General features: G+C 37.8%; 36 protein-coding genes and 3 tRNA genes. 33 read left to right on the plus strand and 6 right to left on the minus strand.

Features of this window, described 5'->3' with window-relative positions:
* Window positions 1-163 precede the first annotated feature (163 nt).
* On the plus strand, window positions 164-1024 hold the full coding sequence (locus B5V81_RS03285; RefSeq protein ID WP_212112101.1) for a phytoene/squalene synthase family protein: 861 nt from the start codon (window positions 164-166) through the stop codon (window positions 1022-1024).
* A gap of 1120 nt (window positions 1025-2144) precedes the next feature.
* On the opposite strand, the gene B5V81_RS03290 is transcribed toward B5V81_RS03285, so the two are convergent.
* Entirely contained in the window at window positions 2145-4031 is a 1887-nt protein-coding gene (locus B5V81_RS03290) for a peptidyl-prolyl cis-trans isomerase (protein WP_212112102.1), read from the minus strand.
* 154 nt (window positions 4032-4185) lie between these two features.
* Between B5V81_RS03290 and tpiA the strand changes: the two genes are divergently transcribed.
* The 15 genes from tpiA (at window position 4186) to B5V81_RS03365 (ending at window position 19222) form a co-directional block, all read left to right on the plus strand.
* Window positions 4186-4950: a triose-phosphate isomerase gene (gene tpiA, locus B5V81_RS03295; RefSeq protein WP_212112103.1), complete on the plus strand. Its 765-nt coding sequence runs from the start codon at window positions 4186-4188 to the stop codon at window positions 4948-4950.
* Between the two features lie 83 nt (window positions 4951-5033).
* On the plus strand, window positions 5034-5486 hold the full coding sequence (secG, locus tag B5V81_RS03300; RefSeq protein ID WP_212112104.1) for a preprotein translocase subunit SecG: 453 nt from the start codon (window positions 5034-5036) through the stop codon (window positions 5484-5486).
* Window positions 5487-5614: 128 nt separating this feature from the next.
* Window positions 5615-7243: a CTP synthase gene (gene pyrG / locus B5V81_RS03305; protein WP_212112105.1), complete on the plus strand. Its 1629-nt coding sequence runs from the start codon at window positions 5615-5617 to the stop codon at window positions 7241-7243.
* 36 nt (window positions 7244-7279) lie between these two features.
* Complete coding sequence (gene kdsA, locus B5V81_RS03310; protein ID WP_212112106.1) at window positions 7280-8116, plus strand: 3-deoxy-8-phosphooctulonate synthase; 837 nt, start codon at window positions 7280-7282, stop codon at window positions 8114-8116.
* A 71-nt stretch (window positions 8117-8187) separates the two neighbouring features.
* On the plus strand, window positions 8188-9456 hold the full coding sequence (eno, locus tag B5V81_RS03315; protein ID WP_212112107.1) for a phosphopyruvate hydratase: 1269 nt from the start codon (window positions 8188-8190) through the stop codon (window positions 9454-9456).
* Between the two features lie 114 nt (window positions 9457-9570).
* Entirely contained in the window at window positions 9571-9978 is a 408-nt protein-coding gene (locus B5V81_RS03320; protein WP_212112108.1) for a TM2 domain-containing protein, read from the plus strand.
* Window positions 9979-10362: 384 nt separating this feature from the next.
* Window positions 10363-10806 carry a TM2 domain-containing protein gene (locus B5V81_RS03325; RefSeq protein WP_212112109.1) on the plus strand — a complete coding sequence of 148 codons (444 nt, stop codon included), beginning with the start codon at window positions 10363-10365 and terminating at the stop codon, window positions 10804-10806.
* Between the two features lie 383 nt (window positions 10807-11189).
* Window positions 11190-11642: a TM2 domain-containing protein gene (locus B5V81_RS03330; RefSeq protein WP_212112110.1), complete on the plus strand. Its 453-nt coding sequence runs from the start codon at window positions 11190-11192 to the stop codon at window positions 11640-11642.
* A 186-nt stretch (window positions 11643-11828) separates the two neighbouring features.
* Window positions 11829-12161, plus strand: coding sequence for an FtsB family cell division protein (locus B5V81_RS03335; RefSeq protein ID WP_212112111.1), 333 nt, complete (start codon window positions 11829-11831; stop codon window positions 12159-12161).
* 114 nt (window positions 12162-12275) lie between these two features.
* The gene (gene pdhA, locus B5V81_RS03340; protein WP_212112112.1) at window positions 12276-13316 is read left to right on the plus strand and encodes a pyruvate dehydrogenase (acetyl-transferring) E1 component subunit alpha; all 1041 of its coding nucleotides are present in this window, start codon (window positions 12276-12278) and stop codon (window positions 13314-13316) included.
* Between the two features lie 16 nt (window positions 13317-13332).
* Window positions 13333-14697, plus strand: a complete 1365-nt coding sequence (locus tag B5V81_RS03345; protein ID WP_212112113.1) for a pyruvate dehydrogenase complex E1 component subunit beta — start codon at window positions 13333-13335, stop codon at window positions 14695-14697.
* 14 nt (window positions 14698-14711) lie between these two features.
* A complete protein-coding gene (locus B5V81_RS03350) occupies window positions 14712-16055 on the plus strand; it encodes a pyruvate dehydrogenase complex dihydrolipoamide acetyltransferase (RefSeq protein WP_212112114.1) in 1344 nt (447 codons plus the stop codon).
* Between the two features lie 211 nt (window positions 16056-16266).
* Window positions 16267-17727 (plus strand): dihydrolipoyl dehydrogenase, encoded by a 1461-nt coding sequence (gene lpdA / locus B5V81_RS03355; RefSeq protein WP_212112115.1) that lies wholly within the window; start codon window positions 16267-16269, stop codon window positions 17725-17727.
* A gap of 68 nt (window positions 17728-17795) precedes the next feature.
* Window positions 17796-18758 (plus strand): lipoyl synthase, encoded by a 963-nt coding sequence (gene lipA, locus B5V81_RS03360; protein ID WP_212112116.1) that lies wholly within the window; start codon window positions 17796-17798, stop codon window positions 18756-18758.
* A 2-nt stretch (window positions 18759-18760) separates the two neighbouring features.
* Window positions 18761-19222 (plus strand): type II toxin-antitoxin system RatA family toxin, encoded by a 462-nt coding sequence (locus B5V81_RS03365; RefSeq protein ID WP_212112117.1) that lies wholly within the window; start codon window positions 18761-18763, stop codon window positions 19220-19222.
* 384 nt (window positions 19223-19606) lie between these two features.
* Here B5V81_RS03365 and B5V81_RS03370 read toward each other — a convergent pair whose 3' ends face one another.
* From B5V81_RS03370 to rirA, 3 genes are read right to left on the minus strand one after another with little or no spacing between them, the layout of a single operon-like run.
* On the minus strand, window positions 19607-20095 hold the full coding sequence (locus B5V81_RS03370; protein WP_212112118.1) for a CinA family protein: 489 nt from the start codon (window positions 20093-20095) through the stop codon (window positions 19607-19609).
* Window positions 20092-21282 (minus strand): bifunctional 2-C-methyl-D-erythritol 4-phosphate cytidylyltransferase/2-C-methyl-D-erythritol 2,4-cyclodiphosphate synthase, encoded by a 1191-nt coding sequence (locus B5V81_RS03375; RefSeq protein WP_212112141.1) that lies wholly within the window; start codon window positions 21280-21282, stop codon window positions 20092-20094. The genes B5V81_RS03370 and B5V81_RS03375 overlap by 4 nt, the downstream gene beginning before the upstream one ends.
* A 32-nt stretch (window positions 21283-21314) precedes the next feature.
* Complete coding sequence (gene rirA / locus B5V81_RS03380) at window positions 21315-21746, minus strand: iron-responsive transcriptional regulator RirA (protein ID WP_212112119.1); 432 nt, start codon at window positions 21744-21746, stop codon at window positions 21315-21317.
* Between the two features lie 168 nt (window positions 21747-21914).
* On the opposite strand from rirA, the gene B5V81_RS03385 reads away from it, so the two are divergent.
* From B5V81_RS03385 to B5V81_RS03420, 8 genes are all read left to right on the plus strand, one after another.
* Window positions 21915-24179: a sensor histidine kinase NtrY-like gene (locus B5V81_RS03385; protein WP_212112142.1), complete on the plus strand. Its 2265-nt coding sequence runs from the start codon at window positions 21915-21917 to the stop codon at window positions 24177-24179.
* 1 nt (window position 24180) lies between these two features.
* Window positions 24181-25539, plus strand: a complete 1359-nt coding sequence (gene ntrX, locus B5V81_RS03390) for a nitrogen assimilation response regulator NtrX (protein ID WP_212112120.1) — start codon at window positions 24181-24183, stop codon at window positions 25537-25539.
* A gap of 4 nt (window positions 25540-25543) precedes the next feature.
* A complete protein-coding gene (gene trkA / locus B5V81_RS03395; RefSeq protein WP_212112121.1) occupies window positions 25544-26920 on the plus strand; it encodes a Trk system potassium transporter TrkA in 1377 nt (458 codons plus the stop codon).
* Window positions 26921-26930: 10 nt separating this feature from the next.
* Window positions 26931-27740, plus strand: a complete 810-nt coding sequence (locus B5V81_RS03400; RefSeq protein WP_212112122.1) for a glycosyltransferase family 32 protein — start codon at window positions 26931-26933, stop codon at window positions 27738-27740.
* A gap of 147 nt (window positions 27741-27887) precedes the next feature.
* Window positions 27888-28520 carry an ATP-dependent Clp endopeptidase proteolytic subunit ClpP gene (gene clpP / locus B5V81_RS03405; protein ID WP_212112123.1) on the plus strand — a complete coding sequence of 211 codons (633 nt, stop codon included), beginning with the start codon at window positions 27888-27890 and terminating at the stop codon, window positions 28518-28520.
* A 184-nt stretch (window positions 28521-28704) separates the two neighbouring features.
* On the plus strand, window positions 28705-29979 hold the full coding sequence (clpX, locus tag B5V81_RS03410) for an ATP-dependent Clp protease ATP-binding subunit ClpX (protein ID WP_212112124.1): 1275 nt from the start codon (window positions 28705-28707) through the stop codon (window positions 29977-29979).
* 184 nt (window positions 29980-30163) lie between these two features.
* The gene (gene lon / locus B5V81_RS03415; protein ID WP_212112125.1) at window positions 30164-32590 is read left to right on the plus strand and encodes an endopeptidase La; all 2427 of its coding nucleotides are present in this window, start codon (window positions 30164-30166) and stop codon (window positions 32588-32590) included.
* A gap of 231 nt (window positions 32591-32821) precedes the next feature.
* Window positions 32822-33100 carry an HU family DNA-binding protein gene (locus B5V81_RS03420; protein WP_212112126.1) on the plus strand — a complete coding sequence of 93 codons (279 nt, stop codon included), beginning with the start codon at window positions 32822-32824 and terminating at the stop codon, window positions 33098-33100.
* Window positions 33101-34079: 979 nt separating this feature from the next.
* Here B5V81_RS03420 and trmFO read toward each other — a convergent pair.
* Window positions 34080-35504: a methylenetetrahydrofolate--tRNA-(uracil(54)-C(5))-methyltransferase (FADH(2)-oxidizing) TrmFO gene (trmFO, locus tag B5V81_RS03425; protein ID WP_212112127.1), complete on the minus strand. Its 1425-nt coding sequence runs from the start codon at window positions 35502-35504 to the stop codon at window positions 34080-34082.
* 168 nt (window positions 35505-35672) lie between these two features.
* Between trmFO and B5V81_RS03430 the strand changes: the two genes are divergently transcribed.
* From B5V81_RS03430 to B5V81_RS03455, 6 genes are all read left to right on the plus strand, one after another.
* Window positions 35673-35755, plus strand: a tRNA-Leu gene (locus B5V81_RS03430).
* Window positions 35756-35890: 135 nt separating this feature from the next.
* Window positions 35891-37318: a trigger factor gene (gene tig, locus B5V81_RS03435; protein WP_212112128.1), complete on the plus strand. Its 1428-nt coding sequence runs from the start codon at window positions 35891-35893 to the stop codon at window positions 37316-37318.
* A gap of 126 nt (window positions 37319-37444) precedes the next feature.
* The gene (gatB, locus tag B5V81_RS03440; protein WP_212112129.1) at window positions 37445-38944 is read left to right on the plus strand and encodes an Asp-tRNA(Asn)/Glu-tRNA(Gln) amidotransferase subunit GatB; all 1500 of its coding nucleotides are present in this window, start codon (window positions 37445-37447) and stop codon (window positions 38942-38944) included.
* 181 nt (window positions 38945-39125) lie between these two features.
* Window positions 39126-39524: an NADH:ubiquinone oxidoreductase subunit NDUFA12 gene (locus B5V81_RS03445; protein ID WP_212112130.1), complete on the plus strand. Its 399-nt coding sequence runs from the start codon at window positions 39126-39128 to the stop codon at window positions 39522-39524.
* Window positions 39525-39607: 83 nt separating this feature from the next.
* Window positions 39608-40030, plus strand: coding sequence for a DUF2155 domain-containing protein (locus B5V81_RS03450; RefSeq protein ID WP_212112143.1), 423 nt, complete (start codon window positions 39608-39610; stop codon window positions 40028-40030).
* A gap of 1222 nt (window positions 40031-41252) precedes the next feature.
* Window positions 41253-41993, plus strand: coding sequence for a rhomboid family intramembrane serine protease (locus B5V81_RS03455; RefSeq protein WP_212112131.1), 741 nt, complete (start codon window positions 41253-41255; stop codon window positions 41991-41993).
* On the opposite strand, the gene B5V81_RS03460 is transcribed toward B5V81_RS03455, so the two are convergent.
* Window positions 41983-42813, minus strand: coding sequence for a TrmH family RNA methyltransferase (locus tag B5V81_RS03460; RefSeq protein ID WP_212112132.1), 831 nt, complete (start codon window positions 42811-42813; stop codon window positions 41983-41985). The genes B5V81_RS03455 and B5V81_RS03460 overlap by 11 nt on opposite strands.
* Before the next feature lie 204 nt (window positions 42814-43017).
* Between B5V81_RS03460 and B5V81_RS03465 the strand changes: the two genes are divergently transcribed.
* From B5V81_RS03465 to B5V81_RS03475, 3 genes are all read left to right on the plus strand, one after another.
* Window positions 43018-43101 (plus strand) — tRNA-Tyr (locus tag B5V81_RS03465).
* Window positions 43102-43132: 31 nt separating this feature from the next.
* Window positions 43133-43206, plus strand: a tRNA-Gly gene (locus B5V81_RS03470).
* A 180-nt stretch (window positions 43207-43386) separates the two neighbouring features.
* Window positions 43387-44070: GTP-binding protein (locus B5V81_RS03475; protein WP_212112133.1), on the plus strand; the 684-nt coding region annotated here is incomplete at its 3' end.

The following is a 44070-nucleotide window of genomic DNA, read 5'->3' on the forward strand; positions in this document are numbered from 1 at the left end:
AAGAAAAGGCACTAAAAAGAAATTTAAATTTATAATACAGTTAAGAAACACATTTAAAAATCTTATTCTATGAGCTGTATTTTCTTATCTCTCATTTTTTAAGATGAATAAAAAGAGAATATTAATTTAATTGCTAAAAAAGCGACGTTAATAGGTTCATAGAATGATAGGTTCTCTTCCTTATTGTCTTGATATTTTACGAAACATAGATCGTGATCGCTATATATCAGTTTTATTTGCACCTAAAAAAAAGCGCAAAGCATTGGCCGCTCTTTACGCATTTAATGCTGAGATTTCTCGTATTCGTGAAAGTGTCCATGATCCATTCATCGGAGAAATACGATTACGCTGGTGGTATGATTCTATCGCGCATGGTGAAATGCAAATGAGTGGAAATAATCCGATTTTGAGTGATTTATTGGCAGCAATGACTCTTTTTAATTTACCAAAGACAGCTTTTTTACGTTATTTCGATGCGCAAATTTTAGATCTTTACCACAACCCAATAGAAACGCTTCATGATCTCGAGCATTATTGTGGTGAGACAGCAAGCATAATTTTACAGCTTTCTTGTCAGATATTAGATCCTGATGCCACACAAGATTTTACAGATATCTATGAACATGGAGGGATTGCTCAAGGATTCAGCGGTGTATTACGTCTTTTATCATTCATGCAATCACGATATCACTATTATTTACCTACTGATATGCTGAAGGCTGTAGGGGTGAATAGGAAGGATTTAGACTCTCATCATCTCAGTGATCAACAAAAGGGCGATATTGTTGAAGCTATGGTAGCATTATCACGCGATCATTATAGCAAATTTTACGCGTATTCTTGTGCTTTACCTAGAGCTCTTAAGCCAGCATTTCTTCCATTGGTCATTATACCGGCTTCTCTTCAAAAGGCTATGCAGCTGGGGGGTGAAATTTTTCAAGAAAGTGCAACTCTGTCATTGATACATCGCTATTGGTTGATAACAAGAGCAGCAATAAGCGGTCATTTTCCAAAAATATCGTAAAGAATATGACTGCGTTAAAATTAGACTATTTTTTTCATGTTAAAAATAAAAGAGGATATTGTAACTCCAAATGATTTCTTTGTTATCAAAAACATTGATATAGTTCTTTTCTATGAATGCAAAAGAGTAAAAAGTTTTAAGGCCTTGAAAGTATGGTGTACTGGATGGTTGAAGGGCAAGCCAGCACCATTGTTAGAGTCGATCAGCTTCCACTATTGCGAAAACCCTTGGCACTCTTCACAAAGAGGAATGCCCTTTCTTTAATGTGTATCCAAACGTTAGTTCGGCTTATAACGTGCAAGCAGGAGGTTTTGATTGATTCAATCATAAACAGATTTAGAATAAAAGAAGCTTACGGTATTAAGGATTTTTATTCATATGGATAACACTATCTTATTTATAATAAATCAATGCATTAGCCAATAAAAGAAAACATAAGATAAAACTTAATAGATTGGTTCATTTGATGAAGAATTTTGATATTGAGTGCTCTGAATATATTGGTCGCGTCTTATTTGCAAGTAAAATAAAATTTCCATTTTATTATGAAAGAAGCTATTTTGGCTTCCTATTAAGTCTATAAAAAAATGCTCATTTTTGAAAAATTAAAATGATGAAGCCACAATTGATGACTGTGATGATATATGAAAAATATTGATCTATCATGAAGTTCGTTTTTTTTTCATATTGAATAAGAGCCTTGAAGTAAAAGAGATTTCCTCATTTTAGATCATGTTTAGAATGAATTTTTAAAATAGTTTTTTCCATATCATAAGTTGGGTGTGTCAATGCAAGTCATTTAAGGAAGAAGCAATAGGCTCCTTATGAACTAATATCAAGAGTAACAATATGACGATCTATAAATGTATGATAATAGGGATGAGATTTATTGCTTAATTGGGATGGATAATATTGTTTATTGCGTTGAAAAAAACGGAATCCACATATCCATTGACTATTTTCTCGCAACTCAACACATATACTGATTTGCGAGAGAGCTAATTATAATGCTGATCTTAAGAGACTAAGCAAACAAGAGATCGATCTTACCTTTTCCACTATAGAAGAAGTGCTGATAAAAATTCTATCAGATAATCTTTTCAAATTATGTCTACCCTTTTTATTGGAGAGTGTTAAAGATCTGATTGTAATTTTTGCTATTAATTTCCAAAGGATGTTCTTTATTGGCAATTTGTAGCATTTCGAGTTTGAGATCTTCTCTTATCATCATATCTATATTAGCCCTAATCTCAGATGAAAGAGTATGAGGCGTGATGTCTTTAGGCATCATTACAGCATTTATTTGATAAATGATACGGTTTGTTGCAACCGGACCTTTTATGATGCCATAATGACCTTTGAGACCAGAAAACAATACCTTAATCCCTTCAACACCAAGGATTTCAGAGGGATCTTGACGCCGGAGGAGAGGCGTTGTTTGTTTTGTAACACCAAGTGTCCGTGCAAGGCTAACAAGACTTTTTCCTTCCGTAAGCTGTTTGAGAGCATTTTGGGCTTTTTCATCAAGAAGGCGCTGAATTTCTTCACTTTTCCATTGAGAAAGAACATCTAGCTTAGCTTCTTCCAGTGTTTTATCGCGGGAAGGAATAATCTTATCGACTTTATACCAGAGATATCCACCATTTTGAAAAGAGAGAGGATCAAGATCAACTCCTTCATTTGATTGATAGATGACATTGAGCAAAGTATCTTTTTGAGGCAAATCTGTGAGGATTTCACCTTCAAGCGTTTTGCCTGTTTTATCAAAGGTAATTGTGCGCAGAGATAATCTGTATTGCTCAGCAAGCTCTTTGAGAGAAGCGCCCTCAAAACGAGCATTTTCAATGGCGATATAATTGTTACGGATATCCTCAGTCGCACGATTTTTGGCAAGTGTTTGGCGAATATTTTCTTCTACACTTTCAAAAGGAAGAGATCTTGAAGGTTCAATATGTGTGACGCGAATGAGAACAGGTCCCTGTAGGTCATTTATTACAGGACTGACTTGTCCTTGTTGGAGTTCAAAAATTTCAGATGCGAGATGATTAGGAAGTTCATTTTCTGCAAGAGGACCTTTTTTGATGTCATTAAGAGTCTTTTTTTCAGCTTTTATCAGTTCATCAAAACTCAATCCATTGGCTATTTTTTTTGCTGCATTATCGGCTTTTTCGCGTGTGGAGAATCTCAGTTCTTCGAATGTGCGCTTTTCAGGCGTTATAAAACGTGAAGCATTTTGGGTATAATAGGCTTTTGCCTCATCTATTGAGATATCTTGAGGTTTTATGAAATCAGAAAGTTCCATAGATAACAAAGAGACAGTGCGGTATTCTGGAGCACGAAATTCATTTTGATGTGTTTCAAACCATTTTTGCAGTGTTTCGTGATCAGGATCAGCGATTGTTTGCCCTTTTAGATCAATAATGAAATAATCAGCACTCCGCTTTTCTCCTTGATAAAGAGCAAGTGCCTTGTAAAAGAGATTGGGTGCTTTCATATCAGAAAGTAAAGCAGCAATAAGTTGGTTACGCTTTTCTTGTTTGGTATAATAATTAAGAAAAGCACTTTCACTGATACGTAAATGCTGAAGATAGTTATAAAATAAATTTTTATCAAATATACCATTTATCTGGAACATCTTATCAGAACCAATCGTATGAGCGATTGTATCTTTTGAAAGACTTATTTTCATTTTACGGGCTTGTTCATCAAGCAGCACATTTTGTTGCAATTGATTAAACACAAAAGCGGGAATTTGGTATTGCTGCATTTCATTTGGTGTAAACATTCGTCCAAGATGAGCTGCCTGTGCTAAACGTGCGCTTTGATCGGCAAGTGCGAGACGATAATCATCGATAGTGACTATGGATCTTCCAGAAGTAATAAGATCTCTTTCACTTTTTGTGTGTAACTGTGGTATTCCCCATAAGAGAATGAAGCATAAGAGTAAAATAGCAAGGAAAATTCTGAAAATCCAAGAGTTTGCAGCACTTCTTATGACGTCAAGCATTGTTCAATTCCATTTTAAACATAAATTATTACCAAAGCAGGAGTGGAATTTGCAATAAAGAGACGAAAGATGCAAGCTTTTAAAGACTTGCTTTCATTTTATAATTTGATACTACAGGTAAATCAAAATATCTAAGAGCTCTTGAGGTGAAAATATGTCTCCAAATATTCGGCCTTTTCTTGCTGGAAATTGGAAAATGAATGGAATGAGAGAATCGCTTGGAGAGTTACGAGCCATTGCTACAGGCGTTAGCTCTGATTTCGGTCATCTGTTTGAAGCGCTCATTTGTGTTCCTGCAACGCTTTTATCGCGTGCTTCTGATACATTGGATGGTGAAAATCTCCTTTTAGGAGGACAAAATTGTCACTTTGATGATCATGGTCCTTATACGGGAGATATTTCAGCTTTTATGCTTAAAGAAGCGGGAGCAAGCCACGTTATTATTGGGCATTCGGAACGTCGTACGGTGTATCAGGAAAATGATGCAATTGTCTGTGCTAAAGTGCAAGCAGCGTGGCGCGCAGGTCTTGTGGCTCTTGTGTGTATTGGTGAAACATTGGAGGAGCGCGATAATAATAAAGTCATGGATGTTCTTGCGCAGCAGCTTGAAGGATCTTTACCAGATGATGCAACAGCAGAGAATATCATTATCGCTTATGAACCTGTCTGGGCGATAGGTACTGGCAATACAGCAACTTCAGAAGATATTGCAAAAGTGCATCATTTCATTCGTGATAAGATGTGCTCTCGTTTTGGTGATGAAGGAAACAAGATACGTTTGCTTTATGGTGGATCTGTAAAGCCATCCAATGCCTTTGAGCTTTTAAGTATTCCTCATGTTAATGGGGCTTTGATCGGTGGATCCAGCTTAAAAGCGATTGATTTTTTAACTATTTGCGATGTTTGTCGTAAATTATAGCAGAGAAATTTGAGTTTTCCCCTTGGATTGTGTGTTATTTATGTATAAATAACCGTGAAAGAGATATTTTAAGAGCAGGGTTTATGCAAACAGTACTTATTGTTATTCATTTATTGATTGTGATTACTTTAGTTGGGGTTATCTTAATCCAACCCTCAGAAGGTGGTGGGCTTGGTGTGAGTAATAGCTCAGGGTTGATGAAAACCCGTGGGTCTCGAAACCCTTTAACACGTTTGACAGCTATTTTAGCCTGTTGTTTTTATGTTGTTTCCATCGGACTTATTGTTGTGGGAAGTATATCAAATTCTGGTTCTGATATTTTAAAGCGCATACCGGTTAATTCAGAGCAGAATTCTACCAATAAAGGCTCAGAATCAGTCCCATCATCAAATGGTGAGTCTCAACCTTCTATTCTTGAGCAGCTAGGAGGTCCTTCAGATTCTCCACAGGGACAAAAACAGTCTACAAAGCCTGAAATGGAAAACCCAGTTCCACCGGTTCTTGAAAATCCAGTTCCGGATAGCAATACAAAATAGTTTTTTGAAGAAAATATAGACTTTTAAAAAGGTGATTTTTTCACCTTTTTTTATTTTAGAGGAAAAATTGTTTCTTTTTGCATTTTTTTCTGGAAAAATCATTATAAATTGCTTATCACCATAAGCCCATGGCACGTTATGTTTTTATTACTGGTGGTGTGGTTTCTTCGCTTGGAAAAGGCATCGCAGCGGCGGCGTTAGCAGCGTTATTACAGGCTCGTGGCTATCGTGTACGTCTTCGCAAACTTGATCCTTATTTAAATGTTGATCCAGGGACGATGTCACCTTATCAACATGGTGAAGTATTTGTAACCGATGATGGTGCGGAAACAGATCTTGATCTTGGTCATTATGAGCGTTTTACTGGGCGTTCTGCAAATAGCCAAGACAATATTACAACAGGGCGTATTTATCGCAATATCATTGAACGAGAACGGCGGGGTGATTATTTGGGGGCAACAGTTCAAGTTATTCCTCATGTTACAGATGAAATTAAGCGATTTATTACGACGGGAAATGAAGAATTTGATTTTGTTTTGTGTGAAATAGGTGGAACGGTTGGTGATATTGAGGCCATGCCTTTTCTAGAAGCGATTCGTCAACTTGGTAATGAACTTTCTAGGCAAAATGTCGTTTATATCCATCTTACATTAATGCCTTATATTCCCTCGGCAGGTGAATTAAAAACGAAACCAACACAACATTCTGTTAAAGAATTGCAATCAGTTGGTATTTCTCCTGATATTTTGCTTGTGCGAGCAGACCGGTCTATTCCAGAAACAGAACGGTATAAATTATCACTTTTTTGCAATGTTCGCGCCAATGCTGTGATTCAGGCATTAGATATGCCAACAATTTATGATGTTCCTATGGCCTATCATAAAGAGGGTTTAGACTCTGAAGTTCTTTGCGCTTTTGGAATCAATACGGCTCCTCCTCCTCAGATGAATCTTTGGGAAGATATTACGCATCGCATTCACCATCCAGAAGGAGAAGTTGCGATTGCTATTGTAGGAAAATATATTGGCTTAAAGGATGCTTATAAATCTCTTATCGAAGCGATTGCGCATGGTGGTTTAGCGAATAAAGTGAAAGTTAATATTGAGTGGATTGATTCGCAACTTCTTGAAAAAGAAGATTCCGTTTTAGCTTTACAAAAAGCGCATGGAATTTTGGTTCCTGGGGCTTTTGGGGTTCGAGGGGCAGAAGGAAAAATTCGAGCAATTCAATTTGCGCGAGAGCGTAAAATTCCATTTTTAGGGATTTGTTTTGGAATGCAATTGGCTTGTATAGAAGCTGCACGCAATATTGCACAGATTGAGAATGCTTCATCAAGTGAGTTTTGTGAAACAGAAAATCCAATTGTCGGTTTAATGACAGAATGGCTCAAAGGCGATGTTCTTGAAAAACGGACAAGAAATGGTGATCTTGGTGGATCCATGCGCCTTGGTGCTTTTGCTGCTGAATTAAAAGAACAAAGTCATATTGCTCAAATTTATGGAATGACAAAGATTGTTGAACGACATCGTCATCGTTATGAGGTCAATATTGATTATAAAGATAAGTTAGAACAGTGTGGTTTGATTTTTTCTGGCATGTCTCCCGATGGTATTTTGCCGGAAACGATAGAATATGCAGATCATCCATGGTTCATAGGTGTTCAATATCATCCAGAACTAAAATCACGTCCTTTTGATCCACATCCGCTTTTTGCTTCTTTTATTGAAGCTGCTGTAGAACAAAGCCGATTGGTTTAAGATGTCAATTTGGTTACTTTGCTTTTGAGGGATAAAATGACGAAACCAAATGCTCGTGTAAAAGTTGGAAACATTATTTTTGCAAATGAAATGCCTCTTTCATTAATTGCAGGACCGTGTCAGATGGAAAGTCGCGATCATGCTTTTGAAATGGCTGGTCGTATTAAAACAATTACCGATCAGCTGGGTATCGGGTTTGTTTATAAATCAAGTTACGATAAAGCCAACCGAACCTCTTTGAGTGCGGCACGTGGCATTGGTCTTGAAAAAGCAATGGCCATTTTTTCTGATTTAAAAAAAGAGTTTAATTGTCCCATATTGACGGATATACATACCGAAGAACAATGTACAATTGTTTCTTCTACGGTTGATATTTTACAAATACCTGCTTTTTTATGTCGTCAAACAGATCTTTTAGTAGCAGCCGCCAAAACAGGATGTGTTATTAATATTAAAAAAGGTCAGTTTTTAGCTCCGTGGGATATGGAGAATGTTTTAAAAAAGGTTATTCACAGTGGTAATCCAAATGTTATGCTTTGTGAGCGAGGCACATCATTTGGTTATAACCGACTGATTTCGGATATGCGTTCGTTACCTATTTTACGTTCATTTGGGGCTCCTGTTATTTTTGATGCCACACACTCTGTTCAAGAACCTGGGGGGCAGGGAGCTTCATCTGGTGGACAGCGTCAATTTGTTGAAGTTTTAGCGCGTGCGGCTGTTTCTGTTGGGGTTGCCGGTATTTTTTTAGAAACCCATCAAGATCCAGATCATGCACCTTCTGATGGACCCAATATGGTTAAAATTGATGATTTACAAAGATTGCTTGAGACTTTAATGGAATTTGATAATCTGTCAAAGAAGTTGAATTAAGAAGAGAAAAAATATTTCATGAGTAGGATATTAGAAATGAATCGCGCCTTTGATTGGATAAGGAAACATAGATGACTATAATTGTCGATATCATTGGACGTGAAGTTCTTGATAGCCGTGGTAACCCAACGGTGGAAGTTGATGTTCATTTGGAAAATGGAGCTTTTGGTCGTGCTCTGGTTCCCTCAGGGGCTTCAACAGGGACACATGAGGCTATAGAACTTCGTGATGGTGATTTGCGTTATCAAGGGAAAGGTGTTGAAAAAGCGGTTTCTGCGGTCAATGGCGAGATTCTTGAAGAACTTGGTGGGCGGGATGCAAGAGACCAAATCGCTATTGATCAAGCAATGATTGCGTTGGATGGAACGCCAAACAAGGCCCGTCTTGGTGCCAATGCACTTCTTGGTGTTTCATTGGCTGTTGCAAAGGCTGCTGCAGACTCATTAAATTTACCTTTGTATCGTTATATTGGTGGTACGCAAGCGCATATTCTTCCAACACCTATGATGAATATTATTAATGGTGGCGTTCATGCTGATAACTTGATTGATTTTCAAGAGTTTATGATTATTCCTGTGGGAGCTCCTAGCGTGAAAGAAGCCATCCGTTATGGTGCTGAGATCTTCCATGCGTTGAAAAAGCGTTTAAAAGATGCGGGGCATAATACCAATGTTGGTGATGAAGGTGGTTTTGCACCTCAGTTTAAAAGTGCCGATCAAGCAATTGATTTTATCATGGAATCTATTATAGCGTGTGGCTATAAACCAGGTGAGCAAATTGCCATTGGTTTAGATTGTGCTTCCACTGAATTTTATAAAAATGGTTCGTATTTTTATAAAGGTGAGGGAAAATGTCGTGACATCCAAGAACAGGTAGATTATTTGGCACACCTTGTGAAAAGCTATCCTATTATTACCATTGAAGATGGAATGGCAGAGGATGATTGGGAAGGTTGGAAGCTCCTCACTGAGACAATAGGAGAAAAATGTCAGCTGGTTGGCGATGATTTGTTTGTAACAAATTCAGCGCGTTTACGTGATGGTATCAAAATGGGAGTAGGCAATTCTATCCTTATAAAAGTTAACCAAATTGGGACATTGAGTGAAACACTTGATGCTGTAGAAATCGCGCATAAAGCCGGTTATCGTGCCATTATATCTCACCGCTCAGGCGAAACAGAAGATTCTTTCATTGCAGATCTTGCGGTTGCAACGAATTGTGGACAAATTAAAACAGGTTCTCTTGCACGTTCGGATCGATTAGCAAAGTACAATCAACTTATTCGTATTGAAGAAATGCTAGGAGCTCAAGCATGTTATGCTGGTAATATATATCGTTGATCATTGTGAGCACAAAATATGAAAGTATAATATCATTTAGACTATGAAATTAAGATTTCTTATCAAAGGCATATACGCAATAATTTTTAAGTGTTTAAATTTATAGGGATTAAGATGAGAGGTGTAATTCTTACTCAAGATCAAGGAACGTATCTCGTTTCAGGTGATGATGGTAGGCGTTATCAGTTTGCGACTTGGGATTGGTTGGGAAAGAAACCACCAAGGATTGGTGATACTGTTGATTTTGTCTATGAAGGAGGAGTGGTCAGTTCTGTTTTTCCGTTGTTAAGACCAGGTACAGAAAACTCAAAGATCATGTTCGCACTTCTTTGTTGGTTTGCAGGTATCTTTGGTGTTCATCGTTTTATGGTTGGGAGAGTTCGCACTGGTGCTTTAATGCTCATTCTATCTTTATCGGTTGCTGGATTGGTGATTACCGGTATTTGGGCAATTGTTGATTTTATACTCATTGTTGCTGGAAAATTTACGGATAAAGATGGGAATCAGATTACAGACTTGTAAAAATCTTATAATAAAAAGAAGGTCATGTAGACCGCTTTTTATTTTTATAGATATATTAAGTTCGTAACGCCGAATTATGGTACTATACGTTTTTAAGTAGAAATATTAAGAAAAATATGCACAGTTAAATAAAACTATTGAAAAAAACTGTGCTATTTTATACGGGTAGAATAAAGACGTAAATCAATTACAGCTTACTTTAGTGTTTCTGTTTATAGCAGTGGAAAACACTAATTATTGGGGGGATTCAAACTATTTCAATTCCACATTTATCATGGTTTCTATGCGTTTTATTTACGCAGTGAGGTTAATCAGCATATTATCTAAATTAGGAAAATCTCTTTATGAATAACACATGAGGAGCAGCTTTATAGGTGGTTGAAGATGAAAGGTAAGATTATTGGTCAAGATCAAGGAGATTATTTCGTTTCAGGGGCTGATGGTAAGCGCTATCAATTTGCGAGTTGGGATTGGTTAGGAAAAAAAACACCAAAGGTAGGGGATACCGTTGATTTTGTATATGAAGATAGCGTTGTTAAATCTGTTCTCCCTCTTTCGAGTGAATCGCAGTCAGAAAAATCAAGATTGGCGATAGCACTTGTTTGTTGGTTTTTTGGATATTTGGGAATTCATCGCTTTATGGCAGGTAAAGTTGGAACGGGCATTGCAATGCTTCTTATAAATATAATAAGTATAATAACTATACCACTTTTTGTAGGGCTTATAGTAATTATTTTTATAATGACACCTTGGGTATTGATTGATTTTATAGTTATTTTATCCGGAAATTTTAGGGATGAAAATGGGGATAAAATTATAAATTGGTAGAAATTTTAGCATAATATAAAATGTAAAGAGCTAGAAACTTTCTTTACTTTTTATGTTGTCAATATATTAATTTAATAATGTAAATTATTTTAGTCTATATATTTAAATATGAAATACTAAAGAAAATTATGTATATTTAAATAAAACTATTGAAAAAGACTATAATATTTCATATGAAAGAGGCAAAAGTGCAAATCGAACAGCGTGCTTTGTATTGCCACTTATAATTGCGGGAATTTTAAGTTGTTGGGGGATTTTAAGCTTTTTAAATTGTCATATATCACGGTGAATACAGATTGTATTCATGCAGTGAGGATTATCCAATATATTATCATATTAGAAGAAAAACTTCTTTATGAATAACAATTTTATAGGTGGTGAAGATGAAAGGTAAGATTATTGGTCATGATCAAGGAGATTATTTCATTTCAGGGGCTGATGGTAAGCGCTATCAATTTGCGAATTGGGATTGGTCAGGAAAAACGCCGCCGAAGGTTGGTGACGTCGTTGATTTTGTGTGTGAAGGGGATACCATTAAATCTATTTTCCCTATCTTAACTGAAGGTCAGTCACAGCAATCAAAAGTGACGTTAGCGGTCGTTTGTTTTTTTCTAGGTGGACTAGGAATTCATCGTTTTATGGTTGGTAAAGTTGGAACGGGCATTGCAATGCTTCTTATAAGTATAATAAGTATAATAAGTATAATAAGTGTAGCACTTTTTTTGGTAGGGGTTCTAGGGATTATTTTTATAATTATACCTTGGGTATTGATTGATTTTATAGTCATTTTAACAGGAAATTTTAAGGACAAGAATGGGTGTAAGATCACAAGTTAGTAGGATATCCAATATTTGTTATATAACAAAGTGGGGTATTTAGCTTACTTTGATTGTTTTGAGGGGGGGTAAATTGGTGATAAAAAATTGTTTGCGTTTCTAGATTGAGTAATGAGGTGTTAATCAAAATCATGCATAGTTGGGCAGAATATTAAGAAACTTATGCTGTAAAGACTGTGCTATTTTATGTGGACAAAACAGAAACGTCGATCAATCAAAGTGCGCTTTGTACTACCTTTTATGACGGTGGGCGTTTTGAGCTATTTCAGTTACCATATTTATCATGGTGAGTATGGATTGTATTCACGCAGTGAAGTTAATCAGTATATTAGCGAATTAGAAAAGGAGCTTCATACAATAGAAGCTGAGCGACAATTCATTGAAAAGCGCATTTCTCTTTTACGCAATGGACATATTGAAAAGGACATGTTGGATGAGTATGTCCGAAAGAATTTGAACTTTTCTAAGCCAAATGAACTGACAATCTTAATACCTTTAAATGATACCAAAGGTAAATGAGAAATCGCTTAATTAAAACGACAATCAGCAATGATATTGTTTAAGCCGATTGATAAGGCTTGTAACTTTTGTTCGTAAAGGTTATTCCTAAATAATCATAAAAGGGAGTTTAATATGGCAGAACGACTTAAAAAAAATTCTGCGTCGATGGCGCACACTGCGTTATCAAGCATTACAAAGAAAGCACCAATAGCAGATTTCACAAAAGAGGAAGAAATTGATGCTTATCGTGAAATGCTTTTAATTCGCCGTTTTGAAGAAAAAGCAGGACAACTTTATGGTATGGGGCTTATTGGGGGGTTTTGTCATCTTTATATTGGACAGGAAGCTGTTGTTATAGGAACTTTAAAGGCAGCAAAAGAAGGTGATCAGGTTATTACGTCTTACCGTGATCATGGCCATATGTTAGCAGTTGGGATGAGCCCGCGTGGTGTCATGGCAGAATTAACGGGACGTCAAGGGGGATTTTCCAAAGGTAAAGGTGGCTCGATGCATATGTTCTCTAAAGAGAAGAACTTTTATGGTGGACATGGTATTGTTGGCGCGCAGGTTCCCATAGGTTCAGGTTTGGCATTTTCGAATCAATATCTTGGTAAAGATAATGTGACATTGGTTTATTTTGGTGATGGTGCTGCAAATCAGGGGCAGGTTTACGAAAGTTTTAATATGGCTTCACTTTGGAAGCTGCCCGTTGTTTATATTATTGAAAACAATCAGTATGCTATGGGAACATCCGTTTCACGCGCATCTGCAGAAACTGATTTTTCTCGTCGTGGTCTTTCTTTTGAAATTCCAGGTATTGTTGTTGATGGTATGGATGTTCGATCCGTAAAAGGAGCTTCGGATGAAGCAGTTTCTTGGGCTCGTTCGGGTAAAGGGCCGATCATTCTTGATATGCAGACCTATCGTTATCGTGGTCATTCCATGTCTGACCCAGCAAAATATCGTTCAAAGGAAGAAGTCCAAAAAATAAAAGAGGAACACGATCCGATTGATCAAGTAAAAAGTCGGATTCTTAAAAAAAATTGGGCGAGTGAAGACGATTTAAAGTCTATTGAGAAAGAGGTCCGTGCAATTGTTGCTGATGCGGCAGATTTTGCACAAAGTGATCAAGAGCCAGATGTTTCTGAGCTCTATACTGATATTTTAGTTTGATGCGAGGGAAGCAAGTATGTCTATTGATATTTTGATGCCGGCGCTTTCACCAACTATGGAAGAAGGTAAATTGTCTAAATGGCTCAAGAAAGAAGGAGATAAGGTTAGCGCTGGTGATGTTATTGCTGAAATTGAAACGGATAAGGCGACAATGGAAGTAGAGGCTGTTGATGAAGGGACACTTGGTAAAGTTGTTGTTCCTGAAGGTTCTGAAGGGGTAAAGGTTAATAGTGTTATTGCGGTTTTGTTAGAAGAAGGTGAACGTGCTGAGGATATTTTGCAACCTACTAATACAGCACAAAAACCTCAAGTATCCTCCTCTTCTCTTCCTTCACCAGTTCCGCAGTCTGCACCTTTTTCTATACCTTCTGATTTTGATATTCCAGCAGGAACACAGATGGTGACAATGACAGTCCGTGAAGCGCTTAATCAGGCTTTGGCTGAAGAAATGCGGCGTGATGAAAAAGTTTTTCTTATGGGGGAAGAAGTTGCGCAATATCAAGGGGCCTATAAGGTTAGCCAAGGCTTGTTGGAAGAATTCGGGGAACGGCGCGTTATTGATACCCCCATTACAGAGCATGGCTTTGCTGGGTTGGCTGTTGGTGCTGCTTTTGGAGGGTTACGTCCTATTGTCGAGTTTATGACCTTTAATTTTGCCATGCAGGCAATGGATCAAATTATTAACTCAGCAGCAAAAACACGTTATATGTCTGGTGGACAAATGACTGCTCCTATGGTTTTCCGTGGTCCTAATGGTGCTGCTGCTCGTGTTGGTGCTCAACATTCTCAATGCTATGCTGCATGGTATAGTCATATACCAGGTCTGAAAGTTGTTATGCCTTATAGTGCTGCAGATGCAAAAGGTTTGCTAAAAGCTGCTATTCGTGATGATAGTCCTGTTATTTTCCTTGAAAATGAGATTTTGTACGGGCATCAATTTGAGGTTCCTCAACTTGATGATTTTATTTTGCCTATTGGTCGAGCGCGTATTCATAAGTCTGGACAAGATGTGACGATTGTTGCATGTGGGATTGGAATGCATTACGCTGTCCAGGCGTTACCAGAAATTGAAAAACTTGGTATTGACGTTGAATTAATAGATTTACGGACCATTCGTCCGATGGATCTTCCAACGATCCTTTCTTCAGTTAAAAAAACGGGTCGTTTAGTAACAATAGAAGAAGGTTTTCCTCAGTCGTCTGTAGGAACTGAAATAGCAACACGTGTTATGCAGCAGGTTTTTGACTATCTTGATGCACCAATTGCAACGATTTCTGGTAAAGATGTTCCGATGCCTTATGCTGCTAATCTTGAGAAATTGGCTTTACCTGATACGGCTGAGGTTATTGAGGCCGTTAAGGCTGTGACGTACAGAGCATAACGGAGGAAAGCACAATGTCCATTAAAATTACAATGCCAGCGCTTTCCCCTACGATGGAAGAGGGAAATTTAACAAAATGGAATATTAAAGAGGGCGATAAAGTTTCCTCTGGAGATGTTATTGCTGAAATTGAGACAGATAAAGCGACGATGGAAGTTGAGGCCGTTGATGAAGGTACCGTTGCCAAAATTGTTGTTCCTGCTGGAACACAAGGCGTTAAGGTAAATGCTTTGATTGTTATTTTAGCAGAAGAAGGTGAAGACTTAGCTGAAGCTGCAAAAGTTGCAGAAGAGCCCTTTTCTTCTACAACACAAGAACCAGACAGTTTAAAACAGGCAGATTCTCTTAAGAAGATGGATTCAAAAGAGACAAAAATGTTTCATGAATCATCAGCTCAGCAATTAATGCAGCAAAGTAAAGAAGGGAATCGTCTTTTTGCTTCTCCTTTAGCACGGCGATTAGCCTCTCAGGCAGGTCTTGATTTATCCCTTATTTCTGGAAGTGGTCCCCATGGACGTATTATCAAGCGCGATGTAGAAAAAGCTATGGGCGGTGATATTTCTCAAGCTTCTTACTCGTCACAGATCGGAGAGGCAGTCGCAGCCGGTGTTTCTGACAAACAGATATTGCAACTCTTCAAAGAGGATGAATATATCTTCACACCCCATAATAATATGCGTAAAACAATCGCTACACGATTGGTGGAATCAAAGCAAAGGGTTCCACATTTCTATGTGACTGTAGATTGTGAGCTTGATGCACTATTAGCGTTGCGTACACAACTCAATGCTGCAGCACCAATGGTCAAAATGCTGGAAGAAGCTAAACCGACTTATAAGCTTTCTGTTAATGATATGGTAATCAAAGCTGTTGCACTTTCTTTGAAAGCTGTTCCTGATGCGAACGTCTCTTGGCTTGAAGGCGGAATGCTTCATCATAAACATTGTGATGTTGGGGTTGCTGTTTCTATTCCCAATGGGTTAATTACCCCGATTATTCGCCATGCAGAGGAAAAATCGTTATCGCTTATTTCCAAAGAGATGAAGGATTTTGCAAAGCGTGCCCGTGAGCGTAAGTTAAAAATGGAAGAATATCAGGGTGGAACAACAGCTGTATCGAATATGGGAATGTATGGTGTAAAAAGTTTTTCTGCTATCCTTAATCCACCCCATGCGACAATTTTTGCAATTGGTGCAGGGGAGCAACGCGCTGTTGTTAAAAATGGTGCATTAGCCATTGCAACAGTTATGTCGGTTACACTTTCTGTTGATCATCGTGCTGTTGATGGTGCTTTAGCAGCAGAGTTGGCACAAACTTTTAAGAAGATGATTGAAAATCCATTAGCCATGTTGGTTTGAACGACAGTTTTTCACGTAAATTGTGAGAGAGAGTATTAAGAGAGTAAAAGAAAATTTAAAGAGTTCAGAGAGCAATGTTATTGCTGTTTCTAGTTTGGGTAAAGCATTGATGTGAATCTTAAAGTTAAAGACGTTAATTCTGTTATGTTGATTTTCAATCTTAGGTTCAAAAAGTGCATATCCGTTTTTATATATCCATGGAGGAATTACTGTGGCAAATCTTTATGATGTAATTGTGATTGGATCAGGTCCAGGCGGATATGTAGCCGCAATTCGTGCAGCACAATGTGGCTTTAAAACTGCGATTGTTGAGCGTGAACATTTGGGAGGAATTTGTTTAAATTGGGGATGTATTCCAACAAAAGCCCTTTTACGTTCGGCGGAAGTGAAGCATTTTGCTGAACATGCGAAAGATTATGGACTAAAACTTAATGGTTCAATTGAAGCAAACATAAAAGATGTTGTAACACGTTCACGCAGCGTTTCAGCACGTTTAAATGCTGGTGTTGGTTTTTTAATGAAAAAAAACAAAATAGATATTATCTGGGGTGAAGCGAAGCTTACGAAAGAGGCAAAAGGAAACCAGCCTGCGGAAATTACGGTTTCGTCGTCTTCCAAACCGGTTATGCAGCCACAAAATCCAATCCCTAAAGGAACTTTAGGGAAGGGGACTTATCAAGCAAAGCATATCATTATTGCAACGGGTGCGCGTCCTCGTGTTCTTCCTGGTATGGAGCCGGATGGAAAACTCATTTGGACTTATTTTGAAGCTATGATCCCGTCAGAAATACCGAAATCGCTTTTAGTCATAGGGTCTGGGGCTATTGGTATTGAATTTGCTTCCTTTTATCGTGATATGGGAGCTGAGGTCACTGTTGTTGAAATGATGCCTCACATCATGCCCGCTGAAGATATTGAAATTTCAACATTTGCTCGTAAACAGTTAGAGAAAAAAGGTTTACGTATTCTTTGTCAGGCAAAGGTAACAAAGGTTGAAAAAGCTTCCAATTCTGTGATGATACATATTGATGTTAAGGGCAAAACAGAGACAATGACTGTTGATCGTGTGGTTTCCGCTATTGGGGTGCAGGGTAATATTGAGAATCTTGGGTTAGAGGCTTTGGGGATAAAAACCGATCGTGGGTGTATTATCACCGATGAATGGAGTTGGACAGGGGTTGGGGGTATTTATGCTATCGGTGATGTGGCAGGAGCTCCTATGTTAGCCCATAAAGCAGAAGAAGAGGGTGTAATATGCATTGAACACCTTGCGGGTTTGAAAAATACGCATCCACTTGATACAAGAAAAATTCCAGGATGCACCTATTGCACACCGCAAGTTGCTTCTGTAGGTCTTTCAGAAGTAGCAGCAAAAGAAGCTGGTTATGATATACGTGTTGGTCGTTATTTTTTTGCAGCGAATGGCAAGGCGATTGCTTTGGGTGAAGATCAGGGACTAGTAAAAACGATTTTTGATAAAAAAACAGGACAGCTTCTTGGCGCTCATATGGTAGGGGCTGAGGTAACAGAACTGATACAGGGTTTTGTTATTGCCATGAATCTTGAAACAACAGAGGAAGAATTAATGCATACTGTCTTTCCACATCCGACCTTATCGGAAATGATGAAAGAAAGTGTATTGGACGCTTATGGTCAAGTTTTAAACGCTTGATGATTGGGTTTAAGTGAAAGATTTTATATTTTTCATTGCTATTTCGTATTTATAAGGCAAAGGCTTAAATGGTTACGGTTGTTGATAGAGTTACGAATAGACGTTTGCGTCATCCTGAAAAGGCGCATCGTCCGGATACAAGCGTTCAAAAAAAGCCCGATTGGATTCGTGTAAGAGCACCGACATCACCAATTTATAAAGAAACGCATGGTATTGTCCGCGCTCATAAATTAGTAACCGTATGTGAAGAAGCAGGTTGTCCTAATATTGGCGAATGTTGGAGCCAGCGGCATGCCAGTTTTATGATTTTAGGTGAGATATGTACGCGTGCTTGTGCTTTTTGTAACGTTGCAACAGGTATTCCGCTTGCCGTTGATGATAATGAGCCAGAACGTGTAGCTGATGCTGTTGCGCGGATGGAATTGAAGCATGTTGTCATTACATCTGTTGATCGTGATGATCTTGCTGATGGTGGCGCTGAGCATTTTGCAAAAGTTATTTATGCGATTCGTCGAAAAGCGCCTAAAACGACAATTGAAGTTCTTACACCTGACTTTCGTCATAAGGATGGTGCTTTAGAAGTCGTTGTTGCTGCTAAGCCTGATGTTTTTAATCATAACTTAGAAACAGTTCCTTCTAAATATTTGAAGGTTCGTCCAGGGGCGCGTTATTTCCATTCAATTCGGCTGTTACAACGCGTTAAAGAGTTGGATCCAACAATTTTCACAAAATCAGGAATTATGGTTGGTCTTGGGGAGGAACGAAATGAAATTCTGCAATTGATGGATGATTTGCGTTCTGCTGATGTGGACTTTATGACAATTGGACAATATTTGCAGCCTACGCGAAAACATCATCCAGTTGTTCGTTTTGTGCCTCCTGAAGAGTTTGAATCTTTTGCCAAAATTGGTAAAGTAAAAGGGTTTTTACATATGGCTTCCAATCCTCTTACGCGCTCATCGCATCATGCAGGAGATGATTTTGCCATTTTGCAAAAAGCGCGTGATGAAAAATTTGCCTTACAGAGATAATTATGCCAACTTTTTCAACACATCGGCAAGTTGCCCATAGTGCTCGTGAGATGTTTGATCTTGTGTCAGATATTGAACGCTATCCTGAGTTTTTACCCATGTGTGAGGCTTTAATAATACGTTCTCGCAAAGAATGTGAGGAAAAGACATTGCTTCTTGCAGATATGACCGTTGGCTATAAGGTTATTCGAGAAACTTTTACGACCCAAGTTTTTCTTCAGCCAAAAAAGGGCTTGATAGAGGTTAATTATATTGATGGTCCATTTAAATATCTTGAAAATCGTTGGATCTTTCATAATATTGAAAACACCAATGCATGTAATGTAGAATTTTTCATTGATTATGAATTTAAAAGTAAAATACTTGGACGTATGATGGGCTCAATGTTTGATATTGCGTTTCGTAAATTTACCGATGCTTTTGAAAAGCGCGCCCATCAGATTTATAGTTCTGCGGTAACATGATCTATTCCGTTGTTTTTTACGACATCCATTGCTTATGAAGGCGTAAAAATAAAAACAGATTTCCATCTTTTTTAGGGGAAAATCTTTTAAACAGGACATCACAATATTATTAGAGAATATATTGATTTATAGTGATAATCTAACGTCACGCCTATTGAATTAAAATTTTTAGTATCGCTCCAAATCTGTTTTATATTAAATCCCCCCACTTGTAACATGCAAGCGAGTGTTCTTGATTGATTCAACATTAAACAGGACTGAAGGTAATTTTATAGCATTTAGATTTTCACTTTATAAGTTGGAATACAATAAATTATTTTTTCAAGATGCTGATGATTATGGACTCCAATGTGGAATAGAGAGTTTTGAAATTGATAGGGGAATTCAGTGAAGTTGTTCCAGAATCATTTGAAAAGCATTGTCAACAGTTGCATGGCGGATAGCTTTGCGATCAAGATGACCAAAGTGCATTTCTTTGTGCAGTGGGGAGTGATTTTTGTAAGCAACTGCGCAATGCACAAGTCCTACAGGTTTGTTCAGACTTGCACCTCCTGGACCTGCAATTCCTGTTACAGAAACTGCAATGTCAGCTTTTGAATGCTTTAATCCCCCCTCAGCCATTGCAAGAGCAACTTCTTTTGAAACAGCACCATAGGTTTTTATAAGTTCAGCACATACGCCAACAAGGTGTGTTTTGGATTCATTGGAATAAACAACAAATCCACAATCGAAAACATCTGACGATCCTGCAATATTTGTGAGGCTTGCAGCAATGAGCCCTCCTGTACAAGACTCTACGGTCGTTAACAACAAACCCTTTTTGCGGCAAGTATTAAGAACTTCATGCGCTTGTTTTTCATTAAAATATGTCATTGGGGAATTTCTCCTGGATAAAGAACACTTGCAGTTGCAAGAGCAGCAATTCCTTCACCACGACCAATAAAACCGAGTTTTTCATTCGTTGTTGCTTTGATAGAGATTCGATCAGGTGTCATTGCAAGTATTGTCATAAGATTTTCTGTCATGGCATGACGATAGGGAACAATTTTAGGGTTTTCAGCGATAATTGTGATATCAACATTGGCAATACGACCCCCGGCTTGTTTTAGAAGACTAAGAGCATGACGGAGAAAAATTTCTGATGATACATTTTTCCATTGAGGATCAGAGGGAGGAAAATGTGTACCGATATCTCCAGCTCCTCGCGTTGCCAGAAGGGCATCTGTTAATGCATGAAGAGCAACATCTGCATCGGAGTGCCCATTTAATTTTTTATGAAAAGGGATTTTTATACCACATAATATAAGGAAATCCCCTTCCTCGAAAGAATGAACATCATAACCATTACCAATACGAATATCAGGAAACATCTGTATTTTTTTCTGGAGATATAAATGAGCGGTATCAAAATCTTTATGCCATGTGATTTTTATATTATGAGGATCACCCGGAATGGTGCGCATAGGAAGACCAAACCATTCGGCAATTGCACAATCATCAGTGAAATCTTCTTTACCAACTCTTTTTGCTTGTTTATGGGCCGCTAAGATATGTTCAAAGGGAAAACACTGTGGCGTTTGTGCACTATAAAGATGGGTACGGGGAATTGTTTCTAAAACACACTGATTATCGATGCGTTTAAGAGTATCAGAGACGGGCAGAACAGGAAGAACGCCTTCTTGAGGTGTGAGAGTGTTATGAATATTATCAAGGAGCTCGTTTTCGATAAAGGGACGTGCACCATCATGAATATGCACATATTGGGGATTGAATTTTTTAAGTGCCTGAAGTCCATGTAAGGTAGAGATTTGACGCGTATTTCCTCCCTCAACAATAATAAGGCGCTCTTTAAATTCGGCGAGTGCTTGTTCACAGATTTGATGATCTTCTGGATGAATGACAAGGATAATTGTTGTAATAGCAGGATGCTGTAAAAAACAATGTACGGTATGATAAATAATCGGCTTTTTTCCTAGAAGCCGATATTGTTTTGGAATTTCATGAGGAGATCCTGCTCTTTCACCACGTCCAGCGGCTAATATTATTGCTGCGATAGAAATACTGAATCTCCTTATGTCGTAACTTTAGTTTATTATTGATTAACTTTAAAATGATTTTGAAAGGATGGCCGTTGTAGATCAGCAAGGGATATCACGGATAACACCTCAAAAAAAGCATTTAATGCTTTTTGAAGTGCGGTATTTAAACCACAAAAATCAATCAGTGGGCAATTGGGTTCTGCATTATCGAAACATTCTGCGAGAGAAAAGTTATCTTCTGTTACTTTTAAAACATCAGCAACAGAAATTTCTGCTGCTGGTTTAGCCAATTTAATACCACCATTGCGCCCACGTACTGTTTGTATAAAACCTGCTTGAACAAGTGGTTGAAGGATTTTAAATAAAAAAAGCTCTGAAACAGCATACGCTTTAGCAATTTCTGGAATACGACTGAGTGATCCCTGATTATCTGCACAATACATGAGCATTCGAAGAGCATAATTTGTTTGTTTTGTTAATCGCATCTCATTTCCTTTGTAAAGTATCTTCGAGCGCAGTTCATTTTAAAAATATTTTGCAAAATGAAGAAGTTCTTTATTTATTTGCTCTATTTTAAATGGAGTATTATTATTGTCAATTTTTGTCACAAAAGGTTATATGAGAATAATGGGATAAGGGTCTGTAAGCTTATGATGAATGCAACATCTGTGACGAATTTTCAAGATATTGATAAAAATACTTATAACGATGAGTTATATCGTTTAAGTAAGATATATATCTTTTTAGGGATTGCAATTATTGTATTAGCTTTACTTACAGCCTCTGTTTCATTTATTATTCTTATTGGATTAACCCCTGTTGTTCCTAGTAGAACAGTAACCCTTATTCTTATAGGGATTAATAGTTTTTGGGTTTTAGGTCTTGTTGTTATCGTTTTTTATGAGATGATTCCCATCATTCGTGCTTGGCGCTCAAGGCGTGCAGGCTCGCGTCTTCATGTGCGTCTTATTTCATTGTTTGCACTTGTTGCAACTATGCCAGCTGTTGCTGTAGCTCTTGTATCGGGTCCAGCATTAAATTTAGGACTTGATCGATGGTTTGATACAACAACGCGGCAAATTGTAGGTTCTTCTATTGATTTAGCAAATGCTTATGCAGATGAAATGCTTCAAAATTTAAAAAATTTATCTTATGCTATGGCATTTGCACTTGATAATAAAAAGCTTTTAGAACGTAATCCTGCTGAATATCGGATGCAATTGACGCGTCATGCTTTAGGACGCAATTTGCGTGGTGCATTTTTGTTAAGTTCTAGCGGAACTATTTTTGTATCGAGCGCCCTTGGTGATGAGGATAAACTACCAATCCCTCCGTCTAATCTTATTGAGCGTGCAACCAGTGCGAGGCCTTTTTCTTTTCAACCAGGTATTCATGATTATTTTGGTATTATTTTAAAATTTAACAACATTCCAAACACATTTTTATATTTGGTGCGTGACGTTGATAAAGGCGTTTTATCGGCGTTGCGTTTGACAGAAGTTAATACAGATCGTTATCGTGATTTAAATGAAAATCGCCTGCTAACACAAATTGCATTTGGTATGCTTTATTTATGTCTTTTTTTTAGTTTATTCTTATCAGCTATTTGGGCAGCTATTGCTGTTGCGGATCGCTTAGTTCGCCCTATTCGTCTTCTCATTAGTGCTGCTGATGATGTTGCTTCTGGAAATATGGAAATTTTTGTGCCAGTACGAGCAAAAGACGGAGATATTGGACAATTATCCAAAACTTTTAATTACATGGTCAGTGAATTGAAAAGTCGGCGCAATGAGTTGATTGCAGTGCGTGATCAAATTGATGAGAGACGGCGTTTTTCTGAAGCTGTGTTATCGGGTGTAACAGCGGGAGTAGCGGGCATCGATGATAAGGGTGATATTACAATTATCAATCGGTCTATTGAAACGATGTTTGATATTCGTTTTGAACACGTTGTTGGACAAAGTCTTTTATCTTTAAGTGCGGAAATTTGGCAGGTTTTTCAGTTTGCGCGTTCATTGGGTCGTAAAAATCACCGTGAGCAGGTTACTTTAAACGTTGCAGGAAAAGAGCGTGTCTGTAATGTCCAAGTTACGATGGAAGAGGACGATGGGGAGGGGCAATCTTGGGTTTTAACAATTGATGATATTACAGATCTCGTTGCAGCGCAACGTACAGCGGCGTGGGCAGATATTGCACGGCGTATTGCACACGAAATTAAAAATCCCCTCACACCTATTCAGTTATCTGCTGAACGTATTCGTAAACGTTATAACAAAGTTATTACACAAGATAGAGAGGTCTTTGAGCGATGTGTTGACACAATTATTCGACAGGTTGGAGATATTGGGCGTATGGTTGATGAGTTTTCTTCTTTTGCACGTATGCCAAAACCACAAATGCATATTTTAGATATACGTGAATTGTTGCGTGAAGCATGCTTCTTGATAGAAGTGACGCGACATGATATTCATTTTGAGCAAGACTTAGGAAGTCTACCTCTTATGGGCGCATTTGATAATCGTCTCATCGTGCAGGCTTTTTGCAACGTTATCAAAAATGCGAGCGAATCCATAGATTCAATTATGCGAGAGGAAAATATTCACGGTCATATTCTTGTCCGTTCTTATCGTCAAGAAGAATGGGTGGTTGTGGATGTTGTTGATAATGGGAAAGGACTTCCTAAAGAGCAAAGACAAAAGTTATTAGAACCCTATATAACAACGCGGGAGAAAGGAACAGGACTCGGGCTAGCCATTGTGCGCAAAGTTATTGAAGATCACGGTGGTTCCATGGAGCTTCATGATGCCCCAGAGAGTTTTTATGAAGGTCGTGGGGCGATGATCCGTTTGATATTTCCCTCAGATGAGGGTAAGCAGGGTAGTATTATACAAGCCATAAATCATAAGATAGGGGAATAGTATGGTATCAGATATCTTGATTGTTGATGATGAAGCAGATATTCGTGAGCTTGTTGCTGGTATTTTAGATGATGAAGGTTATGAAACGCGTGTTGCTTGTAACTCTGATGAAGCATTAGCTCAAATTAGTGAGCGTATTCCAAAGCTTATTTTTTTAGATATTTGGTTACAGGGGAGTCGCCTCGATGGTTTAGCTCTACTTGATGAAATTAAAACGCACTATCCAGCTCTTCCAGTCGTTATGATCTCTGGTCATGGTAATATTGAGACCGCTGTTTCTGCTATAAAGCGCGGAGCCTATGATTTTATTGAAAAACCTTTTAAAGCCGATAGACTTGTATTGGTTGCAGAAAGAACACTTGAAAATTCAAATTTAAAACGTGAGCTTTTAGAGTTGCGAAAACGTTCAAACGAGACATTAGAGCTGCTCGGAAAATCCACAGTTATAAGGAATTTACGTCAAATCATAGAAAAAGTAGCACCAACCAATAGTCGCATCATGATAACAGGTCCATCAGGAGCAGGAAAAGAGACTGTTGCACGAACTATTCATGCGCTCTCGACACGTTCGAATGGTCCCTTTGTTACAATAAATGCAGCAACGATTACTCCAGAAAGAATGGAAATAGAGTTGTTTGGTAGCGAAATGGAGGGAAGAGAGCGCAAGATCGGTGCCTTAGAAGAAGCCCATGGTGGAATTCTCTATCTTGATGAAATTGCTGATATGCCGCGTGAGACTCAAGGTAAGATTCTTCGGGTTTTAACGGGACAGACATTTGAGAGAGTTGGTGGTACAAAACGTGTTAAGGTGGATGTTCGTATCATTTCTTCAACAGCACAAAATCTTGAAAACCTTATTTCTGACGGGCGCTTTAGAGAAGATCTTTTCCACCGCCTTTCCGTTGTTCCTATTACTGTTCCACCTCTTTCAGCACGTCGTGAAGATATTCCAGAACTTGTCCATCATTTTGTAAAAACAATATCACAGCAGGTTGGAATTAAGCCACGTGAAATCAGTGATGATGTGATCGCTATTTTGCAAACGCATGCTTGGCCTGGTAATGTACGACAATTACGTAATAATATTGAGCGTCTTCTTATTCTTGTTCGGGATGGTGATGGTCCTATAACAGCGGACTTTCTTCCTAGTGAAGTGAGTGATTCTTTGCCACGTCTTCAAATGGATTCGGATGAAAGTATAATGGATTTACCATTGCGTGAAGCACGAGAATTGTTTGAAAAGAGATATTTAGTGGCGCAGATTGGGCGTTTGGGGGGGAATATATCGCGTACTGCTGAATTTATAGGCATGGAGCGTTCAGCTTTGCACCGTAAGCTTAAAGCGCTTGGAGTTTCTTAAAACAATGCGTGTTATTATTTGTGGTGCAGGACAGGTTGGTTATGGAATAGCAGAGCGTCTTGCTGCTGAAAATCACGATGTTACTGTTATTGATATTGAAACCAGATTAATCGAAAAAATTCGCGATACATTGGATGTGAGAGGTTTTGTTGGACACGGTTCTCGTCCTGAAGTTCTTTTGGCTGCAGGTGCAGACAAGGCTGATATGTTGATTGCTGTTACTTTGTTTGATGAAGTGAATATGGTCGCTTGTCAGGTCGCTCATTCGTTATTTGATGTTCCCACAAAAATTGCTCGTATTCGCTCACAATCTTATTTGGAACCACGCTATAAGACGCTTTTTTCCAGAGAAAATATTCCCATTGACGTGGTTATTTCGCCAGAAGTTGAAGTCGGGGAAATGGTTTTACGTCGTATTGCTCTGCCTGGTACAATAGATGTTCTTTATTTTTGTAATGATGATATTGTTGCGCTAGCCTTGGAATGTATGGAAGATTGTCCTGTTATTAATACACCGTTGCGTCAATTAACAGAGCTTTTTCCAGATCTTCAAACAACCGTTACCGCTATTAAACGTGGCTCGGAATTATTGATTGCACATTCAGAAACACAATTACGCGTTGGTGATATAACTTATCTTGTTGTTGCTCGTGAGCAGATGCGTCGTGCTGTTGGACTTTTTGGTCATAAAGAACAAGATGCTCACCGCATGATTATTGCAGGGGGAGGGCACATTGGCCTTTATGTTGCTCAAGCTATTGAAAAGCATCTCCATAAATTAAAATTGAAGATTATAGAAGCGCATAGAGAAAGGGCCCTCACAATTGCTGATCAGCTTGAAAAAACAACTGTTTTATACGGTAATGTGTTAGATCCAGTGATTCTTCAAGATGCGGGAATTGATCAGGCCGATTTAATGATTACATTGACCAATCAGGATCAGGTTAATCTCTTAAGCGCTATTATTGCTAAAAGATTAGGCTGCAAAGCCAATATGGTGTTGATGAATAATGTTGCCTACCAAGAATTTAGTCGTGCAGTTGGTGTAGATGCCTATCTTAATCCCCATAGCGTTACGATATCGAGAATTTTGCAACAAATGCGCCGTGGGCGTATTCGTTCTGTTCATTCAGTTTTTAATGGTCGAGCAGAAATTATTGAAGCTGAAGTAATGCAAACATCTTCATTGGTTGGTAAGTCATTATCAGAGCTTAATTTATCAGATGGTTTGAGAATTGGAGCAATTTATCGTAATAAGACAATTATACAGCTTTCAGCAGAGGCGCGTATTTTGTCTGGTGATAGAATAGTGATTTTTGCTCTTGCTGATAGAGTTCGTGATGTTGAACAACTTTTTCGTGTAAGTTTGGAATATTTTTGATATATTATTTATGGATATTTGTACTTTTTGGTATGGTGGACAGTTAAGGCTGGTGGATAGGCTTTGTTTGTCCTCAATGGTCGGAACCGGACAGCGCGTTAAGCTCTTTAGTTATAATAAAGAAATAGACAAATTACCTGCGGGTGTTGAGTTGCATGAAGCCGAATCAATTTTACCACGTTCAGCAATTTATCGCCTTGATCCCAATTTTTCTGATGATAAACCAGGATTTACAATTGTTCAGTTCTCGGATTTTTTTCGTGTTATGCTGATGAAATATCAACAAGGTGTTTGGTTAGATACGGATGTTTACCTCGTTAAACAATTTCATCCAGATGTAGATAAGGTTTGGTTGGCAAGAGAAAATAATACAAGAGTGGGTGTTTCTGCCCTTTATTTTCCTCCAGATAACCCTATTATAAAAGTGTTTGAAGATTATTGGGCAGGTACAGAAATGATCCCTCATTGGCTTGGGTTTAAGCGTCGTGTTTGGAGACCATTCTGGTTAAAGAGAAAGAAAATTCCAATTTTACCTGGAAATCTTGGCGTTACGATATTTGGCAATGACGGTATTTCACGATTAGCAAAACGATATGGTTTTTTTCATGAGGCAAAGGAAAAGGAAACTTTTTATTATTGGACTGGACGAAAAACCGAATATATTTTTGAATCAGCTTTTGGCCTAGAACCGCTTACAGATTCACGCTTGATAGGATTTCATATTCACAGAAAGATCAAAACGACGCAAAGACCTCAAGAAGGAAGTTTTTACCATTGGGCAGTCTCTCGCATTCCTGAAATTCATGATTTGTTTAGGTAGAGTTATTATTGCTATTTTAACCATTGAGATTTTAATCTATCTGGGACTGCTCTTGATTGTCGCTTGCACAAAAGAGTAATGTTAACCTATGGATAAAAATATTGAATGTGTAAAAAGCGATTGTTATATGACAAGGAAAGTAAAAATATGAGTGATCCAATGAAAACAGCATTAAGCCTTGTTCCTATGGTTATTGAACAAACCAATCGTGGTGAACGGGCCTATGATATTTTTTCCCGTCTTTTAAAGGAGCGGATTATTTTTATTAATGGTCCTGTTGAAGATGGTATGGCAATGCTTGTTTGTGCACAATTACTTTTTTTGGAAGCGGAAAATCCTAAGAAAGAAATTAGTCTTTATATTAATTCTCCAGGGGGGGTTGTAACATCTGGTATGGCTATTTATGATACTATGCAGTTTATTCGTCCTCCTGTTTCTACGCTTTGCATGGGACAGGCGGCATCTATGGGATCGTTATTGCTAACAGCTGGAGCAAAAGGTCATCGTTTTACATTGCCAAATGCACGTATTATGGTGCATCAGCCATCGGGTGGTTTTCAAGGTCAGGCTTCAGATATTGAGCGACATGCGCAAGATATTATAAAGATGAAACGGCGTTTAAATGAAATTTATGTTCAACATACAGGTCAAGATTATGAGGTTATTGAGAGAACGCTCGATCGCGATCATTTTATGACAGCAGAAGAAGCTAAAGCGTTTGGCTTAGTTGATGATGTTATACATTATCGTGCAGAAACTGAAAAAGAAGAAAAAGATTAAGAATTTTTATAGAAAAAACATCTACTTTAAGTAAAGAGTTTTATAAAAAATATCGCAAAAATTAAGAAAAACACCTAAAAATATTGAGACATTCATGGTTTTCTATATGTCTTTTAGTTGTCATGATGAAAAGCTTTCTTTGAAAAGGCGAAGTATTCATATATCGTGGTGAAAGGAAAGAAAAATGAGCAAAATTAGCAATAGCGGGAACGAATCAAAAAATACTCTCTATTGCTCGTTCTGCGGCAAGAGTCAGCATGAGGTGCGTAAGCTTATTGCAGGGCCAACAGTATTTATCTGTGATGAATGTGTAGAGCTTTGCATGGATATTATTCGGGAAGAAAATAAATCTTCTGGGGTTAAGGTGCGTGATGGTGTTCCTACTCCACAGGAAATTATAGCAGTTCTTGATGATTATGTTATTGGTCAGCAGCATGCAAAACGTGTTCTTTCTGTTGCTGTGCATAATCATTATAAACGGTTGGCACATCAGTCTAAAAGCAATGATATTGAGTTGGCTAAATCAAATATTCTTCTTGTTGGTCCAACGGGCTGCGGTAAAACTTATCTCGCACAAACATTAGCACGTATTATTGATGTCCCTTTTACGATGGCGGATGCGACCACTTTGACTGAAGCAGGTTATGTAGGGGAAGATGTTGAAAATATTATTTTAAAGCTTCTGCAAGCCGCAGATTATAATGTTGAACGTGCGCAACGTGGTATTGTTTATATTGATGAGGTTGATAAGATTTCTCGTAAAGCTGACAATCCTTCTATTACAAGAGATGTTTCTGGAGAAGGGGTTCAGCAAGCATTATTAAAAATTATGGAAGGAACGATTGCTTCTGTTCCTCCACAAGGTGGACGCAAACATCCGCAACAAGAGTTTCTTCAGGTTGATACCACAAACATTCTATTCATTTGTGGGGGAGCTTTTGCAGGTTTAGAGCGGATTATTTCAGGACGTGGTGAAAAAACTTCTATTGGTTTTTCTGCGACTGTTAAGGCCCCTGATGAACGTTGTGTTGGTGAAATTTTTCGTGATTTAGAGCCTGAAGATCTTATAAAGTTTGGTTTAATACCAGAGTTTATAGGGCGTCTTCCTATAGTCGCTACCTTAGAGGATTTAGATGTTAACGCCCTCGTGCAAATTTTATCACAACCTAAAAATGCATTGGTAAAACAATATCAGCGTCTTTTTGAAATGGAAAATGTTGAGTTAGCATTTCATGAAGATGCTTTACGTGCTATTGCGAAGAAAGCCATTGAACGTAAAACTGGTGCACGTGGTTTACGTTCAATTATGGAGAAGATCCTTCTTGAGACGATGTTTGAACTACCGGCTCTTGAAGGTGTTCAAAAAGTGGTTATTTCGAGTGATGTCGTTGATGGGGAAGCGCGTCCTCTTTATATTTACTCAGAACGTTCAGAAGATAAAGAAAATGTATCAGCATGACATTATGTGATATACAATATAAAAAGTGTTCATGAACGGTATTTAATTGGGCGTTTCTGATAATATCGTTATAATGCTTGATTTATGCGTTAGCAATTACCACTTCATGTATTGTGGAGAGCTGAGGTTTTCTAAGGGTGGGCTTGGTGTTGTAGATAGCTCATAGGCTCCAGAAAGGAGAGTTATGCAATATATTGATGAAAAGACAGATGAAGTAAGAGATGGGGTTTATGCTGTTTTACCTCTTCGTGATATTGTTGTCTTCCCCCATATGATTGTTCCACTTTTTGTGGGCCGTGAAAAATCCATTCGTGCTCTTGAAGAAACAATGGCGGTTGACAAGCAAATACTCTTGGTGACACAAAAAAACGCTTCTGATGATGATCCAAAATCAGAGGATATTTATCATATTGGTACATTTGCGAATATTCTCCAGCTTTTAAAACTTCCTGATGGCACTGTAAAGGTTTTGGTTGAAGGGACAGCACGTGCAAAAATTAATCAATTTTCTTTAGGTGAAGATTATCATCAGGCTTTTGCAAGTGTTACAGAAGAAATTAGAGAGAGTGATGTTGAGATTGAAGCTCTTTCAAGGTCGGTGATTGCTTATTTTGAAAACTATGTAAAGCTTAATAAAAAAATCTCTCCTGAAGTTGTCAATGCGATTAGCCAAATTGATAATTCCTCTAAGCTTGCTGATACGATTGCCTCTCATTTGATGATTAAACTTGCAGAAAAACAGGAAATATTAGAGCTCTTACCTGTAGGAGCCCGTCTTGAACGTGTTCTTTCTTTCATGGAAGGAGAAATTTCTGTTTTGCAGGTTGAAAAACGTATTCGTTCGCACGTTAAACGGCAAATGGAAAAAAACCAACGGGAATATTATCTTAATGAGCAGATGAAGGCTATTCAAAAAGAGTTAGGAGCAGGAGATGATAGTCGCGATGAGCTCTCTGAATTAGAAGACCGTATTAAGAGTACAAAACTTTCCAAGGAAGCACAGGAAAAAGCTGGAGCAGAATTGAGAAAATTACGGAATATGTCTCCTATGTCTGCAGAAGCGACAGTTGTACGGAACTATCTTGATTGGTTATTAGCAATGCCTTGGGGTAAAAAATCTAAGATTAAAAATAATTTAGATTTTGCTGAAAAGGTCATGAATAATGAGCATTTCGGTCTTGAAAAAGTTAAGGAGAGAATTATCGAATATTTGGCCGTACAAAGTCGTGCGTCAAAGATAAAAGGTCCCATTATTTGTTTGTTAGGCCCTCCAGGTGTTGGAAAAACATCATTAGCGCGCTCTATTGCCAAGGCAACGGGGCGTGAATATGTTCGTATCTCGTTGGGAGGTGTACGGGATGAAGCAGAAATTCGCGGACATCGCCGGACATATATTGGTTCGATGCCTGGAAAAATTATTCAGTCTATGAAAAAAGCAAAAAAATCTAATCCACTTTTTTTGCTTGATGAAATTGATAAAATGGGACAAGATTTTCGTGGAGATCCTTCCTCTGCTTTATTAGAAGTTCTTGATCCTGAACAAAATGGTACATTCATTGACCATTATTTGGAAGTTGAATATGATCTTTCTGATGTCATGTTTATCACAACTGCCAATACGCTTAATATCCCAGGTCCGTTAATGGATCGAATGGAAATTATTCGTATTGCTGGTTATACTGAATGTGAAAAAATGGAAATTGTTAAGCAGCATCTTTTACCAAAGGCACTAAAAGATCACTGTTTGTCTAAAAAAGAACTCAGCATTTCTGATGGAGCACTAAGGTCGATTATCCAGTTTTACACACGTGAAGCAGGTGTTCGTAATCTTGAGCGTGAACTCATGAAAATTGCCCGTAAATCTGTTACAAAAATTCTCAAAACGCACCAAAAATCTGTAAAAATTACAGAAAATAATCTCAATGATTTCTTGGGTGTTAAACGTTATCACTATAATCAGATTGAAGGAGAAAATCATATTGGTGTTGTGACAGGCCTTGCTTGGACAGAAGTCGGTGGAGAGTTATTGACCATTGAAGGCGTTATGATGCCTGGCAAAGGCAAGATGACTGTAACGGGAAATTTGCGTGATATTATGAAAGAGTCTATTTCCGCGGCCGCATCTTATGTACGTTCGCGTGCTGTTGATTTTGGTATTGAACCTCCACTTTTTGAAAAGCGCGATATTCATGTTCATGTTCCAGAGGGAGCGACCCCGAAAGATGGTCCATCTGCTGGGATTGCAATGGTGACAGCAATTGTTTCGGTTCTTACAGGGATAGCTGTGCATAAAGATATTGCAATGACAGGTGAAATTACTTTACGTGGACGTGTTTTACCAATTGGTGGATTAAAAGAAAAACTTTTAGCTGCGCTTCGAGGAGGAATAAAAAAAGTCCTTATTCCTGAAGAAAACGCAAAAGATTTGGTTGATATTCCTGATGATGTCAAAAATAATATGGAAATTATTCCGGTAAATCATGTGAGTGAAGTTTTAAAACACGCTTTGGTTCATTTTCCTGATACTATTGAGTGGAAAGAACCTTCTACAGTAGCTGTTCCTATCCGGTCAGAGAGCAGCGATAGTGAAGGAATACAGATTGCGCACTGATTCACTCATCTCATTTATATCGGCATTTTTAGAGGGGAAGAGGGTGTTGTTGTGGTTGTTATTTTGTTTTTTGTTGAAAAAAGTGAAAAATTCCGTGAATAACTGTGATTATTGCTAAAAAAACAATGTTTTGGATAAAAATAAGACTTCTGTTTGCTGTACTTTTCAATAAACTGACCAATAACATGATTAAGTCATGTTGTCAGGTAATATAGGAAAAGGAAATATTTCATGAATAAAAGTGAATTGGTTAGTTCCGTTGCTGAAAAGGCAGGTGTTTCGAAAGCGCAAGCTGGTGCTGTTGTTGACGCTTTTATGGCTTCTGTAACAGAAGCTTTGGCTTCAGGGGGCGATGTTCGTCTTCCAGGTTTTGGCTCTTTTGAAGTTTCTCATCGTGCTGCGACAAAGGGGCGTAATCCTTCAACTGGTGCTGAAATCAATATTCCAGCACGTTCTGTACCTAAATTTTCAGCAGGAAAAAGCCTTAAAGAAGCAGTTAATAAAAAATAATTTAAACAACATTAAAAAAACCCGATTTGTTTATAAGCGGGTTTTTTTACAGGTATTTTCTAGACAGATATATTGCACATGCTTTGCATATAAAAATTTTAAGTCTTTTTACTATTCTTCTCATTATCACGGATTGCGAATGCTTTTGAAAATGATTGTAAAAATTGCCTAAAATACCCTAAGCTTGAGATGTATAATTTTTAGCTTATTTTAATAAATATTTCACTTTAATAATGGGGCATTGTATGGCTTATAAAGTGTGATGTTAACTTTTATTACGTGGAAGAACTAAAGTGTTTATTCAGAGTAGTACCTATAATGGTATAAGCAAAAAAGTCTGTGAGAATACAAACCTGCATAAACCACCATTTTCTCGCTTAATAGAGGTGAGTGTTGGTACCATCGTACTATTTCTCTTAGTTTCTATAATGCTGCGACTAGCTTTTATCATTTGAGGCGGGGCATGAAAAGAGATAAATTATTTATTATAAATCAATATATTGTAAATTTATAAAGTGGTATTATCATTTCAATATTGTGATTTTTCTTGGTGCTTGAGTGGGAAAAGATATATTCAGTTCTGTCTTAAATATTTGGGGTCCATATTTTTATTTTCTTTGTGCTATGCAAGCGAGTATTTTTTTTCATTACACAAAAGTTAAAATCAGAGGGGATCATTAATATTAATAAACGAATTTAAAAAAGATAAAAATCCCTATTATGAAATAATATATAGTATAAAAATATTAATAGTAATAGAAATACAGTATTATTTATACATATTTATTATAATATATTAATATAATTATTTTATATATCTGAATTATATTAATATTTTATATATGGAGAACTTTCTATAGTAATTGAATAAATGATGAAGTGTAGAACAGCGTCTATTGATTGAGATAGTATCCTACAAGGCTTTAGAATGATTTTTTCACGAGAGTGATAGGAATTTATTCAGTAGATGAGAGGCGAATCATATGTTTTTTAATAAACATGAACTTTGTAATTCTTTATCTGCTAACCACTGAATACAATCATTGAGAGCTCTCGCTGTTATAACTTGTTTTTTTGCTAATTTTTTTTCTTTACTTGGCAAGCGTTTTCCTGAATGTTTAATAGGAGAAATAGGAGGAAAGAGTCCAAAATTGATATTCATTGGCTGAAAAGACAGTCTCTCTGCTTCTTCATCTATAATGTGTCCCCCCGTAATATGATTCAACAGAGCTCCAAACGCTGTGGTTTGTGGGGGGAGGCAAGGATGGTTATGATGATATTCGGCAGCGGCAAAACGTCCTGCAAGAAGCCCTATAGCCGCTGATTCTACATAACCTTCACATCCGGTAATTTGCCCTGCAAAGCGTAGTTGTTTTTTTTGTTTTAAACGAAGAGTTTGATCAAGAATGATTGGAGAGTTGAGATAGGTATTGCGGTGAAGTCCACCAAGACGTGCAAATTCTGCTTTTTCAAGACCGGGAATCATTCTAAAAATGCGGATTTGTTCACCATATTTCAGTTTTGTTTGAAAGCCGACCATATTGTAAAGCGTTCCGAGTTTATTATCTTGGCGTAATTGAACGACAGCATAGGGTTTAATGGTGGGATTATGAGCATTGGTTAGGCCCATAGGTTTCATCGGTCCATGTCTTAAAGTTTCGATCCCGCGTTCGGCCATAATTTCAATGGGGAGGCATCCATCAAAATAAGGTGTTTTTTCAAAGTCACGAAACTCTGTTTTTTCTGCGTTTTTTAGTGCTTCAACGAATGTTTCATATTGTTCTTTGTTGAGAGGACAATTAAGATAATCTTTCCCTGTTCCCTCAGGACCAATTTTATCATAGCGAGATTGATACCAACAAATATTCATATCAATACTATCGGTATGGATAATAGGGGCAATAGCATCAAAAAAAGAAAGGGCTTTTATCCCAGTTATTGTTTTTAATTCTTGAGCAAATGCAGGTGAGGTAAGGGGCCCCGTTGCAACGACAACATGTTTCCAATCTTTAGGAATCTCTTGAATTTCTTCGCGTTTGATTGTTATAAGCGAATGGTTTTCAAGTACTGATGTCACGGTTTTTGAAAATCCATCACGGTCAACAGCAAGAGCGCTTCCAGCAGGAACTTTGTTGGCATCAGCAGCTCTCATAATTAATGATTTTGCTAATCGCATTTCAGCATGTAAAAGCCCTACAGCATTTGTTGATGAATCATCGCAACGAAAGGAATTTGAACAAACCAGTTCTGCCAATTTATCGGTTTTATGAGCATCTGATCTTTTTTGTGGACGCATTTCATGCAAAATAACAGGAATTCCTGATTGAGCGATTTGCCAGCTTGCTTCACACCCTGCAAGACCGCCACCAATAATATGAATTGGAGTATCAAATATCTTCAACATAGTCGATTTATTAACGTAATTCACCGTGTATGAAAAGCATAGATTTTGTTTTTGTTCTTTGTAAGAAAGACGTGTATTGCGTTTTTTTAATATATTTGTTTGCTTTTTTTCTATAATTAATGATATAGAAACGCCGCTTGTATAAGGTTATTAGCTTGCTAAGTTTGAGCGGATGTGGCGAAATTGGTAGACGCACCAGATTTAGGTTCTGGCGGGAGACCGTGGGGGTTCGAGTCCCTCCATCCGCACCAAAGCAATCCCTTTAAGTGCTACGGATTTCTACGTGTCTGGAATTCCGCTTCATGGTAATGTAACACTTGAAGTGTTAGAATGTAATGATGATTAGAGTGGGGTTATCCCTCTCTTTAGAAAAATGAAGGTGTTTAATGCAGGTTACCGAGACGCTTAATGAAGGACTGAAGCGCGAAATTAAGATCGTGGTTCCAGCGAAAGATTTAGAAGAAAAGTTGAATGAACGTTTGGATGATACCAAGGGTAAGATCAAGCTTAATGGTTTTCGTCCCGGTAAAGTGCCAGGTGGGCATTTGCGAAAAATGTATGGTAAATCTTTTATGGCAGAGATTCTCAATGAGATACTCAGTGATGCGCCACGTTCTGTTTTAGCGGACCGTAATGAGCGTCCAGCGATGCAGCCGAAAATTGATATAGATGAAGATGAAAAAATTCTAGATGGAAAAGCCGATTTTACTTTTAGTTTAAAGTATGAAGTTTTGCCAAAAATTGAAATTAAAGCCTTTGAACATATTGAAGTTGTTCGTGAAATTGCAGCAATTCCTGAAAAGGATATTGATGAGCAAGTCAATCGCGTCCTTTCTTCTACGCGTAATTATTCCCTAAAAGAGGGATCTTCTGAAGAAGGTGATCGTATTACCATAGATTATCTGGGTAAGCTTGAAGGGGTTCCATTTGAAGGTGGGGCAGATAATGATGCGCAACTGATTCTTGGATCAAAACAATTTATTCCTGGTTTTGAAGAGCAATTGGTTGGTGTGAAGGCTGGAGATACAAAAACGATTTCTGTTAAATTCCCAGATAATTACAGTGCGGCACATTTGGCAGGGCGGGAAGCAGAGTTTGATATTACTGTCAAAGCTGTTTTTAGACCCGATGAATTGAAAATTGATGATGAGGCAGCGAAAAAAGTCGGTTTAGAATCTCTAGATCGCTTGCGTGAGGTTGTTCGTGGGCAGATTGAAAGTCAGTATGGTTCAATGACACGTCAAAAAGTTAAGCGTCAAATTCTTGATGCTTTAGATGCTGATTATAATTTTGAGATTCCTGAAGGACTTTTAGAAATTGAGTTCAATAATATATGGGCTCAGGTTAATGATGATTTGAACAAAGCTGGACGTAGTTTTGAGGACGAGGGGATTACAGAAGAAAAGGCACGGGAGGAATATCATGTCCTTGCGCAACGTCGTGTTCGTCTTGGTTTGGTGCTTTCTGAAATAGGAATGAAGGTTGGTGTTAAAGTTAGTGATGATGAGCTAAAAGCAGCCGTTTTTGAGCAAGTTCGTCAGTATCCTGGACAAGAAAAAGAGATTATGGACTTTTTCCGGAAAACTCCGGAAGCTGTTGAAAATCTGCGTGCTCCAATTTTTGAAGAAAAGGTCATTGATCATTTGTTAGCCCAGATAAAAGTCACGGATAAAGAAGTGACGATTGAAGAGTTGATGAAAGAATATGACGAATCAGATCTTCCTGAAGAAAAGCCTGCAAAGAAAAAATCTGCAGTGAAAGAAAAGTCTGCAGAGAAAACATCAGCTAAGAAAAAGGCTCCTAAAAAAGCTTAATCTTTACACAAATAGAACAAGCCCGATTTTATCGGGCTTGTTGGGAGATTTACACCTTAGGCTTGCAGTGTGAATGGTTTTAGATAAACCATGGGATATGTTTAAAATATTGGTAGTGGATTGGCAATGAGCATCATTGATACGCGTACTCCTGATTCTAAGCGTTTTATTTCTGGCGTTACAGGTGATTGGGAAGTCATCATTGGCATGGAGGTTCATGCACAAATCATATCAAATTCGAAACTTTTTTCAGGAGCATCAACCAAATTTGGAGCAGAGCCGAACAATCATGTATCACTTATTGATGCGGCTATGCCAGGGATGTTACCTGTTCTTAATCAAGAATGTGTTCGTCAAGCAGTTCGAACAGGTTTGGGATTAAAAGCGCGTATTAATTTGAAATCTGTTTTTGACCGTAAAAATTATTTTTATCCAGATTTACCGCAGGGGTACCAGATTTCTCAGTTTCGCTATCCCATTGTAGGAGAGGGAAAAGTTATTATATCTGTTGGTCCAGATTCGAATGGCCAATTTGAAGATATCGAAGTAGGAATTGAAAGATTACATCTTGAACAGGACGCTGGAAAATCGATGCATGATCAACATCCAACGATGTCTTTCGTAGATCTGAATCGCTCTGGTGTTGCTCTTATGGAAATTGTTTCCAAACCTGATATGCGCTCATCAGATGAAGCCAAAGCGTACATGACAAAATTGCGTACGATTGTTCGTTATTTAGGAACCTGCGATGGTAATATGGATGAAGGTTCTATGCGTGCAGATGTCAATGTATCCGTTCGTCGTCCTGGTGAAGATTTTGGGACGCGTTGTGAAATCAAAAATGTTAATTCTATTCGTTTTATTGGTCAAGCGATTGAGTATGAGGCGCGTCGTCAGATCGCAATTTTAGAAGATGGCGGCATCGTAGAGCAAGAAACTCGGCTTTTTGATGCCGCTAAAGGTGAAACACGCTCTATGCGTTCAAAGGAAGAAGCGCATGACTATCGTTATTTTCCTGATCCTGATCTTTTACCATTAGAATTTGATCAAGCATTTGTGGCTGCTTTGGCGGCTGATTTGCCAGAATTGCCTGATGCTATAAAAGCACGTTTTGTTGAGGAAATGGGATTGACAGTGTATGATGCTTCCATTCTTGTGACAGAAAAAGCTATTGCTGATTATTTTGAAGAAGTTGCTCGTGGACGTGATGGAAAAATAGTTGCCAATTGGGTGATTAATGATCTTTTAGGGGCTTTAAATAAAGATAATCGTGAAATTGAAGAGTCGCCAGTGTCTCCAAATCAGTTGGGAAGCATTATTGATCTTATAAAAGAAGGCATTATTTCTGGAAAAATTGCCAAAAATCTTTTTGAGATTATTTGGAATGAGGGGGGAGATCCACGCCAAATTGTAGAAGAGCGCAGTATGAAACAGGTAACAGATACAAAGGCTATTGAAAGAGCTGTTGATGAGATTGTTGCTAATAATTCTGATAAAGTTGCGCAAGCAAAGCAAAAACCTGCTTTAGCAGGTTGGTTTGTTGGACAGGTAATGAAAGCAACTGGTGGTAAGGCAAATCCTCAAACTGTTAATGAATTAGTTAAGATGAAACTTGGTATAGATTAAATTTTAAGGGGTGGAGAATAATCCATAAATATGATATCTTCTTGGAATTAAGAGGGAGAAAATTATCCTATCAATTGGATTTGTAGATGAGTTTACCAGTCGCTTTTTCTATAATTTTACGCATTAACAATTGTATTCCGACGATTGGTTTCATGAACATACTGAAGAAATGGAATAGAGAATGGCGCGTTTTTTAAAGCAAATCTTTACTTGGTGGAGTGGTAATACTATCGGTACGCGTTTTTTTACATGGCGCAAAGGTAAGCGGATAGGGGAAGATCAATTTGGAAATATATATTATGAGGGGGGACTTCATAAGGATGGTTATCCGCATCGTTGGGTTATTTATAAAGATTATTCTGAAGCCTCTACTATTCCACCAGGTTGGCATGGCTGGATTCATCATCGTTTTGACAATCCACCAACCCAAGAGGATTATCATCCCTATGAATGGGAAAAGCCTCATGTTGCAAATATGACAGGAACAAGTGAGGCTTATCGACCAAAGGGGGCTATTCCTTACAATGATGAGCGTCCTTGTGTACATGAAGATTATGATGCATGGTTCCCTAAAAAATAAAATGTTTTAATGGGCGCATGTAGTCTTATTTGACTCTATGTTATGGCAAGAGTTGTTTTTAAGGTGCGATTGATTTTGATATGATGAGATTTTTTTTATTGTTAGGGTTGAGGAATTTTATATATATTTTTTTAATGGGAATTTTAGTGTTTTTATCCTTAAATAGTGGGGTGCGGGCTGAACGTATTAGCAATGGAATTGCTATTTTTGCAGGTCTTGATAAGATTACGGGACGGACGACACGTTTTGAGGTTTCTCTTGGTGAAATTTATCAGTACGGTGCATTACAGGTAATCCCCCGTGCTTGTTATACGAGCTCTAAAGATGAGCCGACGCGTACAACAGGTTTTGTTGAAGTTAATGAAATAACGTTAGATAAAAAAATACGGCGTATTTTCACAGGATGGATGTTTGCAGATAGTCCTGGTTTAAACGCTGTCGAGCATCCTATTTATGATGTGTGGTTAAAAGATTGCAAGCAGAGTTCTCAAATACCTCTTCAATGATTAGTGTATTATCTATTTTTAATACATTAATTTATAATAAGGGTTTATCATTTTACAATTTGAATGAGACGTTTGGATCTCTATGATTTTTTCATTTCAAATTTTCTTATTATATCAAAACAATTGCCTTATTCGTTATAACGGTGAATGGGTGGATATTGCTATTTAAGAAAGGAATGAAAGTTTCTCTTACGAACCGTTTAAACCCAAGGAGGCACTATACAAATCAACGTATTGTTTTTTTGAGCGTTCTATAGGAAATAATTCTTGCATATATCTGTTAGAGGTAAAAATGAAAGACATATGACAGGTGTATTTTAAAGAGATCTCTTTAAGGCTCATCACATCCATTTCGCAACGGTGCCCATGAATGGTATAATGATAAACCCACTGAGTATTTCCTATCTCTATGCTTGTGAAGGAGCAAGAAGATATTATCGCACACTTTATCAATCCTAAGTTGCAGATTACTCCTTAGCACTTAAGGCTTTTCATAAGAGACATTCTTATTCCTCTCTTGTACAATTTTTATCAATATGGCTTTTCTCACTTGTAATGTGCAAGCGAATGGTTTTGATTGCTTCAATATAGACAGGTTTAAGGTGAGAGAATCTTACGATATTTAAAGCTCTAACGCAGTAGGAATAAAATTAAATTATCACTATAAATCAAAAAGTTGACTGTATGAGAAAACAGAATATCGAGTACATAATTTATGAAAAATTAGCGATTATATCAAAAGAAAACAAATGCCTTTGTGGGGCTTTATTTTCAAGGAGTTTTTTTCTTCAAAAACTAGAAGAAACTCAAGCTCTGTTGTTGGAACAATTGAGATCTAAGATTATTTAAGGTTTTAATTGAAGTATAGCGTGATTAAAAAACGCAAAAATTGGTATATTTCTGGCAAAAAGAAACATTTATGTATTTTACATTTTTGTGATAGAGTGCTTTATAATTAAGTTTGTTTGTTCATAAGCTCTTGTATATTACATTGAAAAACTTCACATTTCAATAAGCTGGATATCATTCATTTTGTCAATCATATTTTTGATTATCCATACTTTAAAAAGTCTTTTGTATAAGAGACACGTATTTTTACGGTGAGCTATTGAAGATTTAAAAAGGGAGCCCTCTCAGAGGCGTGAGAAGTTTCCGTATCACTGGGTACGGCATCTTTATTTTGTGTAAAGAATAACCAGTTAAAAATATGAGATTTTATATAATGAAAGTTTCTAGTCATCAATATAAGAATGTTTCCCAATTGCCGAAACAACCTAAAGAACCTTTATTGAATGTTCCACTTATCATTGTTGTCTTGATAGCGTTTTGTTTTTGTCTTTATTGTATTCCTCAGTATTTTTTTTCTCATCAGCTTTATATTGAAAGCCTTGAGTTTTTTTCATTTACACCAGCCTTGTTTAAGACGGATCCTATTACGTTTTTTTATACCATGGTGAGTTATTCATTTATGCATGGTAGTTTTAAACATGTTGCTCTTAATATGGTTTGGCTTTTGGTTTTTGGTTCTCCTTTAGTAAGGCATTTTGGTGTTTTACATTTTTTAGTTTTTTGGGTGTTAACGGCAGTTATTTCTGTTTTGACTTATTTTATATTTCATCAAGAAAGTATCATACCACTTGTTGGAGCATCCGGTTCCGTATCTGGAATGATGGGGGCTATTGCACGTTACGGTTTCCCTAGCCACTATTTAGGTGTCAATACGCAGAAAGAAAAACCTTTGGGACCTTTATTATCCATCAAAAAAGCCCTTTGTTCCAAGGGCGTACTTATTTACATAAGTGTATGGCTCGTGGCTGATTTTATCATAGGTATTTCTTCCGTTCTGTTTGAAGAAAATGGTATCTCAATAGCATGGGAAGCACATATTGGCGGGTTTTTAGCGGGTTTTTTGTTAGTTGGATTTTTTGATGATTCACAAAAAAAATTAAAAACTAGAATCTAAGATATTTATGCGCCACATAAAGCGCTATTGTTGCTGCGTTTGAAACATTTAATGATTTAATATTTCCAGGCATGTCGAGGCGTGCTAGAGCGCAAACGGTTTCACGTGTTTTTTTTCGTAAGCCTTTACCTTCTGCTCCTAAAACAAGAGCAATTTTATTCCCTGTTAATGTTGTTTCTAGAGGTTGATCTCCTTCTGAATCAAGACCAAAGCTTGTAAAACCTGTTTGATGGAGTTCTTGAAGAGTTTCAGCGAGGTTTCGTACGGTAATATAATGAATCATTTCCAGAGCCCCTGATGCTGCTTTCGCAAGAACGCCACTTTCGTGGGGAGAGTGACGGCAAGTGGTGATAAGTGCCTTAGCTTTAAATGCAACGGCAGAGCGCATAATAGCGCCAACATTATGCGGATCAGTAATTTGATCCATGACAATGACCAGATCAGTATTGGTTAGTTCCGATAGTTTGCATGGTTTGAGAGGAGAAGTTTCCAAAACAATTCCTTGATGAACTGCCTCATTTCCAACGAGCGAATCAAGATATTTTGGGGTGCATAATGTTACAGGGCAGGGATAATCTGATTCGGGTATATTTAATCGTTTTAAGGCATTTTGTGTAACGTAAAGACATTTAAAAATTCTTTTTGGGTTTTTTAAAGCAGCTTGAACGGAATGAATACCATAAAGATAGATTGTCCCTTGCTGTAAAGAAGGCTTTTCCTTCTTCAAGTTTTTAGAAGATCGAGAAGGAGAGCCTTTTGTATCGCGATAGCGGCGACGTAAACGAGCATAATGAGAATTTTGTGATGTTTTTTCTTTCATAATGTCTTTATAGCGTTTTAATGAGAAAAATAGCTAGAAAAAATCTATGATTTAAAGATATGAGCAGGAAATTTGTACAGAATTGTATTTATTCTGTTGACAGATACAATCGTAATCGTCATAACCACTTCGCAATCAGTTGAATTGAATGGGTGTTCGATATGATTGCCGTGATGCCTCATCGCGCGACTTTGCTGGTGTAATGGAGGGGTGCCCGAGTGGTTAAAGGGGGCGGACTGTAAATCCGTTGCGTATGCTACGTTGGTTCGAATCCAACCCCCTCCACCATTCATCAAAGTAGAGTGAGTATGTAGATTATGCGGGTATAGCTCAATGGTAGAGCAGCAGCCTTCCAAGCTGAATATGCGGGTTCGATTCCCGCTACCCGCTCCAAATGGTGGTTAATGATGAGGCAGATAGGTATGATGGAAGATATTCCATCATTAAAGTGGGCGGGATTTCTCGTCTAAGGGTTGTGGTGATTGGGCTGGTGTAAGGTCCAGTTGGATTCAGTTCTGCAGACCTATTTTTAGGTGTGAACGAAGATAGAGAAAAAACAAGAGATTAATAGCGATGGCGAAGAGCAAATTTGAACGTACAAAACCGCATGTTAATATAGGTACGATTGGTCACGTTGATCATGGGAAGACTTCGTTGACAGCAGCAATTACCAAATTTTTTGGTGAGTTTAAAGCATATGACCAAATTGATGCAGCACCAGAAGAGCGCGCACGTGGTATTACCATTTCCACGGCCCACGTTGAGTATGAAACGGAAAATCGTCACTATGCCCACGTTGATTGTCCTGGGCACGCGGATTATGTGAAAAACATGATCACTGGAGCGGCGCAGATGGATGGTGCTATTCTGGTTGTTTCAGCGGCTGATGGTCCCATGCCTCAAACACGTGAACATATTTTGCTTGCCCGCCAGGTTGGTGTTCCTGCGATTGTCGTTTTTCTTAATAAAGTTGATCAGGTTGATGATACAGAACTTTTGGATCTTGTAGAGCTTGAGGTTCGGGAACTTTTATCCAAATATGATTTTCCAGGTGATGATGTTCCAATTGTTAAGGGTTCTGCATTAGCTGCTCTTGAGGACAAGGATAAAAGCATTGGAGAAGATGCGGTTCGTCTTTTAATGAGTGAGGTTGATAATTATATTCCCACACCTGAGCGTCCTGTTGATCAGCCATTTTTGATGCCGATCGAAGATGTTTTTTCGATTTCAGGTCGTGGAACGGTTGTTACGGGTCGT

The sequence above is a fragment of the Bartonella queenslandensis genome, assembly GCF_018155095.1.
In the GTDB taxonomy this organism is placed as follows: Bacteria; Pseudomonadota; Alphaproteobacteria; order Rhizobiales; family Rhizobiaceae; genus Bartonella; species Bartonella queenslandensis_B.

What these genes read in the sequence shown, in the direction of transcription:
- B5V81_RS03285 (WP_212112101.1), top strand. Translation starts at nt 164, where the DNA reads ATGATAGGTTCTCTTCCTTATTGTCTTGATATTTTACGAAACATAGAT.
- B5V81_RS03290 (WP_212112102.1), bottom strand. Translation starts at nt 4,031, where the DNA reads ATGCTTGACGTCATAAGAAGTGCTGCAAACTCTTGGATTTTCAGAATT.
- tpiA (WP_212112103.1), top strand. Translation starts at nt 4,186, where the DNA reads ATGTCTCCAAATATTCGGCCTTTTCTTGCTGGAAATTGGAAAATGAAT.
- secG (WP_212112104.1), top strand. Translation starts at nt 5,034, where the DNA reads ATGCAAACAGTACTTATTGTTATTCATTTATTGATTGTGATTACTTTA.
- pyrG (WP_212112105.1), top strand. Translation starts at nt 5,615, where the DNA reads ATGGCACGTTATGTTTTTATTACTGGTGGTGTGGTTTCTTCGCTTGGA.
- kdsA (WP_212112106.1), top strand. Translation starts at nt 7,280, where the DNA reads ATGACGAAACCAAATGCTCGTGTAAAAGTTGGAAACATTATTTTTGCA.
- eno (WP_212112107.1), top strand. Translation starts at nt 8,188, where the DNA reads ATGACTATAATTGTCGATATCATTGGACGTGAAGTTCTTGATAGCCGT.
- B5V81_RS03320 (WP_212112108.1), top strand. Translation starts at nt 9,571, where the DNA reads ATGAGAGGTGTAATTCTTACTCAAGATCAAGGAACGTATCTCGTTTCA.
- B5V81_RS03325 (WP_212112109.1), top strand. Translation starts at nt 10,363, where the DNA reads ATGAAAGGTAAGATTATTGGTCAAGATCAAGGAGATTATTTCGTTTCA.
- B5V81_RS03330 (WP_212112110.1), top strand. Translation starts at nt 11,190, where the DNA reads ATGAAAGGTAAGATTATTGGTCATGATCAAGGAGATTATTTCATTTCA.
- B5V81_RS03335 (WP_212112111.1), top strand. Translation starts at nt 11,829, where the DNA reads ATGTGGACAAAACAGAAACGTCGATCAATCAAAGTGCGCTTTGTACTA.
- pdhA (WP_212112112.1), top strand. Translation starts at nt 12,276, where the DNA reads ATGGCAGAACGACTTAAAAAAAATTCTGCGTCGATGGCGCACACTGCG.
- B5V81_RS03345 (WP_212112113.1), top strand. Translation starts at nt 13,333, where the DNA reads ATGTCTATTGATATTTTGATGCCGGCGCTTTCACCAACTATGGAAGAA.
- B5V81_RS03350 (WP_212112114.1), top strand. Translation starts at nt 14,712, where the DNA reads ATGTCCATTAAAATTACAATGCCAGCGCTTTCCCCTACGATGGAAGAG.
- lipA (WP_212112116.1), top strand. Translation starts at nt 17,796, where the DNA reads ATGGTTACGGTTGTTGATAGAGTTACGAATAGACGTTTGCGTCATCCT.
- B5V81_RS03365 (WP_212112117.1), top strand. Translation starts at nt 18,761, where the DNA reads ATGCCAACTTTTTCAACACATCGGCAAGTTGCCCATAGTGCTCGTGAG.
- B5V81_RS03370 (WP_212112118.1), bottom strand. Translation starts at nt 20,095, where the DNA reads ATGACATATTTTAATGAAAAACAAGCGCATGAAGTTCTTAATACTTGC.
- rirA (WP_212112119.1), bottom strand. Translation starts at nt 21,746, where the DNA reads ATGCGATTAACAAAACAAACAAATTATGCTCTTCGAATGCTCATGTAT.
- B5V81_RS03385 (WP_212112142.1), top strand. Translation starts at nt 21,915, where the DNA reads ATGAATGCAACATCTGTGACGAATTTTCAAGATATTGATAAAAATACT.
- ntrX (WP_212112120.1), top strand. Translation starts at nt 24,181, where the DNA reads ATGGTATCAGATATCTTGATTGTTGATGATGAAGCAGATATTCGTGAG.
- trkA (WP_212112121.1), top strand. Translation starts at nt 25,544, where the DNA reads ATGCGTGTTATTATTTGTGGTGCAGGACAGGTTGGTTATGGAATAGCA.
- B5V81_RS03400 (WP_212112122.1), top strand. Translation starts at nt 26,931, where the DNA reads ATGGATATTTGTACTTTTTGGTATGGTGGACAGTTAAGGCTGGTGGAT.
- clpP (WP_212112123.1), top strand. Translation starts at nt 27,888, where the DNA reads ATGAGTGATCCAATGAAAACAGCATTAAGCCTTGTTCCTATGGTTATT.
- clpX (WP_212112124.1), top strand. Translation starts at nt 28,705, where the DNA reads ATGAGCAAAATTAGCAATAGCGGGAACGAATCAAAAAATACTCTCTAT.
- lon (WP_212112125.1), top strand. Translation starts at nt 30,164, where the DNA reads ATGCAATATATTGATGAAAAGACAGATGAAGTAAGAGATGGGGTTTAT.
- B5V81_RS03420 (WP_212112126.1), top strand. Translation starts at nt 32,822, where the DNA reads ATGAATAAAAGTGAATTGGTTAGTTCCGTTGCTGAAAAGGCAGGTGTT.
- trmFO (WP_212112127.1), bottom strand. Translation starts at nt 35,504, where the DNA reads ATGTTGAAGATATTTGATACTCCAATTCATATTATTGGTGGCGGTCTT.
- tig (WP_212112128.1), top strand. Translation starts at nt 35,891, where the DNA reads ATGCAGGTTACCGAGACGCTTAATGAAGGACTGAAGCGCGAAATTAAG.
- gatB (WP_212112129.1), top strand. Translation starts at nt 37,445, where the DNA reads ATGAGCATCATTGATACGCGTACTCCTGATTCTAAGCGTTTTATTTCT.
- B5V81_RS03445 (WP_212112130.1), top strand. Translation starts at nt 39,126, where the DNA reads ATGGCGCGTTTTTTAAAGCAAATCTTTACTTGGTGGAGTGGTAATACT.
- B5V81_RS03450 (WP_212112143.1), top strand. Translation starts at nt 39,608, where the DNA reads ATGAGATTTTTTTTATTGTTAGGGTTGAGGAATTTTATATATATTTTT.
- B5V81_RS03455 (WP_212112131.1), top strand. Translation starts at nt 41,253, where the DNA reads ATGAAAGTTTCTAGTCATCAATATAAGAATGTTTCCCAATTGCCGAAA.
- B5V81_RS03460 (WP_212112132.1), bottom strand. Translation starts at nt 42,813, where the DNA reads ATGAAAGAAAAAACATCACAAAATTCTCATTATGCTCGTTTACGTCGC.